The sequence below is a fragment of the Candidatus Symbiopectobacterium endolongispinus genome, from assembly GCF_018777385.1.
Lineage (GTDB): Bacteria > Pseudomonadota > Gammaproteobacteria > Enterobacterales > Enterobacteriaceae > Symbiopectobacterium > Symbiopectobacterium endolongispinus.
Map to the genome: position 1 here is coordinate 57,672 of NZ_JAFJYB010000008.1, position 57,671 is coordinate 115,342.

Annotated in this window: 42 protein-coding genes, 1 other RNA gene and 23 pseudogenes; 31 read left to right on the forward strand and 35 right to left on the reverse strand. The window is 50.6% G+C overall.

The annotated features are described in order from the left end of the window. Positions 1-9: 9 nt before the first annotated feature. From JZM30_RS22180 to JZM30_RS22190, 3 genes and pseudogenes are all read left to right on the forward strand, one after another. Positions 10-693, forward strand: coding sequence for a MetQ/NlpA family ABC transporter substrate-binding protein (locus JZM30_RS22180; protein ID WP_252321352.1), 684 nt, complete (start codon positions 10-12; stop codon positions 691-693). Then, entirely contained in the window at positions 690-1,484 is a 795-nt protein-coding gene (locus JZM30_RS22185; protein ID WP_252321353.1) for a methionine ABC transporter ATP-binding protein, read from the forward strand. The genes JZM30_RS22180 and JZM30_RS22185 overlap by 4 nt, the downstream gene beginning before the upstream one ends. A gap of 23 nt (positions 1,485-1,507) precedes the next feature. Beyond that, positions 1,508-2,051 (forward strand): annotated as a pseudogene (locus JZM30_RS22190) (methionine ABC transporter permease). A 429-nt stretch (positions 2,052-2,480) separates the two neighbouring features. On the opposite strand, the pseudogene queG reads toward JZM30_RS22190, so the two are convergent. Then, a pseudogene (gene queG, locus JZM30_RS22195) lies at positions 2,481-3,620 on the reverse strand (tRNA epoxyqueuosine(34) reductase QueG). A gap of 203 nt (positions 3,621-3,823) precedes the next feature. On the opposite strand from queG, the gene nnr reads away from it, so the two are divergent. From nnr to JZM30_RS22250, 11 genes and pseudogenes are all read left to right on the forward strand, one after another. Beyond that, positions 3,824-5,350, forward strand: coding sequence for a bifunctional ADP-dependent NAD(P)H-hydrate dehydratase/NAD(P)H-hydrate epimerase (nnr, locus tag JZM30_RS22200; protein WP_252321354.1), 1,527 nt, complete (start codon positions 3,824-3,826; stop codon positions 5,348-5,350). Continuing rightward, entirely contained in the window at positions 5,347-5,829 is a 483-nt protein-coding gene (tsaE, locus tag JZM30_RS22205; RefSeq protein WP_252321355.1) for a tRNA (adenosine(37)-N6)-threonylcarbamoyltransferase complex ATPase subunit type 1 TsaE, read from the forward strand. Before nnr ends, tsaE begins: the two co-directional genes overlap by 4 nt. Then, positions 5,826-7,456, forward strand: a pseudogene (gene amiB / locus JZM30_RS22210) (N-acetylmuramoyl-L-alanine amidase AmiB). The gene tsaE and the pseudogene amiB overlap by 4 nt, the downstream one beginning before the upstream one ends. Positions 7,457-7,498: 42 nt before the next feature. After that, positions 7,499-9,412, forward strand: coding sequence for a DNA mismatch repair endonuclease MutL (gene mutL / locus JZM30_RS22215; RefSeq protein ID WP_252321356.1), 1,914 nt, complete (start codon positions 7,499-7,501; stop codon positions 9,410-9,412). Then, entirely contained in the window at positions 9,409-10,353 is a 945-nt protein-coding gene (gene miaA / locus JZM30_RS22220) for a tRNA (adenosine(37)-N6)-dimethylallyltransferase MiaA (RefSeq protein ID WP_252321357.1), read from the forward strand. The genes mutL and miaA overlap by 4 nt, the downstream gene beginning before the upstream one ends. A gap of 149 nt (positions 10,354-10,502) precedes the next feature. Then, entirely contained in the window at positions 10,503-10,802 is a 300-nt protein-coding gene (gene hfq, locus JZM30_RS22225; protein WP_252321358.1) for an RNA chaperone Hfq, read from the forward strand. Positions 10,803-10,894: 92 nt separating this feature from the next. Continuing rightward, positions 10,895-11,993 (forward strand): annotated as a pseudogene (hflX, locus tag JZM30_RS22230) (ribosome rescue GTPase HflX). Positions 11,994-12,084: 91 nt separating this feature from the next. Continuing rightward, entirely contained in the window at positions 12,085-13,332 is a 1,248-nt protein-coding gene (hflK, locus tag JZM30_RS22235; RefSeq protein ID WP_252321359.1) for an FtsH protease activity modulator HflK, read from the forward strand. A 2-nt stretch (positions 13,333-13,334) separates the two neighbouring features. Then, complete coding sequence (hflC, locus tag JZM30_RS22240; RefSeq protein WP_252321360.1) at positions 13,335-14,324, forward strand: protease modulator HflC; 990 nt, start codon at positions 13,335-13,337, stop codon at positions 14,322-14,324. A 79-nt stretch (positions 14,325-14,403) separates the two neighbouring features. Further along, a pseudogene (locus JZM30_RS22245) lies at positions 14,404-14,603 on the forward strand (DUF2065 domain-containing protein). Between the two features lie 98 nt (positions 14,604-14,701). Beyond that, positions 14,702-16,000 carry an adenylosuccinate synthase gene (locus tag JZM30_RS22250; RefSeq protein ID WP_252321361.1) on the forward strand — a complete coding sequence of 433 codons (1,299 nt, stop codon included), beginning with the start codon at positions 14,702-14,704 and terminating at the stop codon, positions 15,998-16,000. A 58-nt stretch (positions 16,001-16,058) separates the two neighbouring features. Here the strand turns inward: JZM30_RS22250 and mpl are convergent. Next, positions 16,059-17,449 (reverse strand): annotated as a pseudogene (mpl, locus tag JZM30_RS22255) (UDP-N-acetylmuramate:L-alanyl-gamma-D-glutamyl-meso-diaminopimelate ligase). A 166-nt stretch (positions 17,450-17,615) separates the two neighbouring features. On the opposite strand from mpl, the pseudogene fbp reads away from it, so the two are divergent. After that, positions 17,616-18,620 (forward strand): annotated as a pseudogene (gene fbp / locus JZM30_RS22260) (class 1 fructose-bisphosphatase). A gap of 99 nt (positions 18,621-18,719) precedes the next feature. Here the strand turns inward: fbp and ruvX are convergent. The 6 genes and pseudogenes from ruvX to metK form a co-directional block, all read right to left on the reverse strand. Beyond that, positions 18,720-19,148, reverse strand: a complete 429-nt coding sequence (gene ruvX / locus JZM30_RS22265; protein ID WP_252321362.1) for a Holliday junction resolvase RuvX — start codon at positions 19,146-19,148, stop codon at positions 18,720-18,722. Continuing rightward, positions 19,148-19,636, reverse strand: a pseudogene (locus tag JZM30_RS22270) (YqgE/AlgH family protein); the annotation flags it as partial. The pseudogene JZM30_RS22270 and the gene ruvX, both read right to left, overlap by 1 nt. A 164-nt stretch (positions 19,637-19,800) precedes the next feature. Continuing rightward, a pseudogene (gshB, locus tag JZM30_RS22275) lies at positions 19,801-20,608 on the reverse strand (glutathione synthase); the annotation flags it as partial. Between the two features lie 77 nt (positions 20,609-20,685). Continuing rightward, a pseudogene (endA, locus tag JZM30_RS22280) lies at positions 20,686-21,385 on the reverse strand (deoxyribonuclease I). A gap of 101 nt (positions 21,386-21,486) precedes the next feature. Further along, a complete protein-coding gene (locus tag JZM30_RS22285) occupies positions 21,487-21,999 on the reverse strand; it encodes a SprT family zinc-dependent metalloprotease (RefSeq protein WP_252321416.1) in 513 nt (170 codons plus the stop codon). A 90-nt stretch (positions 22,000-22,089) separates the two neighbouring features. Continuing rightward, complete coding sequence (metK, locus tag JZM30_RS22290; protein WP_252321363.1) at positions 22,090-23,241, reverse strand: methionine adenosyltransferase; 1,152 nt, start codon at positions 23,239-23,241, stop codon at positions 22,090-22,092. A gap of 790 nt (positions 23,242-24,031) precedes the next feature. Between metK and speA the strand changes: the two are divergent. Next, a pseudogene (gene speA / locus JZM30_RS22295) lies at positions 24,032-25,929 on the forward strand (biosynthetic arginine decarboxylase). A gap of 1,207 nt (positions 25,930-27,136) precedes the next feature. Here speA and loiP read toward each other — a convergent pair. Next, positions 27,137-27,889 carry a metalloprotease LoiP gene (gene loiP, locus JZM30_RS22300; RefSeq protein WP_252321364.1) on the reverse strand — a complete coding sequence of 251 codons (753 nt, stop codon included), beginning with the start codon at positions 27,887-27,889 and terminating at the stop codon, positions 27,137-27,139. 371 nt (positions 27,890-28,260) lie between these two features. Here loiP and tkt point away from each other — a divergent pair, with 371 nt between their 5' ends. Further along, on the forward strand, positions 28,261-30,255 hold the full coding sequence (gene tkt / locus JZM30_RS22305; RefSeq protein WP_252321365.1) for a transketolase: 1,995 nt from the start codon (positions 28,261-28,263) through the stop codon (positions 30,253-30,255). 140 nt (positions 30,256-30,395) lie between these two features. Here tkt and nudK read toward each other — a convergent pair. From nudK to grpE, 15 genes and pseudogenes are all read right to left on the reverse strand, one after another. Further along, positions 30,396-30,940: pseudogene (gene nudK, locus JZM30_RS22310) on the reverse strand (GDP-mannose pyrophosphatase NudK). 37 nt (positions 30,941-30,977) lie between these two features. Next, the gene (locus tag JZM30_RS22315) at positions 30,978-31,790 is read right to left on the reverse strand and encodes an IclR family transcriptional regulator (protein ID WP_252321366.1); all 813 of its coding nucleotides are present in this window, start codon (positions 31,788-31,790) and stop codon (positions 30,978-30,980) included. A gap of 121 nt (positions 31,791-31,911) precedes the next feature. After that, a complete protein-coding gene (locus JZM30_RS22320) occupies positions 31,912-32,580 on the reverse strand; it encodes a bifunctional 4-hydroxy-2-oxoglutarate aldolase/2-dehydro-3-deoxy-phosphogluconate aldolase (RefSeq protein WP_252321367.1) in 669 nt (222 codons plus the stop codon). Positions 32,581-32,672: 92 nt separating this feature from the next. Next, entirely contained in the window at positions 32,673-33,062 is a 390-nt protein-coding gene (locus JZM30_RS22325) for an MFS transporter (protein WP_252321368.1), read from the reverse strand. Next, positions 32,957-33,244, reverse strand: a complete 288-nt coding sequence (locus tag JZM30_RS22330) for a hypothetical protein (RefSeq protein ID WP_252321369.1) — start codon at positions 33,242-33,244, stop codon at positions 32,957-32,959. Before JZM30_RS22330 ends, JZM30_RS22325 begins: the two co-directional genes overlap by 106 nt. 9 nt (positions 33,245-33,253) lie before the next feature. After that, positions 33,254-33,969: pseudogene (locus JZM30_RS24470) on the reverse strand (MFS transporter). 76 nt (positions 33,970-34,045) lie between these two features. Then, positions 34,046-34,867 carry a 2-dehydro-3-deoxygalactonokinase gene (locus JZM30_RS22345; protein ID WP_252321372.1) on the reverse strand — a complete coding sequence of 274 codons (822 nt, stop codon included), beginning with the start codon at positions 34,865-34,867 and terminating at the stop codon, positions 34,046-34,048. Positions 34,868-34,875: 8 nt separating this feature from the next. Continuing rightward, on the reverse strand, positions 34,876-35,010 hold the full coding sequence (locus JZM30_RS23730; RefSeq protein WP_286673715.1) for a hypothetical protein: 135 nt from the start codon (positions 35,008-35,010) through the stop codon (positions 34,876-34,878). Positions 35,011-35,025: 15 nt separating this feature from the next. Further along, entirely contained in the window at positions 35,026-35,628 is a 603-nt protein-coding gene (locus JZM30_RS22350; protein WP_252321373.1) for a 2-dehydro-3-deoxygalactonokinase, read from the reverse strand. After that, the gene (locus tag JZM30_RS22355) at positions 35,628-36,029 is read right to left on the reverse strand and encodes a 2-dehydro-3-deoxygalactonokinase (RefSeq protein ID WP_252321374.1); all 402 of its coding nucleotides are present in this window, start codon (positions 36,027-36,029) and stop codon (positions 35,628-35,630) included. Before JZM30_RS22355 ends, JZM30_RS22350 begins: the two co-directional genes overlap by 1 nt. Before the next feature lie 180 nt (positions 36,030-36,209). After that, a complete protein-coding gene (locus tag JZM30_RS22360) occupies positions 36,210-36,428 on the reverse strand; it encodes a hypothetical protein (protein WP_252321421.1) in 219 nt (72 codons plus the stop codon). Further along, positions 36,374-36,829, reverse strand: a complete 456-nt coding sequence (locus JZM30_RS24920; RefSeq protein WP_438801542.1) for a dehydroquinate synthase/iron-containing alcohol dehydrogenase family protein — start codon at positions 36,827-36,829, stop codon at positions 36,374-36,376. Before JZM30_RS24920 ends, JZM30_RS22360 begins: the two co-directional genes overlap by 55 nt. 66 nt (positions 36,830-36,895) lie before the next feature. Further along, positions 36,896-37,347: pseudogene (locus JZM30_RS24925) on the reverse strand (iron-containing alcohol dehydrogenase); the annotation flags it as partial. 160 nt (positions 37,348-37,507) lie between these two features. Then, positions 37,508-38,778 (reverse strand): annotated as a pseudogene (locus JZM30_RS22370) (Nramp family divalent metal transporter). 320 nt (positions 38,779-39,098) lie between these two features. Beyond that, positions 39,099-39,686, reverse strand: coding sequence for a nucleotide exchange factor GrpE (grpE, locus tag JZM30_RS22375; RefSeq protein ID WP_252321375.1), 588 nt, complete (start codon positions 39,684-39,686; stop codon positions 39,099-39,101). A 138-nt stretch (positions 39,687-39,824) separates the two neighbouring features. Between grpE and nadK the strand changes: the two genes are divergently transcribed. The 3 genes and pseudogenes from nadK to bamE all read left to right on the forward strand — a co-directional run bounded on the left by nadK (position 39,825) and on the right by bamE (position 42,942). Further along, positions 39,825-40,703 carry an NAD(+) kinase gene (gene nadK / locus JZM30_RS22380; protein WP_252321376.1) on the forward strand — a complete coding sequence of 293 codons (879 nt, stop codon included), beginning with the start codon at positions 39,825-39,827 and terminating at the stop codon, positions 40,701-40,703. An 87-nt stretch (positions 40,704-40,790) separates the two neighbouring features. Further along, positions 40,791-42,452, forward strand: a pseudogene (recN, locus tag JZM30_RS22385) (DNA repair protein RecN). A 185-nt stretch (positions 42,453-42,637) separates the two neighbouring features. Beyond that, a pseudogene (gene bamE, locus JZM30_RS22390) lies at positions 42,638-42,942 on the forward strand (outer membrane protein assembly factor BamE). Between the two features lie 51 nt (positions 42,943-42,993). On the opposite strand, the pseudogene JZM30_RS22395 reads toward bamE, so the two are convergent. Then, a pseudogene (locus JZM30_RS22395) lies at positions 42,994-43,275 on the reverse strand (RnfH family protein); the annotation flags it as partial. Next, positions 43,268-43,702, reverse strand: a complete 435-nt coding sequence (locus JZM30_RS22400; RefSeq protein ID WP_252321377.1) for a type II toxin-antitoxin system RatA family toxin — start codon at positions 43,700-43,702, stop codon at positions 43,268-43,270. The gene JZM30_RS22400 and the pseudogene JZM30_RS22395, both read right to left, overlap by 8 nt. A gap of 155 nt (positions 43,703-43,857) precedes the next feature. Between JZM30_RS22400 and smpB the strand changes: the two genes are divergently transcribed. From smpB to JZM30_RS22430, 7 genes and pseudogenes are all read left to right on the forward strand, one after another. Then, positions 43,858-44,340 (forward strand): SsrA-binding protein SmpB, encoded by a 483-nt coding sequence (smpB, locus tag JZM30_RS22405; RefSeq protein WP_252321378.1) that lies wholly within the window; start codon positions 43,858-43,860, stop codon positions 44,338-44,340. 45 nt (positions 44,341-44,385) lie between these two features. Then, positions 44,386-44,746, forward strand: a transfer-messenger RNA (tmRNA) gene (gene ssrA, locus JZM30_RS22410). Between the two features lie 123 nt (positions 44,747-44,869). Then, positions 44,870-45,380: pseudogene (locus JZM30_RS22415) on the forward strand (integrase arm-type DNA-binding domain-containing protein); the annotation flags it as partial. Next, a complete protein-coding gene (locus tag JZM30_RS22420) occupies positions 45,358-45,732 on the forward strand; it encodes an integrase (protein WP_252321422.1) in 375 nt (124 codons plus the stop codon). The pseudogene JZM30_RS22415 and the gene JZM30_RS22420, both read left to right, overlap by 23 nt. 424 nt (positions 45,733-46,156) lie before the next feature. Next, on the forward strand, positions 46,157-46,675 hold the full coding sequence (locus JZM30_RS24475) for a DUF262 domain-containing protein (RefSeq protein WP_367115791.1): 519 nt from the start codon (positions 46,157-46,159) through the stop codon (positions 46,673-46,675). Beyond that, a complete protein-coding gene (locus tag JZM30_RS22425; protein ID WP_252321379.1) occupies positions 46,600-46,974 on the forward strand; it encodes a hypothetical protein in 375 nt (124 codons plus the stop codon). Before JZM30_RS24475 ends, JZM30_RS22425 begins: the two co-directional genes overlap by 76 nt. Positions 46,975-47,380: 406 nt before the next feature. Then, the gene (locus tag JZM30_RS22430; RefSeq protein WP_252321380.1) at positions 47,381-47,734 is read left to right on the forward strand and encodes a hypothetical protein; all 354 of its coding nucleotides are present in this window, start codon (positions 47,381-47,383) and stop codon (positions 47,732-47,734) included. A gap of 226 nt (positions 47,735-47,960) precedes the next feature. Here the strand turns inward: JZM30_RS22430 and JZM30_RS22435 are convergent, their stop codons facing one another. From JZM30_RS22435 to JZM30_RS22460, 6 genes and pseudogenes are all read right to left on the reverse strand, one after another. Beyond that, on the reverse strand, positions 47,961-48,731 hold the full coding sequence (locus tag JZM30_RS22435; RefSeq protein WP_252321381.1) for a hypothetical protein: 771 nt from the start codon (positions 48,729-48,731) through the stop codon (positions 47,961-47,963). Positions 48,732-48,813: 82 nt separating this feature from the next. Continuing rightward, entirely contained in the window at positions 48,814-49,011 is a 198-nt protein-coding gene (locus tag JZM30_RS22440; protein ID WP_252321417.1) for a relaxase/mobilization nuclease domain-containing protein, read from the reverse strand. Between the two features lie 256 nt (positions 49,012-49,267). Further along, the gene (locus JZM30_RS22445) at positions 49,268-49,639 is read right to left on the reverse strand and encodes a plasmid mobilization protein (protein WP_252321382.1); all 372 of its coding nucleotides are present in this window, start codon (positions 49,637-49,639) and stop codon (positions 49,268-49,270) included. A 52-nt stretch (positions 49,640-49,691) separates the two neighbouring features. Continuing rightward, on the reverse strand, positions 49,692-49,889 hold the full coding sequence (locus JZM30_RS22450; protein ID WP_252321383.1) for a hypothetical protein: 198 nt from the start codon (positions 49,887-49,889) through the stop codon (positions 49,692-49,694). Positions 49,890-50,064: 175 nt separating this feature from the next. Beyond that, positions 50,065-50,430, reverse strand: a complete 366-nt coding sequence (locus JZM30_RS22455; protein WP_252321384.1) for a hypothetical protein — start codon at positions 50,428-50,430, stop codon at positions 50,065-50,067. A gap of 215 nt (positions 50,431-50,645) precedes the next feature. Next, positions 50,646-51,214, reverse strand: a pseudogene (locus JZM30_RS22460) (recombinase family protein). An 85-nt stretch (positions 51,215-51,299) separates the two neighbouring features. Here JZM30_RS22460 and JZM30_RS22465 point away from each other — a divergent pair. Both JZM30_RS22465 and JZM30_RS22470 read left to right on the forward strand, forming a co-directional pair. Next, positions 51,300-53,609 (forward strand): annotated as a pseudogene (locus JZM30_RS22465) (Tn3 family transposase); the annotation flags it as partial. A gap of 42 nt (positions 53,610-53,651) precedes the next feature. Beyond that, positions 53,652-53,927, forward strand: coding sequence for a hypothetical protein (locus JZM30_RS22470; protein ID WP_252321385.1), 276 nt, complete (start codon positions 53,652-53,654; stop codon positions 53,925-53,927). Positions 53,928-54,391: 464 nt separating this feature from the next. Here the strand turns inward: JZM30_RS22470 and JZM30_RS22475 are convergent, their stop codons facing one another. The 3 genes and pseudogenes from JZM30_RS22475 to JZM30_RS22485 all read right to left on the reverse strand — a co-directional run. After that, entirely contained in the window at positions 54,392-55,216 is an 825-nt protein-coding gene (locus JZM30_RS22475) for a DNA/RNA non-specific endonuclease (RefSeq protein ID WP_252321386.1), read from the reverse strand. A 245-nt stretch (positions 55,217-55,461) separates the two neighbouring features. After that, positions 55,462-55,671, reverse strand: a complete 210-nt coding sequence (locus tag JZM30_RS22480) for a hypothetical protein (RefSeq protein WP_222157457.1) — start codon at positions 55,669-55,671, stop codon at positions 55,462-55,464. A 131-nt stretch (positions 55,672-55,802) separates the two neighbouring features. Beyond that, positions 55,803-56,165: pseudogene (locus JZM30_RS22485) on the reverse strand (flavodoxin family protein); the annotation flags it as partial. A gap of 530 nt (positions 56,166-56,695) precedes the next feature. On the opposite strand from JZM30_RS22485, the gene flhD reads away from it, so the two are divergent. Continuing rightward, positions 56,696-57,046, forward strand: a complete 351-nt coding sequence (gene flhD / locus JZM30_RS22490) for a flagellar transcriptional regulator FlhD (protein WP_252321387.1) — start codon at positions 56,696-56,698, stop codon at positions 57,044-57,046. A gap of 2 nt (positions 57,047-57,048) precedes the next feature. After that, a pseudogene (gene flhC, locus JZM30_RS22495) lies at positions 57,049-57,625 on the forward strand (flagellar transcriptional regulator FlhC). Positions 57,626-57,671 lie beyond the last annotated feature (46 nt).

Below are 57,671 nucleotides of genomic sequence, written 5' to 3' on the forward strand. Positions count from 1 at the left end.
GCCGTTAGCGTGACATTCTCTGCCTCCGCGTCGCAAGCGCTGCGCGTAGCTGCCGATCCAGTGCCTCACAGTGAAATCCTGGCACAGGTGCAGAAAATTGATCCACAGAACGCCTTGAAAGTGATCGAATTGACCAGCGGTGTAAACGCCAACGAGCTGCTGGCGCATGGCGATGTGGATGCCAACTATTTCCAACACGTGCCCTATCTGCGGGATCAGGAAAAAGCGTTGGGGAAACAGTTTGTAGTCGCCGCTACCGTGCATGTGGAACCGTTAGGTATTTACTCACGTAAGCACAAAAGCTTTAGCGAGGTGCCGGAAGGCGGCACGGTGGCCGTACCGAACAATGTCACCAACCTCAGCCGTGCACTGTATTTATTACAGAGCCAGGGGCTGGTGAAGCTGAAACCAGGCTACAGCGATCCGGCCAAGGATCAGGCAACACCGAAAGATATCGCGGAAAACCCGAAGAAGCTGAAGATCAAGGAAGTGGAAGCGGCGCTGGTTCCGGCCAAAGATGCGCTGGGGTTAGAACGCGCAGAGCATAACCCCTATGCCAACATATTGGTGACCCTGCAAAACGATCCGCGCATTAAAAAGCTGGCCGCCGATCTGGAATCCAAAGCCATCGCCGATTTTATTGCGCAGCGCTATAACGGCTCGGTGATCCTGGTGGCGAGCCAGCAACCATGATCGTCATCGAACACGTGGGAAAACGTTACCCAGGGTGCGATCGCCCGGCATTGGATGACGTGTCGCTGACGATTCCCGATGGTTCTGTTTATGGCATTTTGGAGCGCAGCGGTGCGGGTAAAAGCTCGCTGCTGCGCTGTCTTAACCTGCTGGAACGACCCTCATCGGGCCGGATTGTGGTGGATGGTGAAGAGATTACCGCACTCTCTTCACGGGCGTTGTGTCAGCACCGGCAGCGTACCAGCATGATTTTTCAGCACTTCAACCTGCTGCATGCGCGTAATGTGCAGGACAACGTTGCTGTGCCGCTTGAGATAGCTGGGGTTGCGCGTCACGAGCGTGAAGCGCGAGTCAGCGCGTTGTTGGAATGGGTAGGGCTCAGTGATAAAGCGCGCGCCTTCCCTTCGCAGTTATCCGGTGGGCAGCAGCAGCGTGTCGGCATTGCGCGTGCGTTGGCGGCGAAGCCGAGGTATTTACTGTGTGACGAGGCGACCAGCGCGCTCGATCCTGAAACCACAGCATCGGTGTTGGCGCTGCTGGCAGACATCAACCGTCAGTTAGGTGTGACGATCGTGTTGATCACGCACGAACTGTCGGTGGTAAAAGCCATTTGCGGTCACGCCGCGCTGATGGCGCATGGTCAGATCGTGGAAAGCGGGGCGCTGTCGACGCTGCTTGCAACGCCTGATTCGCAGCTACGCAGAGCGTTGTTGCCCGATTATGCGGCAGAGCAGGCGTTTCTTCGCCGTCACGGCGTCATTGAGGGGAGTGCCTTATGCAAGGTCACCTGAGCTAGGATGAGTTTATTGCGCTAATGTGGAATGCCACATTAGCGACGGGGTACATGGTGGGGCTGGCAGCGCCGTTTACCGTGCTGATCAACGTTGGCCGATCGCTACCGTTTGTGGTGTTGTTGATTGCGCTGATCCCGTTGACCCGTCTGATCGTCGGCACCACACTTGGAAGTACGGCGGCGATCGTACCGATCACTATCGGGGCTTTCCCATTATTTTTCCCGCGTAGTGGAAAATGCGTTGGATGAGGTTGAACGCGGGCGTATTGAGGCGATCCAGTTAATGGGGGGATCGCTCTGGCACGTGATTGGCAAAGTGTTGCTGCCAGAAGCGCTGCAAACGATCCTGGCAGGCGTGACGTTAACGGTGGTGTTGTTGATTGGATTCTCTTCCATGGCTGGTGTTATCGGCGGTGGTTGTCTGGGGGATCTGGCGATCCGCTACGGCTATCAGCGTTTTAACGATCAGGCGATGGCGGGTACGGTAGTGGTTCTGGTGATTTTAGTTCAGGGCGTGCAATCGATCGGCGATCGCTTGGTACGCGCGTTGGCCCATCGACGATGATCCGATCGTTGGTGTGGAGCAAGATCGTTTCTGTGATTATATTTTAGGCGTTCAATCGCAGATGAAAGATAAATCGCTTGTGCTCCGAGACTAACCAGTCCACAATTGCGTCCCGCTCGCGCAGTAGGCTATTTTTTATGCAGCGTGTTTTCGGGTATCGAAGTGCTTACTCCTCTCTTTTGCGTTTCATGTAATATAAAATCTCATAATTTTCTTAACAGACTTATCCACAGGTTTCTCTTTGCCTGCATAAAATGATCTTTGGCAAGATTGTCAAAGGTATATTTATATCTTGCTGATATTTATCGATAAAAATAACTTATCAAAATGTTAATGGGATCACTTGCACTTTCTTCACGGATTGATTGGCAAGGAGTTTTATATTTATGCACAGGGCGGGCCAGGATGATATGACCGTCTGGCAACACCTCAGGCATCGCGCGGTAATCCTTTTTCAATAGCACGAATAAGCCGTTTTTTCTGCGGCAACTGCACGTCGATAGACTGAGCGGCACGGCGTGCCAATTGTTGCTCAATTGCCCAGCGAATATGCTCATCGATCAGTGCGCTCTGCCCGAGTCGCGCTTGTAAGGCTAGCACAACACTTTCCTCGTAGGGGGCATTCCCCAGCGCCACAGCGATATTACGTAACCAACGCTGGTGACCGATGCGGCGTATGGCTGAGCCTTCCGTGATGTGCAGAAATTTTGCTTAATCCCACTGAAACAGGTCCAGCAACGCAGGCGTATGCAGCGCGGCGCGCGGGCTAAAATCATCTTCATCGGTAAGCTGGGAAAAACGGTTCCAGGGGCAAATCAGTTGGCAATCATCACAGCCGTAAATACGGTTGCCCATCAGCGGACGCAACGCTTCTGGAATGGCACCTTCCAGTTCAATGGTTAGGTAGGAGATACAACGTCGGGCATCCACGGTGTAAGGCGCAACGATGGCCTCGGTAGGGCAGGTTGTCATGCATGCGACACAGCGTCCGCACTGTTCTTCCAACGGTTGATCGACGGGTAACGGCAGGTCGATCAGCAGTTCCCCAAGGAAAAACCAGGAGCCCGCTTCCCGATTGAGGATCAGCGAGTGTTTACCCACCCAACCTAACCCGGCCTTGGCCGCCAGCGGGCGCCCCATAATTGGTGCAGAATCGACGAAGGGGCGGAATTGCAGGTTGCCGCAATGTTCCTGTATCCAGTCACCCAACTTTTTCAGCCGCTGACGCAACAGCTTGTGGTAATCACGCCCCAGCGCGTAACGGCTAACATAACCGAGCGTCGGGTTATTCAGGGTTTTGGCGAAGGCCACTTTAGCGGACAGATAGTTCATACGCACGCTGATAACGCGCAGCGTGCCGGGCAACAGTTCATGCGGGCGGGCACGCAGCATACCGTGGCGCGCCATCCACTACATTTCACCGTGATACTGCTTATCCAGCCACGCCTGAAGCCGCGGCTCTTCATGGGAAAGGTCGGTATCGCAGATCCATACCTGATGAAAGCCCAATTCGTATCCCCACTGTTTGATGTTCTGGGCGAGTTGGTTAAGGTCGTAGGGATAAGTCATGAGGAACCATTTGGGAGAAATAAACGTTCTCATTTTATCACATCGTCTGACGGACGTCTGTGTGCTGAAGGCACCGCGGCCATGCGACATTTACCCCGATAGGTTTCTGGCAGCCGGTTTCAGACCTTGCTAAGTTGAGACATAAAGATAACCATGCGTTATCCGTTTTTGCTACAAACGCTTATGTTGCCCGGGAGGAACTCATGCCCCATACCGTACCTGCTAATCAGCGAAGGCTACCAGACTGCGTTTACCCACCCGACTGGCTGCGCTGTGAAGAGCCTGACGCCGCGCGGCAAACGGGAATCACGCTTTATGCGTTGATGCAACGTGCCGGAGAAGCGGCTTACCAACATGCCCGTTGCTGCTACCCCAATGCGCGCCGTTGGCTGGTGCTGTGCGGGCATGGCAACAACGGTGGCGATGGCTATGTGATGGCTACGCTTGCGCGTGCCGCAGGGATTGAAACCACCGTGGTCGCGTGCAAGGCTGCACGCCCTCTGCCAGAGGAAGCACAGTGTGCCTACGCGACATGGCAGAAAGCGGGGGATGTAGCATTGACGCCCGACGCCCCCTGGCCTGATGGAATTGATTTGATTATCGACGGCCTGCTGGGGACTGGGTTATCCTCCGTGCCGCGTGCTCTCTATGATGCGCTGATCGCGCGCGCTAACGCCCACGCAGCGCCAGTGCTGGCGCTGGATATTCCCTCCGGGTTGAATGCGCAAACCGGCGCCTGTGCAGGAGAGGCGATCGTCGCTGCCTGTACCGTTACCTTTATTGCGCTAAAACCGGGGCTGCTGACGGGCAGGGCGCGCGCTTGTGTCGGCGCGTTACACTATGCGGATTTGGGGCTTTCAGGCTGGTTGCAGCAGCATCCCGCGCCGATGTGGCGTTTATCCCGTGAACATATACCAGGCTGGCTGACGCCTCGTTCGCCGCTGGCACACAAAGGCGATCATGGCCGATTGCTGTTGGTGGGAGGTAATGCCGGAATGGGGGGCGCTATTGCGATGGCGGGAGAAGCCGCATTGCGCAGTGGCGCGGGGTTGGTGCGAGTGCTTACTCACATGCAATACGAGGCGGCGTTGCTGATGGCACGCCCGGAACTGATGGTGCAAGCCCTGAGTGATGCCACCCTCCGCGAAGGGCTTGACTGGGCCGACGTGGTGGTGATTGGGCCGGGCCTGGGGCAAGATGGCTGGGCGAAAAGCGCACTGCGCGCCGTGGAAAATTGTAACAAACCCATGCTGTGGGACGCAGATGCGCTAAACCTGCTGGCAATGAGCCCTTTTAAACGTCAAAATCGTATTTTAACCCCACATCCGGGGGAAGCGGCCCGCCTGCTGAATTGCCGAGTGGCGGAGATTGAAAGTGATCGCTTACTTGCTGCCCAGAAACTGGTACAACGCTATGGCGGCACGGTCGTGCTAAAAGGGGCGGGTACCGTGATTGCCGATGAGTCTGATGCGTTGGCTCTGGTTGATGTCGGCAATCCTGGCATGGCGAGCGGCGGCATGGGCGACGTGTTATCTGGTATTATCGGCGCATTGCTTGGACAAAAATTGTCACGCTACGCAGCGGCTTGCGCTGGCTGTGTGGTGCACGGCGCAGCGGCCGATGCGCTGGCCGAGCAGCGCGGCACGCGAGGGATGTTGGCTACCGATCTGATGCCAGTATTGTCCCGCTATGTTAATCCTGAGTGGATACCCTTAGAAAAGACAGAATGAAAAAAGTAGATTTTCCGCTGCCGGATGAGGCAGATACCATCGCATTAGGAGCATCGTTGGCGCAGGCCTGCAACAGCGCATGCAGTATTTATCTTTTTGGCGATCTGGGCGCAGGTAAAACCACGTTCAGCCGCGGCTTCCTCCAGGCGCGTGGCCATCAGGGCAACGTGAAAAGCCCCACGTATACGCTGGTGGAGCCTTACGCGCTGTCACCGCTGGCTGTGTATCATTTTGACCTTTACCGTCTGGCCGATCCAGAAGAGCTGGAATTTATGGGGATCCGCGACTACGTGACGCAGAATGCCATCTGTCTGATTGAGTGGCCGCAGCAGGGTGAAGGCATTCTCCCTAGCGCCGATCTTGAAGTGCATCTGAACTATGAAGCGCAAGGGCGGCACGCGCAGTTGATCGCCATATCGGCGCTGGGTGAGCGTATTTTGGCGCAGATATCTCCCCTGCCGGAGAGTGAAGCGCCATGATGAAACGCATGCTCGCTCTTGTGATGTGGGCTGGACTGCTGCTGGCCAGTACGGGTTGGGCCGCCAACCTCTCTGATATCAAGGTGGAAAACGGTGATAATCAGGCGACGGTCAGCCTGAATTTCAGCGGACAACCGATCTATGCCTTTTTCCCGCTTAACAACCCGGATAGGGTGGTGATCGACATCCGGCAGACGGTGGTGATTCAAGGGCTGCCGCTGGAGTTTAGTGGGCAAAACATTATCAAACGCATTCGTACCAGTCAGGAGAAGGATGCACAGAGCCTGCGACTGGTGCTGGATTTGACCCAGCCCGCCAAAACGCGCGCCGCGACACAGAAAGCTGGCGCGGGGTTTAACGTGGTGTTTACCGTTGCTGGGCAGCAGGAAGCGAAGGTGACGAAAGCACCGCCAGCGACTGCCGTTACGCGCGAAACCCGTAACACGGCACCGGTTGAATCGGGTGGCAATCCGTTTAACAACAAACCTACCGTGGTGGTGAACAGCAATGCCTCCGCACGTGCGGCAACGTCGCGCTCTGGCGGTGCCAGCGAACCGGTTATCGTCGCCATTGATGCCGGACACGGTGGGCAGGACCCCGGTGCTATTAGGCCTTCTGGCTTGCGCGAGAAAAACGTGACGCTGGCGATTGGGCGCAAATTGCATACTTTGCTTAATAGCGATCCTAATTTTAAAGGCGTGATGACGCGTGACGGTGATTACTTCATCTCTGTCATGGGGCGCTCCGATGTGGCACGTAAGCAAGGCGCCAATCTGCTGGTTTCTATTCACGCGGATACCGCGCCAAACCGTGGGGCTTCCGGTGCTTCCGTATGGGTACTCTCCAATCGGCGTGCTAATAGTGAAATGGCCAACTGGCTGGAACAGCACGAGAAGCAGTCGGAACTGCTGGGGCGCGCAGGGGATCTGCTGGCAAACAACAGTGCCGATCCTTACCTGAGCCAGGCGGTGCTGGATTTGCAGTTTGGTCACTCTCAGCGCGTCGGGTCGTTGCACAAACGCCGCCCGGAACACGCCAGCCTGGGCGTACTGCGTTCACCGGATATTCCCTCGTTGTTGGTGGAAACGGGCTTTATCAGCAACCTGACCGAAGAGCGTCTGCTGGGAAGCAGCGATTATCAGGATAAAATCGCCACGGCGATCTACCGGGGGTTGCGCAGCTATTTCCAGGCGCATCCAGTACAATCCGTCCCAAAGCAGGAAAACTGACCGGTCGTACAGCCGGTCAACCGTAAGGCTACAACGCCCACGACCTCGGCATCCAGTAGTACAGCGACCACGCCATACCGTAGCGCGGTGAGTCTCTTTCAGGTATCGCGGCGCGTTACGGCGTCAGTATGGCGGCGTTGCGCAGTGAGAATAATCTGAAAAAAGATGGCGTCTGGGCGGGGCAGAAATTGCGCATTCCTGCGGGGGCTCGCACTTCGACTGCATCGGCTCCGGTGCCGCGTACCGCCGTTCCGGTCAAACATAAAGTGGTAAAAGGAGATAGCCTGAGTGCCATCGCCATGCGATATGGTGTAAGTATGACGGAGATCCAACGTGCCAATGACATGACGTCCGGCACAGTACAACTTGGGCAGACGCTGATTATCCCGTCTGCCTGATGCCATTCGCGACGCGCGTGCGTCAATAACAGAGGAACTCGCATGCCGATTCAGGTTTTGCCTCCCCAACTGGCTAACCAGATTGCCGCCGGAGAAGTGGTGGAACGCCCCGCTTCAGTGGTGAAGGAACTGGTGGAGAACAGTCTAGATGCCGGGGCGACCCGAATTGATATCGATATCGATCGCGGCGGGGCAAAACGTATTCGGATTCGTGATAACGGCTCTGGAATTGGCAAAGATGATCTGGCCTTAGCACTGGCGCGTCATGCAACCAGCAAAATTGCCACGCTGGACGATCTCGAAGCGATTATCAGCCTGGGTTTTCGCGGTGAGGCGCTGGCGAGTATCAGTTCAGTTTCGCGCTTAACGCTGACGTCCAGTACGGCGGAGCAGAATGAAGCGTGGCAGGCCTATGCGGAAGGCCGTGATATGGCGGTGACGGTAAAACCGGCGGCACATCCGGTTGGCACCACGCTGGAAGTGCTCGATCTGTTCTACAACACCCCCGCGCGGCGCAAATTCATGCGCACAGAAAAGACAGAATTCGCGCATATTGATGAAGTGGTGCGCCGCATCGCGCTGGCGCGCTTCGATGTGACGTTTACCCTTAACCATAATGGTAAAACGATTCGCCAATACCGCGCCGCGCCGGACGCCTCACAGCATGAACACCGTGTTGGCAGTATTTGTGGGCCGCTGTTTTTGCAACACGCGCTGCGTATTTCGTGGCAGCACGGCGATTTGTCCATCCACGGCTGGGTGGTCGATCCCGAGGGCGCAAAGCAACTGACCGACATGCAGTATTGCTACGTCAATCAACGCATGATGCGCGATCGGCTGATTAATCACGCTATCCGCCAGGCTTACCAAGACAGTTTGCACGGTGAGCAGCAGCCTGCCTACCTGCTGTTTCTTGAAGTGGATCCGCACCAGGTTGACGTCAACGTGCACCCGGCGAAGCACGAAGTGCGTTTCCATGAGTCGCGTTTGGTGCACGATTTTATCTATCAGGCGGTGGTTAGCGTATTACAGCAGGCTTCTGAGTTGCCGTTGGCGGCCGTGGCCTCCGATGTGGCAGGCGAAGCCATTGCGTGGCAGCCGGAAAATCGCATCGCCGCAGGGGAAAACCAGTTTGCGCAGCCTGCACGTCCGGTGGAGCACGTGCCGCCGAAAGCGACAGACGTTCCGGCACGCCAGATGAAGGAGAGTGCCCCGGCCTATCAGCCACGCGCTTCTCAAACACAAGGGCGAGGGCCGATGCCCCTTGCTGGCGCACCCTACCAGAAAAAACAGGGTGAGCTTTACCAGACTTTATTGAAACCCGCGTCGATAGCGGAGGCGGTTCAAGAACCCATCGACACCGCCGTGTCAGCGTCTGTGCCAGATTTGGAACCGGTCAGCGTGGCGCAATGTTTCGGCCGTCTGTTAACCGTTTTTCCGCCCAGTTTCGCACTGGTGGAGTATCAACACGGGTTGGCGATGGTGTCACTGACGCACGCCGAGCGCTACCTCAAGCGTGCGCAGCTGTTGCCGAAGGAACAAGGGTTACGTCCCCAGCCATTATTGATTCCACAACGTTTGACCGTGGAAAAAAATGAACGCGAAGCGCTGCTTCATCATCAGGCGCTATTGGCGCAGTTTGGTATTGATATCGCGCTGGAGTCCCAGAGGGCGCTACTGCGTGCTGTACCTTTACCATTGCGCCAACAAAATTTACAAAACTTGATCTCTGAACTGTTAGGCTATCTTGCGTTGCAACCTGCGTGCACGCCTGAGCAACTGGCGACCTGGTTGTCGGAACAGCTGCACAGTGACCACGAACGTTGGAGCCAGGCGCAGGCGATACAACTATTGACGGAAATAGAGCGACTTTGTCCGGAATTGCCGAAACAGCCGCCCGCGTCGCTGTTGCAGCGGGTTAGCGTGGAAGATGCCATTAAGGCTTTGAAAGTATGAGTGAATTATCGAGCGCAATCCTTCCTCCAGCGATTTTTATCATGGGGCCGACAGCGTCAGGAAAAACCGCGCTGGCGATGGCGTTGCGACAAGCGTTGCCCGTTGAGTTGATTAGTGTGGACTCCGCCCTTATCTATAAAGGAATGGATATCGGCAGCGCCAAACCCAGCGCTGAGGAACTGGCCCAGGCTCCACACCGTTTGATCAATATTCTCGATCCGACGCAGGCTTATTCCGCCGCGGATTTTCGCCGTGATGCGTTGCGGGAGATGGCGGATATTACCGCTGCCGGGCGTATTCCCTTTCTGGTCGGGGGAACCATGCTGTACTTCAAGGCGCTGCTGGATGGGTTGTCACCGCTGCCGTCAGCCGATATGGCCGTGCGCCAGCGCATCGAAGCGCAGGCGCGTGAGCAGGAGTGGGAAGCGCTTCACCGCCAATTGTGTGAGATTGATCCCGTTGCAGCGGCTCGGATTCATCCAAATGATCCGCAGAGATTGTGCCGGGCACTGGAAGTTTTTTTCGTTTCAGGTAACACTTTAACAGAGCTGACAAAAACAGCGGGTGATGCGTTGCCTTACCGTGTGCATCAGTTTGCCATTGCACCGGTAACGCGCGAGCTGTTGCACGAACGCATCGCGCTGCGTTTTCAGCAGATGCTGGCGGCAGGATTTGAGACGGAAGTCCGTTCGCTCTTTGCCCGGGGCGATTTACATCAGGATTTGCCGTCTGTTCGTTGCGTTGGTTATCGCCAGATGTGGTCATATTTATCCGGCGAGTGTGATTACGATGAGATGGTGTTCCGTGGTATCTGCGCGACACGTCAGTTGGCGAAACGTCAAATGACCTGGCTGCGCGGGTGGGACGGCGTTCATTGGTTGGACAGTGAAAAACCGCAGGATGCGTTTGAACGTGTGATGGCGGTGGTACAGGCACCTTGATATGTGGGTTTATTATACGCGCATAGTTAGTGCATAGGGTGGCCGATTGTGTACAATTGGCGAGTCTCAGCGCACAATTTTTTTACATCATTATTTTAGAACCTTGGGGTTCTTTGTTACAAACAACAAGCAAATAAGGAAAATATAGAATGGCTAAGGGGCAATCTTTGCAAGACCCGTTCCTGAACGCGCTGCGTCGCGAACGTGTTCCGGTTTCTATTTATTTGGTGAATGGTATCAAGTTGCAGGGCCAGATCGAGTCTTTCGATCAGTTCGTTATCTTGTTGAAAAACACGGTTAGCCAGATGGTGTATAAGCATGCTATCTCCACCGTGGTGCCGTCTCGTCCGGTTTCTCATCACAGCAATAACCCTGGCACCAGCAACTACCATGGTGGTTCGTCTGCAAATCAGCAGTCGTCGGCGCAGGAAAGTGATGACGCGGAATAACGCGTATTGCGCTTTCACCCCGGTGGGGAGCCTGTACACATCGCTAGCGCTTGCCACCAGGGTGTTTTTCGTTCGTTTGAGAGGTCGCACGTTTGTTTGACCGTTATGAAGCCTGTGAACGGGCCATACTTGGTTCATATTTATTTTTCGCAAGACAAAGATACGGACGATTTGCTGGAGTTTGAATCTCTGGTTTCCTCCGCCGGTATCGAGTCATTGCAGGTGATCACCGGTAGCCGCAAGGCACCGCACTCCAAATATTTTGTGGGTGAAGGCAAGGCGGAAGAAATTGCACAGGCGGTGAAAGCCACCGATGTCTTTGTTGTGTTGTTCAACCATGCGTTGACGCCTGCTCAGGAGCGTAACCTTGAGCGTTTGTGCGAATGCCGTGTTATCGACAGAATCGGATTGATTCTGGATATTTTTGCCCAGCGTGCGCGTACTCACGAGGGTAAATTGCAGGTTGAACTGGCGCAGTTGCGTCACCTTGCCACGCGTCTGGTAAGGGGATGGACGCACCTCGAGCGCCAGAAAGGGGGGGGGATTGGCCTGCGTGGGCTGGGTGAAGCCCAGCTCGAAACCGACCGTCGCTTGTTGCGTAACCGTATCAGCTAAATCCTTTCTCGCCTTGAGCGCGTGGAGAAGCAGCGTGAACAAGGGCGTCGAGCCAGAACACGTGCGGACGTGCCTACGGTTGCGCTGGTGGGCTACACCAACGCCGGAAAATCCACCCTGTTTAACGAAATGACAGCGGCAGGCGTTTATGCTGACGATCCTCGTATTGACGAGAATATTGCAGCGGTAAACGAAGTGCTGGCAGAAATCGAGGCTGATGAAATTCCTGTGCTGCTCGTGATGAACAAAATCGACATGCTGGACGGTTTCGTTCCGCGTATCGATCGCAACGAAGAGAATGTGCCGGTCAGGGTATGGCTTTCTGCCCAGACGGGTGACGGTATTTCGTTGTTATTTCAGGCATTGACGGAGCGGCTATCAGGGGACATCGCACATTATTCTCTGAGCCTTCCTCCGTAGGCAGGACGCCTTCGTAGTCGTTTTTACCAGCTTCAGGCAATAGAAAAAGAATGGATTGAGGAAGACGGTCGCGTGGGTCTTATCGTGCGTATGCCGATGGTGGACTGGCGTAGTCTTTGCAAACAAGAGCAAGAACTCGCAGATTATGTGGTTTGAGACTGACATGTTGGTCGATCTCGGCATTGTTCTGCGGACTCTGTGATATTGAACCTGAAGAACACCAATCATAAAAGAATGGAGCTAAAACATGGCGTGGAATCAGCCCGGTAATAACGGACAGGACCGCGACACGTGGGGGAGCAGCAATAATCAAGGCGGCAACTCTGGCGGAAACAATAATAAAGGCGGCCGGGATCAAGGTCCTCCCGATCTGGATGATATCTTCCGCAAGCTGAGCAAAAAGCTGGGCGAACTGGGCGGAAGCAGAAATTCAGGTAATGGCGGCGGCACCTCTGGCAGCGGTCTGGGTGGTCGGGTCGTGGGTATTGTCGCAGTAGCGGCCGTGGTGATTTGGGCCGCGAGCGGCTTTTACACCATCCGAGAAGCCGAGCGCGGCGTAGTGACACGCTTTGGCAAGTTCAGCCACCTGGTAGGTCCAGGTCTGAACTGGAAACCGACATTTATCGACTCGGTTCGTTCGGTAAACGTGGAATCTGTGCGTGAATTGGCCACCTCTGGCGTGATGTTGACGTCGGATGAAAACGTGGTGCGCGTGGAGATGAACGTTCAGTATCGTGTGACGGAGCCTGAACGCTATCTGTTTAGCGTTACCAATGCCGACGACAGTTTGCGTCAGGCGACTGACAGCGCCCTGCGCGGCGTTATCGGTAAATACACCATGGACAAAATCCTCACTGAGGGGCGTTCCATCGTGCGTACTGACACGCAACGCGTATTGGAAGAAACCATTCGTCCGTACAACATGGGGTTAACTCTGTTGGACGTTAACTTCCAGGCGGCGCGTCCGCCAGAGGAAGTGAAAGCCGCGTTTGATGACGCTATCGCGGCACGCGAGAACGAACAGCAATACATTCGTGAAGCAGAAGCCTATGCGAACGAAGTGCAGCCGCGTGCGAACGGTCAGGCACAGCGTGTGCTGGAAGAGGCACGTGCTTATCGCGCTCGTATCACGCTTGAAGCGCAGGGTGAAGTGGCGCGTTTCGCTAAGATTCTGCCGGAATACAAAGCCGCGCCAGAAATTACCCGCGAACGTCTCTATATCGAAAGCATGGAGCGCGTACTGGGACATACCCGGAAAGTGTTGGTTAATGACAAAGGCAATAGCCTGATGGTGCTGCCGTTGGATCAACTGATGCGCGGTCAGACAGGCAATACCAGCGGTAACGTGACCAGTAACACCACGGCTGCGCCTATGAGTCTGCCCTCTGCACCGAACAACAACGGAGCAACTACCGGACAAACCCGTACCAGCACGGGTGGAACCGTCATGGACCAGCGCCGTGCAAACGCGCAGCGTGATTTTGGGAGAGAATAATAATGCGTAAGCCTATCGTTTTTATCCTCGTCCTGGTGCTGATGGCGCTGTATGCCTCAGTGTTTGTTGTGCAGGAAGGCCAGCGCGGCATTGTGATGCGCTTCGGCAAAGTATTGCGCGATGATGAGAACAAGCCTGTTATCTATGTGCCAGGTTTGCAGTTTAAAGTACCGTTTATTGATACCGTGAAGATGCTGGATGCGCGCATTCAGACCATGGAAAACCAGGCCGATCGCTTCATCACCTCGGAGCAGAAAGACCTGATCGTGGATTCGTATATCAAATGGCGTATCAGTGATTTCAGCCGCTACTACCTGGCGACGGGCGGTGGTGACATTTCTCAGGCCGAAGTGCTGCTCAAACGTAAGTTTAGCGACCGCTTGCGTTCTGAAATCGGTCGTTTGGACGTGCGCGGTATTGTTACCGATTCCCGCGGCCGACTGATGTTGGATGTGCGTGATGCGCTGAATACCGGTACCGGTGAAACCACCGAAGCGGATAGCGCCATTGCCTCTGCTGCCGCACGCGTGGAGCAAGAGACCAAGGGTGCGCAGCCGCATATCAACCCGAACAGTATGGCGGCTCTCGGTATTGAAGTGATCGATGTGCGTATCAAGCAGATCAACTTGCCGACGGAAGTGTCGGATGCGATCTTCGCCCGTATGCGTGCAGAACGTGAAGCGGTTGCCCGTCGTCACCGTTCTCAAGGTCAGGAACAGGCGGAGAAACTGAAAGCGGCGGCAGATTATTTGGTGACGCGCACTCTGGCTGAAGCGGAACGTGAAGCACTGATCATGCGCGGTGAAGGGGATGCGGAAGCAGCCCGGCTGTTTGCTAATGCCTTTAGCGAAGACCCGAACTTCTATGCCTTTATCCGTAGCATGCGTGCCTATGAAGCCAGCTTCAACGACAATCAGGACGTGATGGTATTGAGCCCGGATAGCGACTTCTTCCGCTATATGCGTTCGCCAACGACGTCGCTTGCACGCTGATTAGCTTTACCATTTTTCGCCAAAAGCCCGTATGGTTATACGGGCTTTTTTAATGGCAAAATTTTCCATTGGAGTAGGTATGAGTATCACCATTTGGCTGGCGCTGGGCCTGGTCTTGATTGTGGAAGGGCTGGGTCGCTGCTGTTTCCACGGATTTGGCGTCGCATGATCCTGGCGATGGCGCAGCAGCCAGACACTATTTTGCGCCGTTTTGGCGGTGGATTAGTGGTTGCCGGCATCGTGATCTACTACATGTTGCGTCATCGAGCGGGAAGCTGAATGGCATCAAAAAATGTGCGCAAACGTATGCTAAAAGTACTGAAAGCAACCAAGTGAGATGATAGAATCCATTTTTAAGCAACCTGGTGATTCTTGAAATGGGTAAGAACGTCGTCGTACTGGGCACCCAATGGGGTGACGAAGGTAAAGGCAAGGTCGTTGACCTGCTGACTGAACGGGCTAAGTATGTTGTGCGCTACCAGGGTGGTCACAATGCTGGCCACACTCTGGTTATTAACGGTGAGAAAACCGTCCTCCACTTAATCCCCTCTGGCATCCTGCGTGAAAACGTGGTTAGCATCATCGGTAACGGTGTTGTGCTGGCACCTGATGCGTTGATGAAAGAGATGACCGCATTGGAAGCACGCTGTGTTCCGGTACGCGAACGTCTGCTGCTTTCTGAAGCGTGTCCGCTGATTCTTCCTTATCACGTCGCGTTGGATAACGCGCGCGAAAAAGCGCGTGGTGAGAAAGCTATTGGCACTACTGGTCGTGGTATCGGCCAGGCGTATGAAGATAAAGTGGCACGTCGTGGTTTGCGTGTGGGCGATCTGTTCGACAAGCAAGCGTTTGCCGTCAAACTGAAAGAGATCGTTGAGTACCACAACTTCCAACTGGTGAATTATTACAAAGTGGAAGCGGTGGACTACCAGAAAGTGCTGGATGATGTGCTGGCGATTGCTGACATTCTCACTGCAATGGTGGTTGATGTTTCCGATCTGCTATTCAAAGCGCATCAGCGTGGCGATCTGGTGATGTTCGAAGGCGCGCAAGGTACGCTGCTGGACATCGACCACGGTACCTATCCGTACGTGACCTCCTCTAACACCACGGCGGGCGGCGTTGCTACCGGTTCTGGTCTTGGGCCGCGTTACGTAGATTACGTGCTGGGTATCGTCAAAGCTTACTCTACCCGCGTTGGTGCAGGTCCATTCCCTACCGAGCTGTTTGATGATGTTGGCGAGCACCTGTCGCAGAAAGGCAACGAGTTTGGTGCAACCACAGGCCGTCGTCGCCGCACCGGTTGGCTGGATGCGGTTGCCGTACGCCGCGCCGTACAGATCAACTCCCTGTCCGGTTTCTGCATGACCAAACTGGACGTGCTGGATGGACTAAAAGAAGTGAAGATCTGCGTCGGCTATCGTATGCCGAACGGTGATGAAGTTGATGTGACGCCGCTGGCGGCTGAAGGCTGGGAAGGCATCGAGCCTATCTATGAAACCCTGCCGGGCTGGACGGAAAGCACCTTTGGTGTGCAAGATCACAGCAAACTGCCGCAGGCTGCGCTGAACTACATCAAGCGCGTGGAAGAGGTCACCGGCGTGCCGGTTGATATTATCTCCACCGGCCCTGACCGTAGCGAAACCATGATCCTGCGCGATCCGTTTGATGCGTAATGCGTAACCCGCATTAAGTGCATAAACACAAAAGGACGGGAAACCGTCCTTTTGTGTTTTACAGCACGTCGCTTTGATCCTGAGCAGAGGCTGCTTTCTTCTCCAACGCCGCCAATAAGGTGTTGTGAATATTCCCGAATCCGCCGTTACTCATCACCAGGAGATGATCGCCCGTTTGAGCGGTTTTGGCGATCATCTCGACCAGCGTGTCGATATCCGCGCTCCAGTGTGCTGGCTGTACACAGGCGTCAGCCACTTCCACCACCTGCCATGGAATGTGCTGCGGCTGGAACAGGAACACCTTATCTGCGCGACCTAGTGACGGAGCCAGTTCATTCTTGATAACACCCATTTTCATGGTGTTTGAGCGCGGTTCCAGCACGGCCAGAATGCGTGCCGTTCCACCTACTTTGCTGCGTAAGGCTGCCAGCGTAGCAAGAATTGTCGTCGGGTGGTGCGCAAAATTGTCGTAGACGCTGATATTGTTGACGGTCCCGCGCAGTTCAAGGCGGCGGCGGGCATTGATAAATCCACCCAGCGCACGGCAGGCTTCGGCTGCGGGCACGCCCACATGGCGTGCCGCCGCGATGGCCATAATGGCGTTATGCATGTTGTGCTCGCCACCAGTTTCCAGCGCACTTCGCCGACCAACTCATCGTTCAGATAAACCTGAAATTCGCTGGCATCGGTCGTGACTTTTTTCGCTTTCCAGACACCGTCGTCACCCACCAGTTCCTGCTCACTCCAACAGCCCATGCCCATCAACTGTTTAAGGTGTAAGTCATTGCCTGGAAGAATGATTTTACCTGTTCCCGGCACCAGGCGAACCAGATGGTGGAACTGTTTCTGAATGGCTTTTAGGTCGTCAAAAATATCTGCATGATCGAATTCGAGGTTGTTCAGGATCAGCGTGCGCGGCGCATAGTGCACGAATTTTGAACGTTTGTCGAAGAACGCACAGTCATATTCATCGGCTTCCACTACCATAAAGGTGCCGCCGCCCAAGCGGGCAGAAACGGTGAAGTTGCCGGGAACACCGCCGATGACGAAGCCGGGCTGGTAGCTGCAGGCTTCCAGAATCTAGGTTACCATCCCAGCGGTGGTGGTTTTACCGTGTGTGCCCGCGACGGCAATCACCCAGCGTTCACGCAGCACGGCGTCATGCAGCCACTGCGGCCCGGAGACGTAGGGAATGCTTTTTTCCAGCACCGCCTCAACGCAAGGGTTGCCGCGACTCATAGCGTTGCCAATGATCACCAAATCTGGCGCAGGATCTAACTGTGCCGGGCCATATCCCTGGATGAGGCTGATGCCTTGTTCTTCCAGCAACGTGCTCATCGGAGGATAGACGTTGGCATCCGAACCGGTAACCTCATGTCCCAGTGAACGAGCGAGCAGTGCTAAACCGCCCATAAAGGTGCCGCAGATGCCCAAAATATGAATACGCATATATTTTCCATCAGTTCCTGAAAGTCTTCGCGTATTCTAGCGCCTGGATTACGCATAAGAAATGGATTTGACTAGGTGCAGCTTTCTGTTTGGGCTACACTGCATGCGCAAACATGAGCGGTGAAAACTGAAACCGCTTTTCATTCGTAGATTCTGGAATAGTGTTATGAAAACGTTAGGCGAATTTATCGTCGAAAAACAGCACGATTTCTCTCACGCAACCGGTGAACTGACCGCGCTGTTGTCCGCACTTAAACTGGGCGCCAAAATTATTCACCGCGATATCAACAAAGCTGGGTTGGTTGATATCCTGGGAACCAGCGGCGTGTCGAACGTTCAGGGCGAAGTGCAGATGAAGCTGGATCTGTATGCCAATGAAAAACTGAAAGCGGCACTGAAATCTCGTGGTGAAGTAGAGGGGATTGCCTCCGAAGAAGAAGATGAGATCGTCGTTTTTGAAGGCGACCGCGGTCTAAACGCCAAATATGTGGTGTTAATGGACCAGCTGGATGGGTCTTCCAACATTGATGTTAACGTATCTGTTGGCACCATCTTCTCCATTTACCGTCGTATTACCCCGTTGGGTACGCCGGTCACGGAAGCGGATTTCCTGCAACCGGGTAACAAACAGGTGGCAGCAGGGTATATCGTGTACGGTTCCTCGACCATGCTGGTGTACACCACCGGTCACGGTGTGCATGCTTTTACCTATGATCCTTCTCTGGGCGTTTTCTGTCTGTCGCACGAGCGTGTGCATTTCCCTGAAAAAGGGAACATGTACTCGATTAACGAAGGGAACTACATCAAATTCCCGCAGGGCGTGAAGAAATACATCAAGTATTGCTAGGAACAGGATGAAGCAACGCAGCGTCCTTATACCTCGCGCTATATCGGCTCACTGGTGGCGGATTTTCACCGTAACCTGCTGAAAGGCGGCATCTACTTGTATCCGAGCACCGCAAGCTATCCAAAAGGAAAACTGCGCTTGCTGTACGAATGCAACCCGATGGCATTCCTGGCAGAACAGGCAGGCGGTAAAGATAGCGATGGCGCACGCCGTATTCTTGATATTGAGCTGGAGAAATTGCACCAGCGCTGCCCATTCTTTGTCGGCACCGAATCCATGGTGAACGACGTGGAACGTTTCATCGCTGAGTTTCCGGACGAATAGCGACAGCAGTTTGCACGAACGCCGCTGAGAGGTATTGTCATACTCTAACGACTTCGCGTGGCCAACATCTCTGCTACGTGAAATAGGATGGGTATCGCTTTACTGCCTCGGCGTTTGACGACTGAACCAGCTTTCCAGAATAATGACGGCCGAGGTGGCATCCACTTGGCCTTTATTCAATGCGCGGAACCCACCGCGTTCAAACAGGTCTGCCCGTGCTTCTATGGTGCTCAGACGTTCATCCTGTAGTTCGACCGGTTTGCCGAAACGGCCGTGTAAGCGGTTGGCGAATTTTCGCGCTCTTGCGGTCAGCCCCTGCTCGGTGCCATCCATGTTCAGCGGCAATCCCACCACCAGTAAATCAGGCTGCCACTCGTTGATTATTTTTTCTACCTGGTTCCAGTCAGGCACGCCGTCCTGCGCCTTGAACGCGGTAAGCGCTCGCGCGGTGCCAGTGACCTCTTGGCCGATGGCTACGCCGATGCTTTTGGTGCCAAAATCGAAGGCTAGCAGGGTTCGGTTGGTCATCAGGCATGCCCAGCATCGGCCACGATATTGTGGATATCGATACCGATCCTTTTGGCCGCCATGCGCCAACGCTCTGCGATCGGGGTATGGAACAGAATATCGGCTTCTGCCGGGGCGGTGAGCCACACGTTTTCCAGCAGCTCCGTTTCCAATTGTCCCTGTTCCCAGCCGGAATACCCTAAGGCAACCATCGTTTCACTGGGCTGTGTCGGCGTGCCCAGCGTCTCCAGCACATCTTTTGACGTGGTAACCATCACATCGCTGGAAATACTGATGCTGGAACCAAAACCTGACTGCGGCGTGCGCAGAATAAAACCGCGATCGTCTGCCAGCGTACCACCGGAGAACACCGGTTTATCCAGACGAATATCGGGATCGCGAGGCGTCGGCTCGATATGCAGCTTGCTCAGGATATCTTCTACCGAAAATTGGCCCATCGGTTTGTTGACTATAAGCCCCATTGCGCCGTCTTCATTGTGCGTGGTTATTCGCTCTTGTCAGGATTAGGGGAAGCCCGTGTTGCCACGGGCTGGTATCGGTGGGTATCCAGCATGCTGGGCACCGACTGCAAGATACCTTAACGTTAAGTGCCTTAACGTAGAGCACATTAACGCCAAGAACCTTAATGTTAAGAACATTAACGCACGGAACATTAACGTTGGCGATCTGCCAGGCGGCGCTCAATGGCATCCATCAGCATACCGGTGATGGAAACGTCAGGAAATGCCGCTTCGATTTCCCGCACGCAGGTAGGGCTGGTCACATTGATTTCCGTCAGTCGATCGCCGATGACGTCAAGACCGACAAAAATCAGCCCTTTCTGTTTCAACGTAGGTGCCACCGCGCGAGCGATTTGCCAATCGCTTTCCGTCAGCGGGCGAACTTCACCGCGTCCGCCCGCGGCCAGGTTACCACGCGTTTCACCGCTTTTCGGGATACGCGCCAGGCAATAAGGCACGGGTTCGCCATCCACTACCAGAATGCGTTTGTCACCGTCTTTGATGGGGGGCAGATAGTTTTGCGCCATACAGTAGCGCTGGCCGTGTTCGGTCAGGGTTTCGATGATGACTGAAACGTTAGCGTCATCCTGTTTCAGTCGGAAAATCGATGCGCCGCCCATGCCATCCAGCGGTTTTGAGGATCACATCACCATGCTGCTGGTGAAACTGACGCAGTTTGTCGGCGCGGTGTGTGACCAGCGTATACGGCGTCAGGTGCGGGAACCGGGCGGTAAACAGCTTCTCGTTACAGTCACGTAGGCTTTGCGGCTTGTTGACGATCAGCGTGCCTTTTTCTTCTGCCCGTTCCAGTATATAGGTGGCATAGATGAATTCGGTATCGAACGGCGGATCCTTACGCATCAGGACCTCATCCAGTTCGTGCAGGGCGATATCCTGCTTGCCGTGAAAATCGTACCAGCCATCATAGTCGTACTGTACGCTGAGGCGACGCGTGGTGGCGATGTTTTTTACGCTACCGCCGCAGCACATCTCGTGGTCTGCGGCGTTGGTTGAACGCTCTATAGTAGGTAGTGGAACTAGCGCTGGCAAGCCTGCTGAACGTAAGGATTATGATTCCTCTGCTGCTCGGCAATGCGCTGGTCACGAGTGCATTCCCAGGATGTCACCGGGTAGCGCTTGTCCTATGCGGTAAATAGCTGGGTTTGCTGGCTGGAAAGCCGCAGTTGGTAGCGATCGCGCATGTAAAAATAGGTCCGTGCGATGGCACCGCGTGCCCGTTCGGGCGGTTCTGCCAGCTTGTTTTTGAAATCAATCTTCATCGCGCATTGGCCGCACTGGTCGTCGCCACCGTTCCATTGACCATACATGAAGTTGCCGCGATCGCCATTCACCTCACCAATGCTAGGTTGCAGGTTATGCAGATCGGTTTCCATGTCGCGATATACTTCATCGCGGGTACAGTTCTTTCTACCGCCTTCTTGCCAGCATTGGCGTTGATGACCGAACTGCCAGGCAGGTACCACGTGTTCCCACTCGATACGCTGTGCGCGATTGGCGTTTTTGCGTACGGTATAACCGCAGGAGGCGAGGTCGGGGGTGCCCTTTTTACCGTCCCAGGAGATACGGCAGCCGCAATAAGAAGGAGTCAGGGGCGTCCTGATGAATTTGTGCGGCAACGGCTTTGGCCTGAGTGAAATTGTTGATGGTTTGCGCTGCGGCAAACGCCGAAAACAGTGCACCACTCAGTGTGGAAATAACAAGAATGTTGCGAAGTATGTTCCAAATCTACCCATTGGCGTAAAACGCGCAGAGTAGCGAACGTCGACCTGTCGCGCAAATGGATACTGTGCGTTTTATCGCGCAGTGAGAATAAAGGCTCAGGTTTGTGGCACGGCATCAAACTGGAGTGGTTTGCCGCACTTCAGGCAGCGATAGGTGGCATCGCCGCGTTGGGCACGGTAATGGCGATGCACGCTTAACTGGTGCTGCTGGCAGGCGCAACGGTAAGGGTAGGTTTTGCCCTGCACGGAGGCGGTGGCGAAACGGTGTGTGCGTTTCGCCGGGGTTTGCAGAATTTGTTCCATCATCCAGCGCCATTCTTTGCCATGGGGCACTACGCGACCGAAGCTGGCATACACCAGCAGATGAGCCAGTTCGTGGGGAACGACCTCATCGATGAAAGCCTGCTGGTTTTCCAGCAGCAGCACCGGGTTCAGACGGATTTCCCATTGCTGTAGCCAGGCGGTCCCGGCGGTTGCGCCGCGCTGCTTATAGCTTACGCTGGGCTCCAAATACTGGCTGCCTAAGGCTTGATTGGCGAATTGCAGGCGTTCACGCAGAAAGTGCATGACAGCGTGGTGGAGCGCGATAGGAATGCGAGGCGAGTTCATGGCTTTGAGGATAGATCGTGGAAAAAGCCGATGCAACTGAAAGGCGCATTCCTCTCCCGCCTTTGGCTGGAGAGGAATGCCTTGTGGTGTTTACAGACCGGCAGACGCGCGCAGTTGTGCGGCCTTGTCGGTTTTTTCCCACGGGAAGTGCTCGCGGCCAAAGTGACCGTAAGCGGCGGTTTCCTGATAAATCGGGTGCAGCAGATCGAGCATCTGGATCAGCCCGTAAGGACGCAGATCGAAGAACTCGCGTACCAACTGAGTGAGACACTCGGTTGGAATTTTTTCTGTGCCAAAGGTTTCGATCATGATTGAGGTCGGTTCGGCCACACCGATGGCGTAGGAAACCTGAATCTCACAGCGATCGGCCAACCCCGCAGCAACGAAGTTCTTCGCCACGTAGCGCGCGGCATAGGCCGCAGAGCGGTCAACCTTGGACGGGTCTTTGCCGGAAAACGCACCGCCGCCGTGACGCGCGGCACCGCCGTAGGTATCCACGATAATCTTGCGACCGGTCAAACCGCAGTCACCCATCGGGCCACCAATAACAAAACGGCCTGTCGGGTTGATAAAGAATTTGGTGCTGGCAGAGAGCCATTCAGATGGCAGAACCGGATTGATGATCTCTTCCATCACCGCTTCATGCAAATCGCTTTGCGCAATGTCTTCTGCGTGCTGTGTTGATAGGGCCACCGCGTCAATACCGACGATCTTGCCGTCATCATATTGAAAGGTAACCTGGCTTTTTGCATCTGGGCGCAACCACGGCAGCGTGCCGTTTTTGCGTACTTCAGTCTGACGCTGTACCAAACGGTGAGCGTAGGTGATGGGAGCCGGCATCAACACATCGGTTTCATTGGTGGCATAGCCGAACATCAGGCCTTGGTCGCTCGCGCCTTGTTTCAGTGGATCGCCGCGATCGACGCCCTGATTGATATCCGGCGATTGTTTACCGATGGCGCTTAACACGGCGCAGGAATTGGCATCAAACCCCATCTCGGAGTTGACGTAGCCAATCTCACGTACCGTACGACGCGTGATCTCTTCAATATCTACCCAGGCGCTGGTGGTGATCTCACCGCCCACTAACACCATACCGGTTTTCACGTAAGTCTCACAGGCGACGCGCGCCTTGGGATCTTGTTCCAAAATGGCGTCAAGAACCGCATCAGAGATCTGGTCTGCAATCTTGTCCGGATGCCCTTCAGAAACGGATTCCGACGTAAGAAGGTGTTTAGCCATGCGTTTTTATACCTTCAAAGCAAATGCTGTAGTAGTCGCGGTGTGTCAGTAAAACAGTATAGATGGATTAACATCTTGATAGCTATTCTAGGTCACTTGGCGGACGGATTACCAGCGGTTTTTTGTTTCAGGGCGGCTATCATCGAAATTTTGTATTGCCGTTTTTTTTCCGTTTAGACCATCGAAAAGTGATTTTCATTTTGCTTTTCCCCCCACATATCGGTATAAACGGCGAGCGGTCGCAGTGCGCCGTAAAGCGTAGCGGAAAGGGTGTATGCTCCCTGTTTTGACTCATAGCCTGACCGCAATCGTTGCGGCGGCACGGAGGTGATAAGTTTAATGATCCACGGTTTGCCGAGTCCGTTGCAATCGCAACAGGTTTCTTTTGACGTATCGGCGTCAAATACTCAGCCTTTCTTTTTTTCTTCTCACTCTGCTGTTTCCCGAAGTCGCGTGTCCATGGGTTTAACGCAGGACTCCTGGGCAGGATGATACGCCTATGTTCAGGGTTTTTGCCGCGTTTGCGTGCGTTGTCTTTCTCGTTTTTTAGGTGTGTAACCCAACGCGTGTGCTGCTGCCTTTGTTGCGCAGGCACGGATTGTTACGTTTTCTCTCGCGGGTGCGACGGAGTCTGCTAGCGTGTTTTACTACACTAATAAAGGTCACATAACGGCGGCATACTGCATGCAGCCAGTTTTTTCACTGCTGTCACCATCAACGTGGATGGACGTGACACAGCGTTTTGGGACAGGTCGTAATGTGATGAGTGGAATGAATAAAGAGGTTCGTTATGTCTGACGATATGATTGAAAATGGCTCGTCAGCGACGGGTAAACGTGAATATTTGCGCTCTATGCAAGAGGTGGCCATGAATGACCGCAATGCCAGCGAGATGCTACGGACGTACAACATTGCCTGGTGGGGCAACAACTATTACGACGTGAACGAGTTGGGGCATATCAGCGTTTGCCTGCGCTGTTCTGTTTTCCGCAAATCCAGCAACACCGTTTGCGTTCGATTAACGCCGCGTTTCGTCGTGCGCGTGAGTCCTTTGGCTACGAAGGTGGCTATTTCCTGGTGTATCCCATCAAGGTTAACCAGCATCGGCGTGTGATTGAATCGCTGGTGAATTCAAGTGAACCGCTGGGACTGGAGGCAGGTTCAAAAGCTGAATTGATGGCAGTGTTGGGACACGCGAGTATGACGCGCACCGTGATCGTGTGTAACGGTTACAAAGATCGCGAATACATCCGTCTGGCACTGATCGGCGAGAAATTGGGACACAAGGTCTATCTGGTCATTGAGAAGATGTCCGAGATTAAACTGGTGCTGGAAGAGGCTGAGCAACTCAACGTGGCGCCGCGCCTCGGCGTGCGTGCGCGTCTGGCCTCGCAGGACTCAGGCAAGTGGCAATCCAGCGGCGGTGAGAAATCCAAATTTGGTCTGGCTGCGGTGCAGGTTCTGCAATTGGTCGAGATGCTGCGCGAAGCGGGGCGTTTGGACAGTCTGCAACTGTTGCACTTCCATCTCGGTTCTCAGTTGGCCAATATTCGTGATATCGCCACGGGCGTGCGCGAATCCGCACGTTTCTATGTGGAACTGCACAAGCTAGGCATAAACATTCAGTGTTTCGACGTCGGCGGTGGGCTGGGCGTGGACTATGAGGGTACCCGTTCTCAATCCGACTGCTCGGTAAACTATGGCTTGAACGAATACGCCAATAACGTGATTTGGGGCATTGGCGATGCCTGTAATGAGCACGGTCTGCCGCACCCGATGGTGATCACTGAATCTGGGCGTGCGGTTACTGCACACCAAACGGTGCTGGTGTCCAATATCATTAGGGTGGGGCGTAACGAGTTTAGCGAGCCGACGCCGCCGGAAGAGGACGATCCTCGTGCGCTGGAAAGCCTGTGGTCAACCTGGCAGGAGATCAAAATGCCGGGAACGCGGCGTTCCTTGCGTGAATGGTTGCACGACAGCCAGATGGATTTGCATGATGTGCATACCCAATATACGCACGGGATGTTAAATCTGACGAAGCGTGCAAAAGCTGAGCAGCTTTATCTTAGCATCTGCCAGCAGATCCAGCAACAGCTTGATCCCAGCAACCGCGCACACCGTCCGATTATTGACGAATTGCAGGAGCGCATGGCGGATAAATTGTATGTGAATTTTTCGCTGTTCCAGTCGATGCTGGATGCGTGGGGGATCGATCAACTGTTCCCAGTGCTGCCGCTAGAAGGTCTGGACAAACTGCCTGAGCGCCGTGCTGTACTGCTGGATATTACCTGTGACTCGGACGGGACGATCGACCATTACATCGATGGTGACGGTATCGCGACCACCATGCCGATGCCACCGTATGATCCGGAAAATCCACCGCTGCTGGGCTTCTTTATGATTGGTGTCTATCAGGAAATCCTGGGTAACATGCATAATCTGTTTGGCGATACGGCGACCGTAGATGTTTACGTGTTCCATGACGGCTCTATTGAACTGGAAGAGTCTGATGAAGGCAACACGGTGGCAGACATGCTGGAATATGTCCAGTTGGATCCCGAGGTACTGATGGCCAGTTTTCGCGATCAGGTGAAGGAGACCAACCTGCCTGCTGACATTCAGTCGCAGTTCTTGGATGAGTTCGAAAGTGGCCTGTATGGCTATACTTACCTGGAAGATGCCTAATATGAAGGCATAAAAAAAGGAGGCCATAGCCTCCTTTTTTTATGCCCGTTTACCACATCCAGCGCGCTTTCGCTGCTTTCACCCAGTTTAATGATTTTTCGCTTAAACAGGATGCTGGCAATCAGTATCAGAGAGTTCTTATCGTGCACGCCGTATTTGTTTAACAGCCTTGCTTTGCTGTTCAGTACTGACTTTTTATTAATTCCCACCCGTTCTGCGATCACTTCCGGTGAATATCCCTCGCTTCAGTACCGAAATACCGCATGCTCAGATTTAGAGAGTTTAACCGGCTGAGCGGCGCCATTCTGATCAATTTCTTCTATTATTCAATACGTTAGAAAAATAGCCGATCGGCGTTGATTTAGGAATAAGCACCGTTTTTTTCATCAATGCAAACGGGTTCATGGTTTGAATTATTGATAATGATGGAAACGGAAACAATGTCATAAAAGTGACATTTTATCGATGCGTAGTATTCCTCGAAGCCTTCACTTGCGCCATTGATGATAAAAATGCATTTTTTTCTTCCCTGGGGTATCAATGTAAATCGGTTTGCAGACTTTACATGCAGCGCAGTGACACGTGAAAAATTTTCACGTAGGCCGACAAGCGTAAAGTTGCATTTGCTAAAAATTCTCACATCCATGGTGTTTTGACTTTATGAGTTTATTTAAAAAACATATCTCAAATATTGTTGTCAATATTGCGCTCGTCGGGTTAGTCATCCAAAAATCACTGTGAAATAATTTGAAATATTTATCTGTTTTACGGATCCACTATCTCAAAAATAGGACTAATAAAAATAATCATCCTATCTCAATGATAAAATTGACAAATTTCTACAACTCTCGCATAACTATCATATCAAATTTAGGGAATTTTCCTATTAAAAAATATAATATATTGAAAATACAGTGTGTTACGCTATTGAATTAATAGGTATTGGTGAAATGGTTAATTACTGTAATTGATTTAAATTTGATTATTAATTACTTTTATTTAAGTGATAACGAGGGCGTTGATAAAGATGAAAATATTTTATTTATTATGCCGTCAGAGGATGGGACACCGTTATTATAAATTGTCCCTGTAAATTAAATGGGCTACCTGTTGAGGAAAAATAAATAACGGGGGAGTAATCCCTTAAGCAGATAATTGCAGCGACGTACCGATGTGATACCTCGCTGCGGTGAGAGTATCGGTTGGGTTACTTGCCTGCGGCGATACGATCGCGAATGTGTTGTGCGCGTTCTTCGGCGGCAGGGTGTGAATCAAACATGCTGCTTTGTCGGCCCGCATCCAGTTTGGCCAATTTTTCAAAGCTGCTGGCTAACCCTTGTTGGTCGATGCCGCGCCGTTTTAGCAAGTCGAAAGAGTAGTCGTCGGCCTGACGTTCTTGCGTTTGAGAAAACTGGGCATTAACCAATTGTTCTCCCATATCAGCCAACTGGGATTGCGATAACGAGGTTGCCATACCGCCTGCCGAGGCGACGGCAGTGCGGGCCGCGCTGGTGGCATAGGCTACCTGCATCGCCTTACGGCTGTGGCCCAAAGCCACGTGCCCCATTTCATGCCCAAGCACGCCTTCGACTTCATTGTCCGTCATGGTATCCATTAGCCCGCTGTAGACGCGAATGCAGCCATTGGCCATTGCCCAGGCGTTCACGTCTTTAGTCTGGTACACCTTATAGTTGGCGGGAGTGCCATTGATATCGTACCCAAGGGCATCTGCGATGTTGCTCAGTCGTTTTGTATAGCTGCTGTCGGCAGGAGCGATGTTGGCCTCTTTATCCATTTGTGCACAAGACTGTTCGCTGAGCGTTTTGACTTGCGCGTCACTCAGTGTTGCTGCCTGAAACGCCTGCACTTCAGATTGCATCAGCGTATTGTTATCCAGGTTTTGGCAACCGCTCAGCAGGCTGGTGATAGTCAGAGCTAACAGCGGTGTTCTGATCCTCATACCCTTTTTTTTCCTCACTGGTTTTCAGACACATGCAGGTTCTGCTTACTAAAAGGCAGAAAAGATGTTCTTTTTTATCGACCACTATGATGAAACTCGGTTTCAAAATAGAGGAAAGCGAATGGTCTTAATATCGGAAAACGGCGAATTCACTCGCAATTTCAGTAGGCTTTGTTGCATGTATGATAGTTAAAATCCTGTTTGGCGCAAAATAGCCATGAAATCCTCTTATTTCGCCAATGGTTCCATGTGCAATCGCCCGCATTTTCATGTACATTTATAGCCATCCCTCTTTGGTCTTACTGGCTAACGTATTGATTGTTAAATGTATGTTTGGCAAGACATCTGTTCAATCCGATCTGGAGTAAAGCATGTCCTCTCGTAAAGAACGTGCCAACGCCATCCGCGCACTCAGCATGGATGGCGTGCAAAAAGCCAAATCCGGTCACCCGGGCGCACCCATGGGTATGGCAGATATCGCCGAAGTCCTGTGGCGCGATTACCTTAATCACAACCCGGCTAACCCCCACTGGGCCAACCGCGACCGTTTCGTCCTCTCCAACGGTCACGCTTCCATGCTCATCTACAGCCTGCTGCACCTAACCGGCTACAACCTGCCGATTGAAGAGCTCAAGAACTTTCGACAACTGCATTCCAAAACCCCGGGTCACCCGGAGTACGGCTACACCGACGGCGTGGAAACCACCACCGGCCCGCTCGGGCAGGGCATTGCCAACGCGGTCGGCATGGCGCTGGCAGAACGCACGCTGGCGGCGCAGTTCAACCGTCCGGGTCACGATATAGTTGACCACTTCACCTACGTCTTCATGGGTGATGGCTGCATGATGGAAGGCATCTCCCACGAGGTGTGTTCGCTGGCCGGTACCCTGAAGCTGGGCAAGCTGGTGGCATTCTATGATGACAACGGCATCTCCATTGACGGTCACGTGGAAGGCTGGTTTACCGATGACACCGCAGCACGTTTTGAAGCCTACGGCTGGCACGTGGTGCGTGGGGTCGACGGCCATGACGCCGATGCCATCACCCGCGCTATCGAACAGGCGCGCGCGGTGACGGACAAACCGTCCCTGCTGATGTGCAAAACCGTGATTGGTTTCGGCTCACCGAACAAGGCCGGTACTCACGATTCCCACGGTGCGCCGCTGGGTGACGCCGAAGTGGCCGCTTCACGCGAACAGCTGGGCTGGAAATACCCGCCGTTTGAAATCCCCGCTGAAATCTATGCCGCCTGGGATGCCAAAGCCGCTGGCGCGCAGAAAGAGAGCGTCTGGAACGAGACGTTTGCCGCCTATGCCAGAGCCTATCCGGAACTGGCTGCCGAATTCAAACGCCGTACCGTCGGTGACCTGCCGGCCAACTGGCAGGCTGATGCCCAGAAATTCATTGAAGACCTGCAAGCCAGCCCGGCAAAAATTGCCAGCCGCAAAGCCTCGCAGAACGCGCTGGAAGCCTACGGCAAACTGCTGCCGGAATTCCTCGGCGGCTCTGCCGACCTGGCACCGAGCAACCTGACCATCTGGTCCGGCTCGGTTTCACGGGATAAAGACCCGGCGGGCAACTACATCCATTACGGGGTGCGCGAGTTCGGCATGACCGCCATCGCCAACGGTCTGGCGCTGTACGGCGGCTTCCTGCCGTATACCGCGACCTTCCTGATGTTTGTGGAATATGCCCGTAACGCGGTGCGCATGGCCGCACTGATGAAAATCCGCAGTATCTACGTCTATACCCATGACCCCATCGGTCTGGGTGAAGACGGCCCGACGCACCAGCCGGTAGAACAGCTGGCCAGCCTGCGCGTGACGCCAAACATGAGCACCTGGCGTCCGACGGATCAGGTAGAAACCGCGGTGGCGTGGAAATACGCCATTGAGCGCAAGGATGGCCCGACGGCGCTGATCCTGTCGCGTCAAAACCTGGCGCAACAGGCACGCACCGCGCAGCAACTGGCGGACGTGGCGAAAGGCGCTTACGTGCTGAAAGACAGCGACGGTCAGCCAGACCTGATCCTGATTGCTACCGGTTCAGAAGTAGAGCTGGCGGTTGCCGCCAGCGACGTGCTTAGCGCGCAGGGCCACAAGGTGCGTGTGGTTTCCATGCCGTCCACCGACGCATTCGACAAGCAGGATGCGGCCTACCGTGAAGCGGTGCTGCCGAAAGCAGTGAGCGCCCGCGTGGCGATCGAAGCGGGGATTGCAGACTACTGGTACAAGTATGTTGGCCTTAACGGTGCGATTGTTGGCATGACGAGCTTCGGTGAATCGGCTCCGGCAGAAAAACTGTTCGAGGTGTTTGGCTTTACGGTGGATAACGTGGTGGCAAAAGCCAGCGCGTTGCTGAAGTAAGTCTTAGACTGCTGAAGCCCCGTCATCCTCGGCGAAAGCCGGGGATGACGGGGGTGGGCGGGAATTTGGTTTCAAAAGACTTGGTTACAGGTCTTGAGTACTTAGGATACACACCACCCATGTAGCTGCGCATAGTGCAGCTACATGATGGTTTTCCCATCGCAGATACGCCTGTCTTTGATCATCGCCAGCGCGTCAGTAAACGACAGTTCGATAACCTCAATGTCTTTATCTTCCACGCCGCCTCCGCGTGCCAGACGTTGGGAAGGCGCGTATTCTGCGGCAAAAAAACGCACCTTTTCCGTCACGCTACCGGGCGACATGTAGGCTTCAAACAATTTTTCGACCTGCTCGATACGATAGCCGGTTTCTTCCATGACTTCCTTACCTTACGGATGCACGCTTCCGGCGACAACTCATCCAGCAATCCCGCGCAGGTTTCCAACAGCATGCCGCTCTCATTACCGTTGAGGTAAGTCGGGATACGAAATTGGCGCGTCAGCACTACCGTCTTTTTATCCCGGTTATAGAGCAGAATGGTAGCACCGTCGCCTTTGTCATAAACTTCGCGCCGTTGTCGCACCACACCGCCGCATTTACGTTGCAGATCGAACGTGTAGTTGTGCAGCACATACCAGTTATCGGACAGCAGTTTCTTTTCAATGAGCTTTATGGGAGAGGACATCACAACACTCCATCACGTGCTAACACACACGGCTGACTTAACGAAACTCCTGATACAGATGTTCACCGCGAAAACCGATACGACGTGATAGCGTCAGCGCCGCCGTTGAGATCAGCGACCCCAGCTCGGCAATGTGTTCAGGGTTGTCTTTTACTTTGGAAAACAGGCTGGCAATACTCAGCGCCGCTTGCACCTTACCTCGCGCGTTATAAATAGGTGCCGCGACACAAAAGACTTCCGCGTTATGCTCACGATCGTCAATCACGTAGCCGCGCTGGCGCGCTTCGTTCAGCACGCCGAAAAAACGCGCTTCATCCGTCACGGTGAAGGGGGTAATCGGCTGCAAACCACCGGTTTTATCGAGAATGGCTTTGACCTGTTCATCCGGCATGGTCGCCAGCAGCGCCTTGCCAAGGCCGGTGCAATAAAGTGGGTTATTGGAACCGATGCGCGCAGATGTGCGTACTGATGCAGCACTCTCCACTTTATCCAGATAGACCAGCATACCGTCGTTTCCCATCGCCAGGAACGAGGTTTTCTGCGCGCTGGCAGCCAGCTCTTCCAGCACGGAACGCGCGGCTTCATGAAACGGCGTTTGATCGAGATAAACCGCACCGGTCTGGAACAATTTAAGCCCCAGACGGAAAGGTTTGACACGGGGATTGGCGATTTCAAGGTAGCCTTTATCCACCAGCGTATAAATAATATCGAAGGTGGTGCTTTTCGGTATGCCTAACTGAGTACTGATTTCCGTTATGGTTAACTCATCCCGCGTTCCTGCTACCAACCACAGCATATCCAGCGCTCTGGCCACCGAGCGATTGATTTTTCCCACGCCATCTATCCCCATGCATTCGCTTGCGCGGGATTATACAAGATAACCATAGCGGTAAGAAAAAATAAAAGTGCCCGATAAGGGCAACACGCGTTGATAATGCGGCAGGCAGCCTTTATCGGAAGATGATAGCCAATCAGAGAGGATAACAAACGTCGTCTGGCTTTTTATTTTCCCGGAAACGGGTAATAAAAGTCTGTGCCAAATCGGTTAACTGTTGCCACGCCTGTTCAGCCACTAACGTTTTATTGATCAGTTCGCTACCCACCCCAACGGCAAATGCACCGGCCTGTGCAAAGTCAGCGACATTATTCAACGTCACGCCGCCAACAGGAATGATGAAGAGATTGTTGAGCGGCCCCTGCAACTCCTTAAGATAGTTGACGCCCAGACCGTTGGCCGGGAACAGCTTCAGTAAGTCGACGCCCATGCGGCACGCCTGCAATATTTCTGACGGTGTGGCGACAGCTGGGATCATCAGCTTCTGTTTTTCATGCACCATGCTGACCACCTGCGGATTAAAATCCGGTGCCAGCACAAAATTGGCACCCGCATCCATCACCAACTGCGCCATTACCGGATTGATAACGGTTCCCGCACCGATCCACATTTTATCGCCCAATTCCACCGTGAGCGCTTCAATACTGCGCAGATAACCTGACGTGTTGCAGGTCACTTCCAACACGCGCACGCCGCCATCGTAGAGCGCGCGTGCCACGGGGATCACCTCCTCTGGTTTTGTCCCTATGACAATCGCGATAATGCCCGTTTCTTCTATGGCGTGAATCACTCGGTGCTTAATCATTGATAACCTCTAACCCCTTTAATTAACTATTAACTCGACTGCAACAAACGGCGAAAAAGGCGGCGCTAGGCCGCCTTCACTGCGATCATGCATTAGCGACGATCGGTTTTCTGACGATGAACCAGTAGCACAGGGCGGCACAGCCGGCGATGATCCCACCGCTGACAAACGCCATGGTGTAAGAACCAGTAGCATCGGCGATCATGCCGGTCACCAGCGGTGAGAGTGAATCGGCGAAGTAACCGCCGAAAATTTTGGATACTGTCCACGGAGGCCACCATTGACGCCGGAGCGACATCACCCGGTAATGCCCAGCCAGTTGCAGAGAGCGCCGAGAGCAGCGCCATGGCAATTACCAGCAGGGCCAGCGTACCGGTCAGGCTGGTCGCGAACGGAATAGCCACGACAGCAACGCCTGCCAGCAGCGCGGAGACGCTGATGGTGACGCGTTTGGCAACCAGTGAATCACTAAAAATTTCCATTTCATCAACCACTTGGAAAGATATCCGCCGCCAATGGCCCCGACGATACCGCCGAAGTAAGGAATACTGGCGTAGATACCCAACGCTTTAAGCTCGATATTCTGGGTTTTCATCAAATAGAGCGGCAGGAAGGTGGTGAAGATATTCATCATCCACACATAGCAGAACCAGCCCAGAATCATGCCCCATACTCATTTGTACTTGAACAGCCCACCCCAGCTTATGGTGACTTCGCTGTTGCCCAGTTTTTCTGCGGTACAACCGCCTTCTTTAGTATAATCCAGCTCTTCTTTGCTCAGCGTCGGATGCTTTTCCGGCTGATGGTAAGCAAAAATGAATAACACCAGGAAGATCAGACCAATACCACCGGCGATAAAGAATAGAGCACGCCAGCCGAAAGGTACAATGATGGCAACCAGAATCGGCGGAGCAATGGCCGGACCCCATTTGGATGCAGCATCCCAGAAGCCTGTTGCCAGTGCGCGTTCTTTTTTCGGGAACCAGGGTGCGGTGATTTTCGCCGCACCCGGCCAGCACGGTGCTTTCGTAATACCCAGGATGCCGCGCGCAAACAACAGCGTGGTGAGGTTGCTACAGGCACCAGTCAACATGGTGGCGCCGCTCCACAGGCCGATTGCCCAACTGTAGACTTTCTTCGGACCAAATTATCGACCAGCCAGCCGGAAGGCAGTTGGCACATGGCGTAAATCAATGCAAACACGGACCCCATTAAACCAATATCGGTATTGGTCAAATGCAGATCTTTCATCATATCGGGCGCGGCAATGGATAATGCAGCGCGATCGAGATAATTGATAATGCCACCAATTAATAACAAGAAAACGACAAACCACCGTTTCTTGCCGATTTTTTTACTCGCGGCATCGGTATTAACCAGAGTACTCATCGTGATATTCCTATAATAATACCTGTAGGGTAAGAGGTAATGGCATTCTTCTGCCTGCTAACAGATGGAATGTTAGTTAAATAATTTTCCTGACCCGGGCAATTTCCAATGCACCTAAGCCAGACAGCGAAGGCTGATTATCATCAATCACCATCACGTCGCCGGTAAAAAAGGCATCATCCTTAATTAATATTTCAAAGGCGTTCTTTAATATTTTCTTGCCGCAAATCACTAACGTGGCATTCGGGGAGATATTCAGCGCTTTGCTGTTTTTGATCGCGAGAATATCCGTTTGTAATACCGCACCGAGTAAATAGTTCGCCTTTTGGTTATCACTCAGTGCCGCGAACATATCGAGAATGCGCACCGAGAAGCAGCTGCGCGCCAGGCCGACGGCAGCACAATCACGTGCGCCTTGCAGCAGATACTGCGCTTCTACTTCATTGGCGAACTGGTGTTTCAGCGAGCTGGCCAGAATGGTGCGTTGCGTAATAACATCCAGCAACTCACCGGCAATGGTGGTTACGCAGCCTTCAATACGGTTATCTGAATCGACTTTAATGAATTTGGAGTGAGAGCCTGGCTGGATAATCAGCGCAGAGCCGCGAATATCCAATGCGGCAATGGCACCGATGGTTTCCACTTCCTCACCGCGCATCACATCCATTTTTTCGACGTTTTCCGGTGCAACCGCGCTATCGTTGTTGCGAATGCCGGGAACAAACCAGATCGGCTGATCGCTCACCTCGGGAATGACCTGCTGCACCATACTCGCCGCCAATTCGTTAATGCCTGCCGGTGCCACAACATGTGGGATTTCACACAGGCCAACATTGGAGGTGATCATGCCAGCAGAAAGATAGGTCACTTTAGCCTCTGGCGGTAACGCCGCCTGCACGCCACGCGTCAGGTTTCTTTGCTGCCGGTGATAGCCGTGTCGCGCACGCCAACCGCCTGACTAGCTTCAGCAATAATGCGATTGTCCTGCCAGACAAAAACGCGCGTGTTGGTGGTGCCAGTATCAATCGTAACGGAATACATGTTTCTCTCCTGCCCTTAACCCTGTTGCCCCAGTTCAACGCGAGCGGCGATATAGCCCGCGCCTTCCACCACCAGTATGTCAATCTCGTCCCGCGCGGTGATAAGCGTCGCCGGACGCGTCAGACCGAGAGCGTTTTTCATCATGTGCTGGTAGATATGGCAGCACTGCGCGTTACCGACAAAAATAACTTCACCGTTCAGGTCAAACCCTTGCCGCTGGGCATCGGCAAACAGTTTCATGTCGTCAGCCGCCATCGTCGCTTCGCAGAACAGCTTGCGTTCCGCCGGTTGGGTATCCAGTGAGAATTGAATAAAGCGGGTCAGTAGAATGGTGCGCAACAGACCACTTTGCTGCACGCTGCGGTAGGCCGCATCGGCAATTTGCTCAGAGAAGCCGTTGGGTTGGGGTTCAGCACTTTTAACGCTGGAGCCAATAAAGGTCTCTTTCAGAACAGCGGCATACACCTGACCGCTCAGCGATGTCATGCTGCCCGCCAGTCTTCCTTGCGCATCAATGTGAATCAGCTTGGTGGTCGATCCCAGCTCAATAATGGTGCATGGCAACGCGGGCTTATGGCGGCTCAACACGCCAATCGCCTGCGTTTCTTCACCACGCATCAAATCCAGCGATGCGATCCCTTCCCAGCCGCATTTTTAATGCCGGGTATAAACACCACGGGAATATCGATCGGGAAAATGGCCGGATCGCGATACTGGCGGGCAAAGGTGGCAAGATCATCGATGTTGACCGGGGCGGTCAGGTGCGGGATCTCTACCAGCCCCAGATTAGAGGTGATCATTCCTGAAGCGATGGCAAAACGCACATCGTTGAGTGTCAGGCTTTCCTGCGTTAGCAATTGTTGGAAACCGGTGGCAATGCCCTCTTTCAAAGCGACATTATTACCGGTCGCTGCCGTGCTGTTTACCCCGACCGGAATTTCATTTTTACTGATTACCGCCTGATCTTTGATCAGATAAAGGCGGGTATTGGTAGAACCGCAATCAATAACCACAAACATAATCGTTAGCCTCTTATTTTCACAATATTTATAACGGCCATAAAAATAGGGTATAGAAGTCCTCTGACGATAAAATCTCATCAGTCGGAATAGCTTTTTATTGTCTGGTGCGGATTGATATTAATTACATCACGCACCAGATAAATAAGCGTTTATCCCTGGTGGATAACGCACTCAGAATTACAAGCAGCCCTGATAAATTTCCCGAATTTTTTCTCCGTCTGGTACACGTGGATTATTCGACAGCACGACTTTCATGGTGGTTAATACATTATTAATCAACCAATCGAAGTACTCTTCTTTAACGCCCAATTGCGTCAACGTAGGCACCATATTAATGCCCATTAGGAATTGATGAACCGCCGCCACACTGCTTTCTGCCGCCTGTTCCTGGCCCATGTCGCGCGTATCGACCTCATGGCTTTGGCGATAGCAGCAAATTTCTCCGGTGCCGCAGGCCAGGTATATTCCATAAAGGGTTTGTAAATGGCCGCGATACCTTCCGCATGCACCACATCTAACAAACCGCCCATCGGGTGCTGCAACGCATGCGGCAACGTGGTGCCCGCGCAGTCAATTGCCATGCCCGCCAATGAGCTGGCCAGCGTGACGTTCTCCCAGGCAGCCACGTTGGTGACATCTTCATAGACCAGTGGCAGGTTCTGCGCGATCAACTCAATCGCACGCAGGGACAGCATTTCGCTGAACGGCGTGGCATTCTTGGAAATGTAGGATTCCAGCGCATGGAACAGCACATCGGCTCCCGGTCCGGCGATCACGCGTTTTGGCAGGGTCAGCATCAATTCAGGATCGATAATGGCTGCCTTCGGGTAGATGAGCGGATTCACCAAGCCTTTCTTGTCATTGGTTTCCGGATTGGTGAACACCGCGGTGCGGTTAGCCTCACTGCCGGTACCTGCTGTAGTAGGGATGAGGATGATCGGCAACGCACTGGTACCGACTTTACGACCAAACACGTAATCCCAGATGTTACCTTCATTAACCGCAGAAAAGGCGATTCCTTTCGCCATGTCCATCGCACTGCCGCCGCCGAGACCGATCACCAGATCGCACCCTGCGCCCCCTCAGCCACCAGAGTGGACAGCTGGTTCTGCATAAAGCGATCGTAAACCGCAAACGTGACGCCTGCTTCCGTTAGCGATTGCTGCACCGCCTGCAACTGCCCGGTGGGTTTGGAGCTGTCTGACGCCACCAGCAGCGCCTTTTTACCGTAAGGGCGGGCAATGTCGCCCACTTGCTTGTGTCGTCCTAATCCAAAATGAAATTTGACGGGATTACTGTAATCAAAAGCTGGCATCTTTCACCTCTTTTTGTTCGCATATGCGAACACTGTTCTTATTAATGATCCAGATAATAGAGAGGAGGAAAAATGAGCGCCAGCCTTTTGATAAAAAAATGGACTGCCATCACATTTATTGTGACGACAATCCGTTAGACGTGAGAAATATTATATTGCGTTAACTAAGGAAGAACGTGCTAATCAGCAGATAAGCGTTTAGGGAAATCACAATAAAAACAATCACATTACCGGCATTCTGTACCCAACGACCATTGACTATACATCCCATCAACGCCCGATTTCCGGTAAATGCCAGCAAAGGCACCAGCGCCAACGCAATACCGAAGCTGAGCAGCACCTAACTCAGCACCAATACGCGAGTGGGCTCCATGCCGGACATAATCACAATAAATGAAGGCAGCATGGTGACCGTGCGCCGCACCCACAGGGGAATATGGAAACGGATAAACCCTTGCATCACCACTCGGCCGGCCAGCGTCCCCACGACGGTAGAAGAGAGCCATGCAGCCACCAGACTTAAACCGAAAATAGTCGCCGCTGCCTTCCCTAACAGTGGATCGAGGGTGAGATAGGCACGCTCCAGATCGGCGATATCCTGATTGCCGCTAAAATGGAACGTTGCCGCAGCGGTAGCCATCATTGCCAGATTGACGAATCCGGCAATGGTCATCGCCACTGCCACGTCGATTTTGGTCGCAGCATAGCGTTCGGCACGGGTGAGGTCTTCCCCCTACTGGGTCAATGAAGAGTGCAGGTAAATCACATGGGGCATAATGGTGGCCCCCAACACCCCTGCGGCCAGCAGCACCGCGTCCGAGGTGGGCAACTGCGGCACCGCCATGCCACGCACCAGCAAAGACATTTCAGGACGCGAGAAGATCAGTTCGACAATATACGCGGCAGCGACAAACAGCAGCAGCCCGCATACGCGGCAGCGACAAACAGCAGCAGCCCGCCGATAATCATCTCCAGCGGCTTTTGACCACGCTGTTGCAGTGCCAAAATCAGGAAGGTCGCAATACCGGTAAGAATCACACCCTCAAGCAACGAAACCCCCAACAGCAGCTTAAAGCCGATAGCAGCACCGATAAACTCGGCCAAGTCGGTTGCCATGGCGATGATCTCCGCCTGCACCCAATAGGCCCACACCGCAGGGCGAGGGAAACGATCGCGAATGTGCTCTGCCAGATTTTTTCCGGGGGCAATCCCCAGCTTGGCAGAAAGCAGTTGGATCAGCATCGCCATCAGATTAGCCCATACCACCACCAACAGCAATTGATAGCCGTAGGCTGCCCCCGATTGAATATTGGTGGCGAAGTTACCCGGATCGATATAGCCAATCGCCGCTATAAATGCTGGCCACATCAGAGAAAGCTTAAGCTTCCTTGACGTGCGACTGGCAGTCTCTATCACTCGGCTTCCCGGCATACGATGACCCTTTATTACCTCTATAATGATTCACTTTGTTATTAATAATAATGATTATCAAGTGCATTTAGAGTGGTAAAACAGATTGCTGTAATAGCTAAAACCAACACCGTTAGCAGGGATATCCGTTTAGCCTGATAGGTTCACGACCACCTCTCTACCAGCACGGCCCCCGACACGCACGCATAGCTAAAAATGTGATCTGCGGCAGATTATTAACAAAATATAAACAAAAACTCCAAGGTAAAGTCACTTGGGGTTTTTATTGATTTCAATTTGTTACGCCCGTCTTCAAGTCAGACGCGGGTCGCTCAGGGAAATCAGCTCTTCGCTTTGGAAACGGCAACCATGGCGGGACGCAGCAAACGACCGTTCAGAGTGTAGCCTTTTTGCATCACCATCATTACGGAATTTGACGCATGGTCGGCCGATTCCAGCATGGTCATGGCCTGGTGCACTTCCGGATTAAACGGCACGTTCACGTCACCCACCACCTCGATACCAAACTTGCGCACGGCATCCAGCAGCGATTTCAGCGTCAGTTCCACTCCCTCAATCAACGAGGCGAGGGACTCATTGCTGCGATCGGCAGCATTGAGCGAACGCTCAAGGTTATCAATCACTGGCAGCATTTCACCCGCAAATTTTTCCAGCGCAAATTTATGCGCTTTTTCCACGTCCATTTCAGCGCGACGGCGGATATTGTCCGTTTCGGCACGCGCGCGCAGCACGGTATCGCGCTCACGTTGCTGTAGTTCGTTCAGTTGCGCTTCCAATTCGGCAATACGTTCATCACGCGGATCGGCGACGTCTGTCGTTGCAGGTTCCACTTCCGCATGTTGCCCCTGTGCCGCTTCCATTTGATCTACGACTTGCTCGTCAGGCGACTTCTGTTCTTTACTACTCATGAAATTCTCCGCGGTTTTAGCATTCATCTTGCTTGTTCGCTTATTATGGGGATGAAAACCGGGGATTCAAGAGAAGTAGTCACATATACCGACAGATTTCGTGATACCGGGCGGCTCAGGGTAAGGAAAAGCATAACGATGACGAAACAGTTCAATTGCATTGGCATTGTGGGCCACCCGCGCCACCCCACGGCACTGGCGACGCATGAGATGTTGTATCACTGGCTGCACAGCAAGGGCTACCAAGTCATGCTGGAGCAGCATATTGCCCACGAGCTAAACCTGCCCGATGCGTTGACCGGCAGCTTGGCGGAAATCGGCATGCAAGCCGATTTGGCCGTGGTGGTTGGCGGCGATGGCAATATGCTAGGTGCCGCTCGCGTGCTCTCTCGCTATAACATTGATGTTATTGGCGTCAACCGGGGAAATCTCGGCCTCCTGACCGATCTCGATCCCGATCAGGCACAGCAACAGCTTACCGAGGTGTTGGAAGGGCGCTACCTGAGCGAACGGCGCTTTATGCTGGAAGCGCACGTTTGCCGTCGCAATCAGCCTGACAGCACCAGCACGGCGATCAATGAAGTGGTACTGCACCCCGGAAAAGTCGCCCATATGATTGAATTTGAAGTCTATATTGACGATCGTTTCGCCTTCGCCCAACGCTCGGACGGCCTGATTATCTCAACGCCTACCGGTTCCACCGCTTACTCGCTTTCCGGTGGCGGACCCATCCTGACACCGACACTGGATGCCATCGCGCTGGTGCCGATGTTTCCCCATACACTTTCAGCGCGCCCACTGGTGATAAACAGCAGCAGCAGCATCCGCCTGAAGTTTTCTCATATCACACACGATCTGGAGTTGAGCTGTGACAGCCAGATAACCCTGCCGGTACAGGAAGGGGAAGAGGTACTGATTACTCACAGCCAATACTCACTAAATCTGATACACCCAGAAAATTACAGCTATTTCAATACACTAAGCACAAAACTGGGGTGGTCGAAAAAATTATTTTAAAATTTAGCGCTGGCCACTTTACTGGTTAAAAAACGGCATTATACTGTATTCAATTACAGTCTGTTGTTACATACAGGAAGGTGATTCATGCTGGCGCAACTCACTATCAGTCATTTCGCTATCGTGCGTGAGTTAGAAATTGATTTTCAATCAGGTATGAGCGTTATCACCGGCGAAACCGGCGCGGGCAAATCTATCGCGATTGACGCATTGGGCCTGTGCCTGGGCAACCGCTCTGACGCCAGCATGGTGCGTCCCGGCGCACAGCGTGCCGACATCTGTGCCCGTTTCGCCCTCAGCGATACTCCTGCGGCAAAAGCATGGCTGGAGCAAAACCAACTGGATGACAGCAACGAGTGCCTGCTACGCCGGGTGTTCAGTGCAGACGGGCGTTCACGCGGTTTTATCAATGGCACCGCCGTTCCATTATCGCAGTTGCGTGAGTTCGGCCAGCACCTGATCCAACTGCACGGCCAGCACGCTCACCAGTTGTTGCTCAAACCTTAACACCAACGTCATCTGCTGGATGCCTATGCCGACGAACCGCAACTGCTTGCTGCCATGCAACAAATCTGGCAGCAGTGGCACCAAAGTTGTCGCGATCTGGCACAGTTGCAACAAGCGAATATCGAACGTGAGGCACGCCGTGAACTGTTGCAATACCAGCTCAAGGAGTTGAAAGAGTTTGCCCCACAGCCTGACGAATACGAACAAATTGACGTCGAATACAAACGGCTGGCTAACAGCGGTCAACTGCTGTCACTCAGCCAGCAGACATTGCAGTTGCTCAGCGAAAACGACGATCAGAACATCATGAGCATGCTCTACAGCGCAAAGCACCAACTCGGAGAACTCGTCACTATGGATGAAAAACTGGGCAGCGTGCTGAATATGCTTGAAGAAGCCAGCATTCAGATCAGCGAAGCCAGTGATGAGTTGCGCCACTACAGCGAACAAACGGATCTCGACCCGACCCGGCTCTATGAGCTGGAGCAGCGTTTATCACGCCAAATGGCGCTGGTGCGCAAACATCACGTCGCCCCGGAAAACCTGCCGACATTCTACCAGCAACTGCTGGATGAACAGCAGCAGTTGGCAGAACAAGAGAGCAACCACGCCACGCTCAGCCTGGCCGTTAGCGAGTATCACCAACAGGCGCTGCACGCCGCGGAACAGTTACATGCCCGCCGTCAACACCATGCGCATGAATTGTCTCAGTTGATTACGGCACAGATGCATGAACTAGCCATGCCGCACGGCCATTTCTCCATTGAAGTAGAGTTTTCGCCGGAGCGCCTGACAGCCTATGGCGCAGACAGCATCGCGTTTCTGGTCACGACTAACCTGGGTCAACCGCATCAGGCTCTGGCGAAGATAGCCTCCGGCGGTGAACTCTCCCGTATCGCACTGATCATTCAGGTGATCACTGCGCGTAAAATGGATACTCCAGCGCTAATTTTCGACGAAGTCGATGTCGGTATCAGCGGCCCAACCGCCGCGATTGTTGGCAAAATGCTACGTCAACTCGGCACATCCACGCAGGTGATGTGTGTCACCCACTTACCGCAAGTTGCTGGCTGCGGTCATCAACATTTCTTTGTCAGCAAACATACCGATGGTGCTGCTACTGAAACGCTGATGCAACCGCTGGACAAACGCGCAAGGTTGCAAGAGCTGGCACGTTTGTTGGGTAGCAGCGCAGTAACCAAAAACACATTGGCGAACGCTAAAGAGTTACTGGCTGCGTAAAAACAGCATCAGGAATCGCGAGCCATGGCTAATTGAGTGCGTTTTATCGTTGTTACCGTTAGCGTTCAGACAAAAATAATCAACTTTTTTTGCATTCCGGTGGTCATACAAGCGCCTTGCCGGTTTTCAAGACAGGCAAGGTCTATTATCATCGGCAACCCATGCCCTTAAGGAATGTATTTACTATGCGCTGTAAAACGCTGACCGCCGGTTGTTCTACGCTGGAAAGACTGGTTTATCGTCCAGATATCAACCAAGGGAACTATCTGGCACCGGCTGATGTGGCAAAAATCCACACCGGTATGACCAAGCAACAGGTTGCCTTTACATTGGGTACGCTGATGATGCAAGACCCCTTTGGCAGTGACACCTGGTTTACGTTTTCCGCCAGAAACCCGGGCATGAAGCGGTAAAACAGCAAACGCTGACACTGACCTTCAGCCAGGATGGCATTTTGACCAACGTGAAAAATCAACCGACGCTGAATTGATAGTGAAGCGGTGATCAGAGCACGCATAATAAGGCACAGAATGTGCCTTATTTTTTTGGAACGCGCCGCGCGCTGACGGCGCAATTCTTTAGGATCGGTAATCAACGGACGGTAGATCTCTACGCGATCGCCCTCGATTACTGCATCCGTCAAACGGGCTGGTCGGCTAAAGATCCCGACTTTGTTAAACTGTAAATCGATATCGGTACGCAATGTCAGCAACCCGGAGGCAACAATAGCCTGCTCCACTGTTGCACCCTCTTCCACAGTCACGGACCGCATATACTGACGTTCTGGCAGCACATAAACCACATCGACACGAATTTCAGGCACGGTATACCTCTTTGGCGCGTAAGGTGAAGGCCTGCACCATATTACTTGCCAATTCTTTAAACACCTTGCCAAAGGCCAGTTCGATCAACACATTGGTGAACTCAAAATCAAGATGCAGCCCCACCTTGCAAGCATTGGCGCTTAAAGGAATAAAGCGCCAATCGCCGCTCAATTGGCGGAACGGACCATCAACCAACTGCATACTGATGCATTGGCTCTCGGTGAGCGTATTGCGCGTGGTAAAGGTTTTGCTGATCCCGGCTTTAGAAACATCGACAGCGGCCGTCATCTCTTCAGCGTTGGCAGCAATAATGCGGCTCCCGGTACAGCCAGGCAGAAACTGGGGATAGGAGGCAACATCACTCACCAACTGGTACATTTGTTGCGCGCTGTAGGGCACCAGTGCAGAGCGACTAATCTTGGGCATGGCTTTTTCCGTATTACTTCAAACGCGCGGAATAATAGCACCGATGGCCCGGATGGTAAAAATTCTGAGGCGACGATCGCATCCCTTCCTCAACGTGCGTTCACTGATGCGGCAGTGATGTCTTTCCCTTTAACATCCGGTATAATGACGACACTATGACAAAGAAAAAAGCTTATAAACCCGGCTCCGCCATCATTGCGCAAAACAAGCGTGCTCGCCACGAATACTTCATTGAAGAAGAGTTCGAAGCGGGATTGGCGTTGCAAGGATGGGAAGTAAAATCACTACGTGCAGGTAAGGCCAACATTAGCGGCAGCTATGTACTGTTGCACAGCGGTGAGGCTTTTCTGTTTGGTACTACCTTTCAACCACTACTGGCCTCGTCAAGCCACGTGGTTTGTGACCCAACACGCATCCGTAAACTGTTGCTGAACAAGCGCGAGCTGGATTCGCTTTATGGACGGGTTAATCGTGAAGGTTACACCGTGGTCGCGCTTTCACTGTATTGGAAGAACGCCTGGTCAAAAGTGAAGATTGGTGTTGCCAAAGGTAAGAAAGAGCACGATAAGCGTTCGGATATCAAAGAGCGCGAGTGGCAAACGGACAAGGTGCGCATCATGAAAAACGCCAACCACTAACAGTGGATTAGGGCGTCACGGTTCTGTTATACTAGTGAAGTACTTGGGGCTGATTCTGGATTCGACGGATTGTGTAGCCTTAGGAGCATGCCGAGGGGCGGTTTGCCTCGTAAAAAGCCGCAAAAAATAGTCGCAAACGACGAAAACTACGCTTTAGCAGCTTAATAACCTGCTCTGAGCCCTCTCTCCCTAGCCTCCGCTCTTAGGACGGGGATCAAGAGAGGTCAAACCCAAAAGAGATCGCGTGGATGCCCTGCCTGGGGTTGAAGCGTTAAATCCAATCAGGCTAGTTTGTTAGTGGCGTGTCTGTTCGCAGCTAACCGGCGAATGTAAAGACTAGACTAAGCATGTAGTGCCGACGGTGTAGTAATTTCGGACGCGGGTTCAACCCCCGCCAGCTCCACCACTTTTTAGTTTTTTTGAAGTAGACTTCAGTATACTGAAGTCTACTGAGATTTGCTAGAAGCTACTCATTATGGCACCCTTTTTGGGACCCAACGCAAAGGGTCCCAAAATCGAGGGTCCTAAAATGGCAAAGATCGCTAAGAAACTTACTGATACTGAAATTAAAAATACCAAGCCAGAAGAAAAGGAGATCAACCTTTTTGATGGTGATGGCCTGATGCTGCGAATCGCCCCTCTCTGTATGCTGCAAGAAAAACTGGTATTTCAGGTATGCGGTGCCAGTAACCAAAAAGCGAATCAAGATTAGCTTAGGAACGTATCCTCATCTCACGCTTGCCAAGGCTTGAGCTTTACGTGATCAATACTTGTCGTTGCTTGCAAACGGTATCGATCCACAGATTCACAACAACGATAAAGCCAATGCTCTTAAGGATGCCACTGAGCACACGCTACAGGCTGTTGCAAGGAAGTGGTTAGATGAGAAGGTTAAGACTTCTGGTATCTCACAAGACCATGCAGAAGACATCTGGCGGAGCCTCGAACGAAATGTTTTCCCTGGATTAGGCAATGTCCCTATCAAAGAAATCTGGCCTAAGTTGTTAAAGCAGCACCTTGATCCCATCGAACAAAGAGGCTATACGCATCCTTGAGTTAATCAGACCAATCAGTGGTCATAGAGGGTGGATTTTTCCAAGTATCAAAGTTCCCCTTAAACACATGCATGAGCAAACAGCTAACGCAGCGATTATCCGTATGGGCTTCGGTGGTGAACTGGTAGCCCACGGAATGCGTTCTATAGCAAGAACCGCTGCAGAAGAAAGTGGTAAATTCAGAATCGAGGTGCTTGAATCAGCCTTAGCTCATACCAAGAACAACGAAATCATAGCCGCTTACAATCGTGCTGAGTATCTACTAGAACGAGAGGTTCTAATGCAGTGGTGGGGAGATTATGTTCAGACACAAAAGCACAAAATTCTTGCAGCTTAACGATAAGGCGAGCCAATTAGCTAACAAGGCATAGTGCAATAAAAAACATCAGTGCATCTGTCCAAGAAAATGGGCCAATGGTGCCGAAAGTGTATAGCAGCCCCCACTTAAGCGATATGATATACTTTCACAACTCTTAAATGGAAATAGTTAAATTAACAACTAAAAAGCAGAGGAAAGAAATGAGTGCATCAATAAAAAAATTGAAGTTCTTGAAGAACAAATTTACTTAAAAAGAAAAGAGGTTAGGCATGACATGCGTGACCTGACCGTTGAGTATATTTCCGGGAAATACTCAGAGGGGTTAAAATATAATGACATTGATAATGAAAATATAGATGGGACATCCTTGAAAATAAACACATTATATGTTCCTGATTATCAAAGAGAGTTTACATAGGATGAAAAGAGATAATCAAAACTTATAGAATCCATTATACTCGGACTTCCAATACCTTTTATTTTTGTCGCCGAAAACAAAGACGGCGCATGGGAAATAGTTGATGGTTCACAAAGAATAAGAACCATTCATTCTTTTGTCAGTAATGAGCTAAGACTCGGCGGATTACAATCCATTGATCTTGCTAATGGATCGTTATTCAATGAGTTAGATAAAAGCAGGCAAGGTAAACTCTTAGATACGGCACTAAGATTTATCATCTTGTCGGAGGAGACTACTGATGAAGTCAAAAAGGATATGTTTGAAAGAATAAACAGAGGAAGTGATCTTCTCAAATCTATGGAGAAAAGGAAAGGAATATATCCGGGCCTATTTACCGATTTAATATATGATTATCCAAAGGAAAATCCTGAATTCAAAAAACAACTGCTCGTTGATAAATGGTTAGACAAGAGCACAATGAACTGTTGCTACGTTTTTACGCTCTATCTGAAAATGATAATTATAAGAAAGGAGTTTCCAGAAGTTTTTCTGATTATTTAGATAGATTCCTTGAAAACAAAAACAATGAGCTTTCTAAGCTATCTCCAGAACAACAAAAAGCCATCAATAAATATCGTAATGATATGGATGAAGTTTTGTCCTTTGTTAATGAATTCTTCCCATTTGGATTTAGACACACATCTAATCCTCAAACCAAACATTCAATTTTTGAAGCTATCTCTGTCGGAACTTTATTAGCTATTAGAATGGGTGTCAATAAAGATAAAATAGATAAAGATGAGATAAGGAAAGCCATAAATTCTAAAGAATTCAAAGAAAATACTCATATAGCGAATTAGTTGCACAAAAAGGATAAGCTTGTAGGACGAATTGAGTTTATTCGTGATTTACTTTTGGGGATGTCAAAGTGAATACCATAACTTTAGAAGTCAATGGCAATTTTGAACAAATACAAAAAAATCATTGATTTAATTAAAGTTATAGAGAATGTAGATATCTCGTATCAGGGTATTACAACTACATTGCCAGTGATTAAAGCAAGTGTAATGCTTGCTTTATATAATATCATTTAGGTAACGACTACTAAGCTTTTAAAAAATTCACAAAGAGATAATTCAGTCACAAACACCTTATAAAAAGTTAAGTACTAAAATAAAAAATCTTGTGATACTTTACTATCACTATCATAAAAACAAGGGTAATAACATTCATGAATCTCTAAATGTTATCCACGATAACATTAACATGATAATTAACAAAGATAATTTCAATCTAAGCTATGATGAAATGTCAGAAGTTTATCAGTTGTATAGTGGCAATCTCGATGCCAGAGAAATAAGGAAGATATTTACAAAATATGATATAATAATAGCGGAGGGTATTGGACAAAACCTTAAAACAATAAAAGATGTCAGAAATATATTGGCACATGGAGAGCAAGCATTTGAAGATTATGGTCGAATGATAGTATTAACATCTCTGGAATCACATTTTGCTAATACAAAAGACTTTTTAACGGAGGTTATCAAATCAGTATCAAAATATTTAGATCGGAAGCAATATAGAGAACAACCACCGCAACAAAGAAGAAGAAAATAATTAAGTTTTATTACTCACAGCTAAAAACTGAAATAAATATTCTGACAGCCCCTTCTCTGGGGCTAATTTTCAAGTCATTTAAAATTCCTTAAGTTTGAATTCATAACACTCCCCAGTTGCAGAATAGTTGTTTTTAGAGTTTCTTTTTTATATATTCTTTTAACTTCGATTTAAATTTATTTTCAGAATCAACCATATACGATGGTTTTTTTCTTTATTTCTTCTTTTATAGCTTTCTCTTTATTCCTTGGCTGAATAATAGGTTTTTTATACCTAAACGTTTTCTTATCTCTTCGATTTTAGCTGCTCTACTATTAAAACGACTACCGCTTTCGAGTCTAAATTTATTTGTGACTGAGTTTGCTGTTTCTGCATGATCAAGTATCCTACTGATAGAACTGCCACTAAATGTATTGCTCCTACTATTGAAGCCACTTTTATTATAATTTTTGATTGATTTTTTATTGTATTGTTTTTTAACTCTGTTGAGTATTTGTGCAGCTTTTTGTGTTGTTCTTCCAGTTTTTTTGTTTGTTGGTTTATTATATTTTTTGCTGGGTTTAAAGCTGTTGTTGTTTCTAATGAGTTGTTCACCCTTGTTAGTGTCTGCTGTGTCTGATTTAATGCGGTGCTGACTGATTCCGATAATATCATCATCGATTCTGTCAACGGCTCTACCGTCATTGATATTTGGTTCAATAAATGATCGTTCAATACTATTTGGTTCATTATCTTTTCTTGCTGAGAAGCTTCTAACGAGTTCATTATCTCTATTTTTGTCATATTTCACCTTGCGTTTAATAGTGTTCCAACTAAATTTCTTCCCCAACTGAGAGCCTTTAAATGCCACATCTCCCACACTGAAAGAACAACCCGCTACGTTGCCAGTGCTGGCAACATTCAACCTTGGTTCAATGCCTACGGCCTGCAGACGTTCTACGAACGTCCCTAAGTCTGGTTTTCCTACCATAGTGGCTTGTAGTGCCTTCTGTAGCACGATGCGAGCCGGTTTCTCACCTGTTCTCAGGGCTTGCTCGATCTCGTTCTTGGTTGGTGTTGATACCTCTGATTTTTGACCTTTAAGCCCCCTGTGTAATGGTTAAGCCGTGCTTTAACTCTAAACGTTCACAAGCTGATATTGTTTTTAATAAATCGTGTTGACCATACCAGACTGAACCATCAAGGCCGATCCTGTTTGCTACTATATGAATATGGTCTTTTTCTGTATCTTTATGACGCACACAAATACATTGATGTTTTTCTATATCGATATTCATTTCTTTCAAATAGTCTTTTGCTATATCTTCCCATTATTCATCTGTAATATTTTCATTTTGGGGTAAAGATAAAAAAGCGTGAAAAACAGGTTTTTTATATCTTGCCTAAATTTACCAACGGACTTAAATTCATCAGTCAAATCAATAACATTATTAAAATCACTTGCCATATTGCTATATATGAAATCGTGATCATATTTTAAAATATACTTAACTCTGTTTTTAAATGATTTGCTGTGCTTGCCCACATTTCATTTCATACAGCATATACCTCACAAGCTTTTAATATTCTTTTCATAAGTTGCTTTATAGCAAAGTTAGTTTCTGAGGCTACCGACTGTTTAAAATCTTCATTGGTATTTAGCTTTTTAGCAATCTGATTTATATTATTGCCTTGATGCTGTATTTCTCTATATAAAGACTGCTCAAACTCCGGCATTTTTATTTTAACAACGGGTTCAGATTTTAAAATCTCTTTTTTAATGTAATAACCTCTCTCAAGGCCGGATGATTCAATCAATGATTTTAAATATTCAAACTCTGCTTTGTTTACTCTAAACTGTATAGATATATCCCTGCGTTCTTCTGGATTTAATTCTATACGATCTCTTTTTCTACCTGTATCCATATTTTTGTCATCCCTCAGTGTAAATGTAATCTCTTATAGCTTTCATATAATCTTAATCATTGTTATCGATTAATGCTTGTAAAAGGTCATCAGCTTTATTTTCTCTAATATATCTATTAGCAATAAAATAACACAGCCCCTGTTCTTCGTGGTTAATCTCACTAAAAGGTATATCATTAACTTGTTCGATGTAATAGAAAAAACGTGCTAATATATGAATCTTTAGTTCATAATCCATATTATCAATCATTATTGATTACTCCTTTTGTATTTAATCAGTGCTTTTTTATCTATCATTTTTCTAACATCTGATATTGATTGTTTTGCTTCGCTTGAAGAGTTTGTTTTTCCCATGCAGCTTCTAATCATAAAGCCACCAAGCATTATACAAAGAAGTATCATTGCTACAGATATAAGCATCATATTTATTGCTTCTTGCCCAAAAATCTAAACAGTGTATTATAAGCACCCATGGCTGATATATCTTCAAACCATAAGATAATATGTCCAGCTAAAGCAACCTTAGCTCTATTTGATAGATTATTTATTAATTCTAATGCTTTGTTTAAATCTTTTATCTCAACATCTCTATTTGCTCCATCTCTTGTCTCACCTAAAAAATAGATACTAGCTTCAAGATAATATTTTAAATAATCCAAGTCATAATGTTCATATTTGACAAACTCTTTTTTTGTATCTTCATTACCCAATATAGCTTCAGTTAAAGACTGATAATGTTCAAATAAAACCCTCGCATCTATGTTATTTATAAAATCTAACTCATTATTCATTTTAAATACTCCTATAATAATATTAAATGTAAAACTGTATGATTTACCGCTTCCCCTTGATAGGGGAAATAAGCGGAAGGGTAGATCTTTATAAACCTTGTCTCAGTTTCCGAAAAATGAAAAAACAAAGCTGAACTACACTTATATTTAAATCAATAACCGATAATAAGGGGTCCGCTTGGAAAACGGAAAATATCCCACGCTAAGACTATTTTTTAAACAGTAGGTATTTGCTGTTTTACTTTAACTCTCAGAATCGTTTGCCGTGCGGTTCTGAATTCCCGGGCAATAGCACTTATACTTACACCAGACTGAATTCGTTCGAGTACCCTTTGTTTTTGTTCTTCATTTAACACCGGTGGGCGCCCAAAGCGTTTTCCTGCATCCCGTGCTCTTGCTATCCCCGAATAGGTGCGCTCGAGTAAAAGGTCTCGTTCAAATTCAGCAACCGCTGAAATCACCTGCATCGTCGGACTGGTCAAATCAACGCCACCCAATGCACCCGAATACCTGATCCGGCCAGTTGCTCCACTGTTTTCCTGATATCCATCGCATTACGACCAAGACGATCCAATTTTGTGACAATCAATACATCGCCATTTTCCAGTCGGTCAAGCAACCGGTTAAAACCAGGACGTTCACCGGCCGCTACCGAACCACTGATTTGTTCTTCGATTATTCGCTGGGGTTTGACGCTAAAACCAGCGGTTTCGATTTCCCGACGTTGATTTTCGGTAGTCTGTTCCAGAGTAGAGACCCGACAATAGGCAAAAATTCGTGACATAATGAAATTTTCTGTACGAAATGGGTGTAAATATTATAATGCGTATCCGAAATTAATTTCACTGACTTTCGTACATATTTGTCAGGTAGTGTACGAAACCGACCGGTTAAATGCCATTGAGTCGCTGGCATTGCCTGACGGCATTGCGCTTTCCGTTCACCAGAACCGTTTACTGAAACTGGCACGCGAAGGCAGGAAAATGAGTAGCCGGGATCTGGCTAAATTCACGGATATCCGCCGTTATGCCTCGCTGGTTTGTATAATATCAGAGGCCAGGGCCACCCTGACTGACGAAGTTATTGATCTGCACGAGCGTATTCTGGGTAGCCTGTTCAACAGGGCAAAACGCACGCAGGCCGAACGGCTCCAGCAAACGGGAAAGCTTATTCAGAGCAAGCTGAAGCAGTTCATTACCGTCGGGCAGGCGTTACTTAACGCCAGAGAATCCGGCGAAGATCCCTGGGCCGCAATAGAAGACGTCATTCCCTGGCAGGAATTCATCAACAGCGTGGAGGAAACGCGGTTTCTGTCACGTAAGGACAACTTTGACCCGCTTCATCTGATCACTGAAAAATACAGCACGCTGCGTAAGTATGCCCCCCGGATGCTTTCCGCGTTGCAGTTCAGGGCTGCGCCAGCCGCGATACAGCTTAGTGACGCGCTGGATACCGTCAGAGAGATGTATCGGAAACAACTCCGAAAAGTCCCGTCATCCGCGCCAATCGGGTTCATCCCAGAAAGCTGGCGAAAGGTAGTGATCACTCCCTCCGGTATTGACCGCAAATATTACGAATTTTGCGTACTTAATGAGTTGAAGGGGGCATTACGTTCTGGCGATATCTGGGTAAAGGGATCGCGCCGCTACAGGAATTTCGATGACTATCTGATCCCGTCTGACGATTTTGAAAAATCACTCCGGGATAATCAGCTATCCCTTGCCATTCTGACCGATTGCCATGAGTACAACCGTATGACGCTTCTGGCATCGCGCCTGGAAGAAGTGAATACGATGGCGCTGGCCGGTGATTTGCCTGATGTTGATATATCGGATAAAGGCGTGAAAATTACCCCGCTGGATAATAGTGTCCCTTCAGCAGCATCCCCTTTTGCCGATCTGGTTTATGGCATGTTGCCTCACCCTAAAATTACTGAAATGCTGGATGAAGTGGACGGCTGGACCGGTTTTACCCGCCATTTCACGCATCTTAAAAATAATCACGTCAGACCAAAAGACAGAAAGTTGTTACTGACCACCATCCTGGCCGATGGCATCAATCTGGGGCTGACAAAAATGGCCGAATCCTGTCCGGGAACAACAAAGTTGTCACTGGAGGGCATTCAGGCCTGGTACATCAGGGATGAAACCTATTCAGCCGCGCTGGCTGAGCTGGTTAATGCTCAGAAAAAGCGGCATCTGTCGGCATTCTGGGGCGATGGTACAACGTCGTCGTCTGACGGACAGAACTTTCTGGTGGGTAGTCACGGGCGTTATGCGGGTCAGGTCAATCTGAAATACGGGCAGGAGCCAGGCGTGCAGATTTACACGCATATATCGGATCAATACAGCCCGTTTTACACCAAAGTGATCAGTCGTGTGCGTGACTCCACGCATGTACTTGATGGTCTGCTGTATCACGAAAGTGATCTGGAAATTACAGAGCATTACACTGATACCGCTGGTTTTACGGAGCATGTTTTCGCGCTGATGCATCTGCTTGGATTCGCTTTTGCGCCAAGGATCCGGGATCTTCATGACAAGCGGATTTTTATTCATGGAAAGGCTGAGCGATATCCGGGACTTCAATCTGTGATATCCACAACCCAACTGAATCTTAAAGATATTGAGACGCACTGGAATGAGGTACTTCGCCTCGCAAGCTCGATAAAACAGGGGACAGTTACCGCATCGCTGATGATGAAAAAACTTGCAAGTTATCCTAAACAGAATGGCCTTGTAAAGGCATTGAGGGAAATCGGACGCATCGAGCGGACACTGTTTATGCTGGACTAGTTCCGAGATCCATCACTGCGCCGACGCGTACAGGCGGGGCTGAATAAAGGTGAAGCCCGGAATGCGCTTGCACGAGCGGTCTTTATGCACCGGTTGGGGGAGGTCAGAGATCTGGGGCCGGAGAATCAGAACTACTGGGCTAGTGGTTTGACGTTGCTGACTGCGGTGATCTCCCTGTGGAATACGGTATATATAGAAAGAGCCATAGATTCCCTGAGACGAAAAGGGCTCCCTATTAATGAACAACTTATTTCTCATTTGTCCCCGCTGGGATGGGAGCACATCAATCTGAGTGGGGATTACGTTTGGCGGACAAACCTTAAGCTGGGACAGGGTAAATACCGTTCGTTACGCTCAGTAGATAGTGGTCTGTACAAAAAATAGGCTTAGCGTAGGATATTTTCCGTTTTCCAAGCGGACCCCTCATTGATCAAGCCATGGGCACTCCTGCGCTTTAAACAGGTTCGTTATACCGAAGTAAGCGCGCTCGGTAAGGTCAAAGCACAGTTGGATGCACAACCGGATGGTTTTATACGCAAGCTAGAAGATTGCGGTATCTGGACGGTGCAACGTTTAATGCTGGCCCATCATCTACAGTTGAAGTTCACCATGTCCATCAGTACTGGTTCCTCATTGCTCAACACGTTTCAGACGGATCTGCGTTTCCCGCTAGTGACGGGTCAACGATATCAAGCGCAGTAGGATGATATTGATTCCGATAAGAAAATCATTGTTTCAGCGTTACGCAGTGACTTAGTGGGATAGGGGAACGCACAGCGTATTGCACCTGAGTTTAGTGGGAAATATTTATTAGTTGAGTGTCATGCAACGAATGAAGGGCAACTGGGTAGCAGTAACAAACTAGCCTAGCTGCAAGATCTCAACGTCTTCGTTCCACTCACTCAGCAAGTGGGTGATAAACCTGAAAGTCTGGTTAAACTGGAAAATGTGAGAGTGATACGCTAATAAGCAAGCAGGCTCACCGCTTTAGCGGGTGAGCCCTTTATGATCAACTTCCTGTTGATTAACACACGGCAATGTTAGTCATGTACCCTCGGCGGCGAGAATAATTTCGAACCTACGCTTATCGCTCAGCGCAGGTCTAATCCTCGTTTCTGGCTGGTGCTAACGCCCGCACAGATGATGGGTGATATGCCATCCGATGACTATAAACATCCCATTGCTTTCGCTAACGCCCCTTTGCGGGATTTGAGTTTAGCGGCCACGTCCTCCGGTAAAGAAGGCCAGATATTCAGATGCGGTTTGGTTTTTGCCTCTATCTCGTTAATAGTGACCTGATAGTGACAGATATTGGCCGCTCGGGGCGCGTATCCTGATCCATGATAAACGCGGCAAACTCGCCTGTTTCCAGACGATTGACCGCTCGGGATCTCGACGTCAGGGGCTGCTGGCAGCGTTGCTATCTTGCGCGTAAATAAAGGGCCAGTAACCACGTAAACAGGGGGCGAATCAGGGCGACTTGCCAGCAAGCGTTCTTTCAATTCTAAACGGGCCCAAGGGCCTTGGTTTAATGCTGACCTCTGTGGCGTGATATTCGACAAATAGTTGAGTGACTGCCAATCGGATGAGCCAGCAAGCCCAGCGAGCGGTGCCTGATGTTCGCGATCGATAGACAGTGCAGCATTTGCACCGGTGTAGGCGGCTGGGGCTAGCGTGTCTGATTCTGGTAGCACGGGGTCGCGCTTCCAGTTTCGGGTGCCACCACTGGCAATACGGTCAAGGGTGACTTTATAGGCTACCCAATTAGCGAACCGGGTATTGCGATTATTGTTTAATGTGTAGGCTTCGAGTATCACTGTTTGTTGGCTTCCCCCCACAGGGCATCCCACCGCACAGTTATCAATCTCTGGTTCATCTTCCGATACGCCCATCGGTGAAAATGTGTTTGATGCTACCGGCTCAGGCTGCTTTGTTGTGGTACAAGCCGCGAGAAAAATGACTGGGAGCAGTCGAAAAAAGGTATATTTCATGGCTTAATCCAAGTGCTGACAATATCGGGATAGGGGTATAAACGCGACCCAATAAACCTTCGCATAAAGACTAAGGTGACATGAGTTTTTTAAACGGCAGTTTAATATCAACCAATACAATAAAAAAATGATGATATTGAGAGGACTGTTCCAGACGGAAATAGTTTTTCGCGGCGACGCACTCATAATGTCGTCACCGAAGGGGGCACTTCGAAATTGAGGTACACGTTTAGTTCGCTAGTTGACTAATCGTTGGGAGGAATGCGAAACCCTTTCAACGAAATAACAAACATCCCTGCTTTCTTGCTGATCTTTGCACCTTGTGCACACCATGCATCAGCGATTCTGAAAAAATCGTCAGTAGTCACGGAATAATCAAGAAGCACTTTGCTGGTAGTGCCGGAAGCGAGCAACTTTTCAGCTTCACTCGTACTTTTGGCATGAATGGTTATCATTTTTTCATCTCAGATGGCCGTGCCACCATTATGTGTATCAATGATGACACTATGATGACGAAGAGATGGGGTGTGTTAAATAAAAAAGCCAGCGTTTCGCTGGCTTGATAACCGAAGATTAACGGGGGAGATTATCCGCGCAGACGTGATGCTACAGCGGCAACACGTGCTCCATACTGCTTCGCGGTCTCCAAATCACCGGAAGGAATATCATTTGCCGGGCCATCGGAAGGGGATTGCACCAGAAGACCCACAGAGCCACCAAGGTTGTTAACATCGTCGCGTGTCGCTGTTTTGGCGTTAGCGGGCAGTAAGACCAGGCTAACCCACAGGCCACCATGTTGAGAAGCCAGGGTTTGCATCCAAATCAGACTAACCTGCTTGTCACCATTCAGGCTGGCGCTGTTGGTAAAGCCGCCAAAAACCTTATCCTGCCAGGCACGAGTAAACCAGGCTTTAGAAGAGGCATCCGCGAATTTTTTAAACTGCCACGGAGTACCCTCTTTGGAGATCGCTGACAGGTGCGTAATCTTGTTACATTTTTTATATATCTATCATTAAGATAAACCCATTTGAAAAAGGTATAACTGTACCTGCTTTAGTGAAGTGAAATGCTACTTGTGAAAAAAGATGGGCAATAAACGATCTGGTAAGAGTTCTTACCACACGACTTTTCGTGATAATACCTTTCAATTATGTGACTTGGATCACATAATTACTGAAATGATTCTCTGGTCGCGTTGTGTGTTTGAGGGATTAGGCGGGACAGTTGGGAGGATTTAGGAATAATCCTATGCTTCCTGATGCAGTGATTTAGGTTGTCATACGGGGTTAATGAATAAGCGAGTTGGGCAGCAAAAGAAGTTGATTGTAGCATGTGATTGTCATAATAAGAAAGTAAAGTAACAAAAGATAGTCTGGCACCGAATGCTTTCATGCCATCAATGGAGAGTGATTTTTAACCGGGCGATAGCCTCTATCCCCCCAACTTATGCTTTGAACATAGCCTGTCGAGATGGGAAATATGGGTACCTCTGAATTACTCAAGCACATTTATGACATAAATCTGTCTTATCTGTTACTGGCACAACGTTTAATCAACGACGAAAAAGCTTCTGCAATGTTCCGTTTAGGTATTGATGAAACCATGGCAGATACTCTGATGCAGCTTACACTGCCTCAGATGGTTAAACTGGCGGAAACCAATCAACTGATTTGTCATTTTCGCTTTGACGATCACAACACGATCAAGTTATTAACACAAGAATCCCGCGTGGATGATTTACAACAAATCCATACTGGAATTTTGCTGTCGAGTCACTTATTAAACCAGTTATCTTCGAAAGACGATAATTTGCCTAAGAAAATGGCATAATAATGACGGAAAAGAGTATTGTTCAGGAAGCAAAAGACATCCAGTTAGCGATGGAATTGATCTCTCTGGGTGCTCGATTGCAGATGTTGGAAAGTGAAACACAATTAAGTCGTGGGCGTTTAATTAAACTTTATAAAGAGCTTCGGGGGAGCCCACCTCCAAAAGGAATGTTACCCTTTTCCACGAACTGGTTCATGACCTGGGAACAGAATATTCATTCTTCCATGTTTTATAATGCGTACTTTTTTGTTAAAGACCAGTCGTTGTAATGGCGTTGAAGCCGTTATCAAAGCCTACCGTCTTTATATTGAAAAGTGCGCACCCAACAATGATACGCCGTTACTTGCCTTGACCCGCTACTGGACATTGGTGCGTTTCGTGGATAGCGGTATGTTACAGTTGTCGTCGTGCAATTGTTGCAACGGGATGTTTATTACGCATGCTCATCTGCCGAAAAACAGTTTTGTTTGCAGCTTGTGTCAGCCACCCTCCAGAGCGGTAAAAAGACGTAAACTTTCACCGAATCTTGCCGATATACTACCGCAACTACTGGATGAACCGGTAAAGCATGCTGTCTGAGCATGGTGGCGGTTGTGAGTCTGTCTCAGCCCGTGTTCCTGCTCGA

Bases quoted from the DNA above. Each gene is read 5' to 3' on its own strand.
- JZM30_RS22185 (WP_252321353.1), top strand. From the start codon at position 690: ATGATCGTCATCGAACACGTGGGAAAACGTTACCCAGGGTGCGATCGC.
- nnr (WP_252321354.1), top strand. From the start codon at position 3,824: ATGCCCCATACCGTACCTGCTAATCAGCGAAGGCTACCAGACTGCGTT.
- tsaE (WP_252321355.1), top strand. From the start codon at position 5,347: ATGAAAAAAGTAGATTTTCCGCTGCCGGATGAGGCAGATACCATCGCA.
- mutL (WP_252321356.1), top strand. From the start codon at position 7,499: ATGCCGATTCAGGTTTTGCCTCCCCAACTGGCTAACCAGATTGCCGCC.
- miaA (WP_252321357.1), top strand. From the start codon at position 9,409: ATGAGTGAATTATCGAGCGCAATCCTTCCTCCAGCGATTTTTATCATG.
- hfq (WP_252321358.1), top strand. From the start codon at position 10,503: ATGGCTAAGGGGCAATCTTTGCAAGACCCGTTCCTGAACGCGCTGCGT.
- hflK (WP_252321359.1), top strand. From the start codon at position 12,085: ATGGCGTGGAATCAGCCCGGTAATAACGGACAGGACCGCGACACGTGG.
- hflC (WP_252321360.1), top strand. From the start codon at position 13,335: ATGCGTAAGCCTATCGTTTTTATCCTCGTCCTGGTGCTGATGGCGCTG.
- JZM30_RS22250 (WP_252321361.1), top strand. From the start codon at position 14,702: ATGGGTAAGAACGTCGTCGTACTGGGCACCCAATGGGGTGACGAAGGT.
- ruvX (WP_252321362.1), bottom strand. From the start codon at position 19,148: ATGACCAACCGAACCCTGCTAGCCTTCGATTTTGGCACCAAAAGCATC.
- JZM30_RS22285 (WP_252321416.1), bottom strand. From the start codon at position 21,999: ATGAACTCGCCTCGCATTCCTATCGCGCTCCACCACGCTGTCATGCAC.
- metK (WP_252321363.1), bottom strand. From the start codon at position 23,241: ATGGCTAAACACCTTCTTACGTCGGAATCCGTTTCTGAAGGGCATCCG.
- loiP (WP_252321364.1), bottom strand. From the start codon at position 27,889: ATGAGGATCAGAACACCGCTGTTAGCTCTGACTATCACCAGCCTGCTG.
- tkt (WP_252321365.1), top strand. From the start codon at position 28,261: ATGTCCTCTCGTAAAGAACGTGCCAACGCCATCCGCGCACTCAGCATG.
- JZM30_RS22315 (WP_252321366.1), bottom strand. From the start codon at position 31,790: ATGGGGATAGATGGCGTGGGAAAAATCAATCGCTCGGTGGCCAGAGCG.
- JZM30_RS22320 (WP_252321367.1), bottom strand. From the start codon at position 32,580: ATGATTAAGCACCGAGTGATTCACGCCATAGAAGAAACGGGCATTATC.
- JZM30_RS22325 (WP_252321368.1), bottom strand. From the start codon at position 33,062: ATGGAAATTTTTAGTGATTCACTGGTTGCCAAACGCGTCACCATCAGC.
- JZM30_RS22330 (WP_252321369.1), bottom strand. From the start codon at position 33,244: ATGATTCTGGGCTGGTTCTGCTATGTGTGGATGATGAATATCTTCACC.
- JZM30_RS23730 (WP_286673715.1), bottom strand. From the start codon at position 35,010: ATGTATTCCGTTACGATTGATACTGGCACCACCAACACGCGCGTTTTT.
- JZM30_RS22350 (WP_252321373.1), bottom strand. From the start codon at position 35,628: ATGCGTGGTGAAGAAACGCAGGCGATTGGCGTGTTGAGCCGCCATAAG.
- JZM30_RS22355 (WP_252321374.1), bottom strand. From the start codon at position 36,029: ATGTTTGTGGTTATTGATTGCGGTTCTACCAATACCCGCCTTTATCTG.
- JZM30_RS22360 (WP_252321421.1), bottom strand. From the start codon at position 36,428: ATGGGCCAGGAACAGGCGGCAGAAAGCAGTGTGGCGGCGGTTCATCAA.
- JZM30_RS24920 (WP_438801542.1), bottom strand. From the start codon at position 36,829: ATGCTGACCCTGCCAAAACGCGTGATCGCCGGACCGGGAGCCGATGTG.
- grpE (WP_252321375.1), bottom strand. From the start codon at position 39,686: ATGAGTAGTAAAGAACAGAAGTCGCCTGACGAGCAAGTCGTAGATCAA.
- nadK (WP_252321376.1), top strand. From the start codon at position 39,825: ATGACGAAACAGTTCAATTGCATTGGCATTGTGGGCCACCCGCGCCAC.
- JZM30_RS22400 (WP_252321377.1), bottom strand. From the start codon at position 43,702: ATGCCCAAGATTAGTCGCTCTGCACTGGTGCCCTACAGCGCGCAACAA.
- smpB (WP_252321378.1), top strand. From the start codon at position 43,858: ATGACAAAGAAAAAAGCTTATAAACCCGGCTCCGCCATCATTGCGCAA.
- JZM30_RS22430 (WP_252321380.1), top strand. From the start codon at position 47,381: ATGATAATTAACAAAGATAATTTCAATCTAAGCTATGATGAAATGTCA.
- JZM30_RS22440 (WP_252321417.1), bottom strand. From the start codon at position 49,011: ATGAATATCGATATAGAAAAACATCAATGTATTTGTGTGCGTCATAAA.
- JZM30_RS22445 (WP_252321382.1), bottom strand. From the start codon at position 49,639: ATGGATACAGGTAGAAAAAGAGATCGTATAGAATTAAATCCAGAAGAA.
- JZM30_RS22450 (WP_252321383.1), bottom strand. From the start codon at position 49,889: ATGATTGATAATATGGATTATGAACTAAAGATTCATATATTAGCACGT.
- JZM30_RS22455 (WP_252321384.1), bottom strand. From the start codon at position 50,430: ATGAATAATGAGTTAGATTTTATAAATAACATAGATGCGAGGGTTTTA.
- JZM30_RS22475 (WP_252321386.1), bottom strand. From the start codon at position 55,216: ATGAAATATACCTTTTTTCGACTGCTCCCAGTCATTTTTCTCGCGGCT.
- JZM30_RS22480 (WP_222157457.1), bottom strand. From the start codon at position 55,671: ATGATAACCATTCATGCCAAAAGTACGAGTGAAGCTGAAAAGTTGCTC.
- flhD (WP_252321387.1), top strand. From the start codon at position 56,696: ATGGGTACCTCTGAATTACTCAAGCACATTTATGACATAAATCTGTCT.